The organism is Pseudomonas sp. SBT1-2 (genome assembly GCF_028640875.1).
Classification (GTDB): Bacteria; Pseudomonadota; Gammaproteobacteria; order Pseudomonadales; family Pseudomonadaceae; genus Aquipseudomonas; species Aquipseudomonas chlororaphis_I.
Genome location: NZ_JAQZAA010000081.1, coordinates 54,799 through 111,102, shown reverse-complemented (window position 1 = coordinate 111,102; position 56,304 = coordinate 54,799). Strand labels below are relative to the sequence as shown.

54 protein-coding genes and 1 other RNA gene (1 of these 55 only partly in view) are annotated in these 56,304 nt (G+C 61.2%); 19 read left to right on the top strand and 36 right to left on the bottom strand.

What is annotated here, in order from left to right:
- Positions 1 to 50: 50 nt before the first annotated feature.
- The gene (glyA, locus tag PVZ78_RS14895) at positions 51 to 1,406 is read right to left on the bottom strand and encodes a serine hydroxymethyltransferase (RefSeq protein WP_124302127.1); all 1,356 of its coding nucleotides are present in this window, start codon (positions 1,404 to 1,406) and stop codon (positions 51 to 53) included.
- Positions 1,407 to 1,898: 492 nt separating this feature from the next.
- Between glyA and PVZ78_RS14890 the strand changes: the two genes are divergently transcribed.
- Both PVZ78_RS14890 and PVZ78_RS14885 read left to right on the top strand, forming a co-directional pair.
- Positions 1,899 to 2,501: a helix-turn-helix transcriptional regulator gene (locus PVZ78_RS14890; RefSeq protein ID WP_273828882.1), complete on the top strand. Its 603-nt coding sequence runs from the start codon at positions 1,899 to 1,901 to the stop codon at positions 2,499 to 2,501.
- Complete coding sequence (locus PVZ78_RS14885; RefSeq protein ID WP_009050696.1) at positions 2,488 to 3,369, top strand: queuosine precursor transporter; 882 nt, start codon at positions 2,488 to 2,490, stop codon at positions 3,367 to 3,369. Before PVZ78_RS14890 ends, PVZ78_RS14885 begins: the two co-directional genes overlap by 14 nt.
- Positions 3,370 to 3,463: 94 nt before the next feature.
- Here the strand turns inward: PVZ78_RS14885 and queC are convergent, their stop codons facing one another.
- The 9 genes from queC to hmpA form a co-directional block, all read right to left on the bottom strand.
- Positions 3,464 to 4,162, bottom strand: coding sequence for a 7-cyano-7-deazaguanine synthase QueC (gene queC, locus PVZ78_RS14880; RefSeq protein ID WP_110176236.1), 699 nt, complete (start codon positions 4,160 to 4,162; stop codon positions 3,464 to 3,466).
- A gap of 117 nt (positions 4,163 to 4,279) precedes the next feature.
- Positions 4,280 to 5,167 (bottom strand): heme o synthase, encoded by an 888-nt coding sequence (gene cyoE / locus PVZ78_RS14875; RefSeq protein ID WP_007929705.1) that lies wholly within the window; start codon positions 5,165 to 5,167, stop codon positions 4,280 to 4,282.
- An 11-nt stretch (positions 5,168 to 5,178) separates the two neighbouring features.
- Positions 5,179 to 5,514, bottom strand: a complete 336-nt coding sequence (gene cyoD, locus PVZ78_RS14870; protein WP_007929704.1) for a cytochrome o ubiquinol oxidase subunit IV — start codon at positions 5,512 to 5,514, stop codon at positions 5,179 to 5,181.
- Positions 5,514 to 6,140 carry a cytochrome o ubiquinol oxidase subunit III gene (locus PVZ78_RS14865; RefSeq protein WP_007929702.1) on the bottom strand — a complete coding sequence of 209 codons (627 nt, stop codon included), beginning with the start codon at positions 6,138 to 6,140 and terminating at the stop codon, positions 5,514 to 5,516. The genes cyoD and PVZ78_RS14865 overlap by 1 nt, the downstream gene beginning before the upstream one ends.
- A gap of 3 nt (positions 6,141 to 6,143) precedes the next feature.
- Positions 6,144 to 8,162 (bottom strand): cytochrome o ubiquinol oxidase subunit I, encoded by a 2,019-nt coding sequence (gene cyoB, locus PVZ78_RS14860; protein ID WP_009045490.1) that lies wholly within the window; start codon positions 8,160 to 8,162, stop codon positions 6,144 to 6,146.
- Positions 8,163 to 8,165: 3 nt separating this feature from the next.
- Positions 8,166 to 9,107: a ubiquinol oxidase subunit II gene (cyoA, locus tag PVZ78_RS14855; protein ID WP_009050698.1), complete on the bottom strand. Its 942-nt coding sequence runs from the start codon at positions 9,105 to 9,107 to the stop codon at positions 8,166 to 8,168.
- 793 nt (positions 9,108 to 9,900) lie between these two features.
- Positions 9,901 to 10,410, bottom strand: a complete 510-nt coding sequence (locus tag PVZ78_RS14850; protein ID WP_273828881.1) for a disulfide bond formation protein B — start codon at positions 10,408 to 10,410, stop codon at positions 9,901 to 9,903.
- Between the two features lie 24 nt (positions 10,411 to 10,434).
- Positions 10,435 to 10,974, bottom strand: coding sequence for an ester cyclase (locus PVZ78_RS14845; protein ID WP_016703523.1), 540 nt, complete (start codon positions 10,972 to 10,974; stop codon positions 10,435 to 10,437).
- Positions 10,975 to 11,257: 283 nt separating this feature from the next.
- Positions 11,258 to 12,439 carry an NO-inducible flavohemoprotein gene (hmpA, locus tag PVZ78_RS14840; RefSeq protein ID WP_273828880.1) on the bottom strand — a complete coding sequence of 394 codons (1,182 nt, stop codon included), beginning with the start codon at positions 12,437 to 12,439 and terminating at the stop codon, positions 11,258 to 11,260.
- Positions 12,440 to 12,595: 156 nt separating this feature from the next.
- Here hmpA and norR point away from each other — a divergent pair, with 156 nt between their 5' ends.
- The 5 genes from norR to PVZ78_RS14815 all read left to right on the top strand — a co-directional run bounded on the left by norR (position 12,596) and on the right by PVZ78_RS14815 (position 17,119).
- Entirely contained in the window at positions 12,596 to 14,146 is a 1,551-nt protein-coding gene (gene norR, locus PVZ78_RS14835) for a nitric oxide reductase transcriptional regulator NorR (protein WP_103331079.1), read from the top strand.
- A gap of 228 nt (positions 14,147 to 14,374) precedes the next feature.
- Entirely contained in the window at positions 14,375 to 15,277 is a 903-nt protein-coding gene (locus PVZ78_RS14830) for a chemotaxis protein CheV (protein ID WP_009050702.1), read from the top strand.
- 3 nt (positions 15,278 to 15,280) lie between these two features.
- Positions 15,281 to 15,772: a GNAT family N-acetyltransferase gene (locus tag PVZ78_RS14825; protein ID WP_016703526.1), complete on the top strand. Its 492-nt coding sequence runs from the start codon at positions 15,281 to 15,283 to the stop codon at positions 15,770 to 15,772.
- A gap of 169 nt (positions 15,773 to 15,941) precedes the next feature.
- Positions 15,942 to 16,277, top strand: coding sequence for a hypothetical protein (locus tag PVZ78_RS14820; RefSeq protein ID WP_009050704.1), 336 nt, complete (start codon positions 15,942 to 15,944; stop codon positions 16,275 to 16,277).
- A 92-nt stretch (positions 16,278 to 16,369) separates the two neighbouring features.
- The gene (locus PVZ78_RS14815; protein ID WP_038634983.1) at positions 16,370 to 17,119 is read left to right on the top strand and encodes a YkgJ family cysteine cluster protein; all 750 of its coding nucleotides are present in this window, start codon (positions 16,370 to 16,372) and stop codon (positions 17,117 to 17,119) included.
- 128 nt (positions 17,120 to 17,247) lie between these two features.
- Here PVZ78_RS14815 and PVZ78_RS14810 read toward each other — a convergent pair whose 3' ends face one another.
- Positions 17,248 to 17,490, bottom strand: a complete 243-nt coding sequence (locus PVZ78_RS14810; protein ID WP_009050706.1) for a hypothetical protein — start codon at positions 17,488 to 17,490, stop codon at positions 17,248 to 17,250.
- Positions 17,491 to 17,729: 239 nt separating this feature from the next.
- Between PVZ78_RS14810 and PVZ78_RS14805 the strand changes: the two genes are divergently transcribed.
- The 7 genes from PVZ78_RS14805 to PVZ78_RS14775 all read left to right on the top strand — a co-directional run bounded on the left by PVZ78_RS14805 (position 17,730) and on the right by PVZ78_RS14775 (position 27,747).
- A complete protein-coding gene (locus tag PVZ78_RS14805; RefSeq protein WP_273828879.1) occupies positions 17,730 to 18,899 on the top strand; it encodes an efflux RND transporter periplasmic adaptor subunit in 1,170 nt (389 codons plus the stop codon).
- Positions 18,896 to 21,991, top strand: coding sequence for a multidrug efflux RND transporter permease subunit (locus tag PVZ78_RS14800; protein ID WP_273828878.1), 3,096 nt, complete (start codon positions 18,896 to 18,898; stop codon positions 21,989 to 21,991). Before PVZ78_RS14805 ends, PVZ78_RS14800 begins: the two co-directional genes overlap by 4 nt.
- A 9-nt stretch (positions 21,992 to 22,000) precedes the next feature.
- On the top strand, positions 22,001 to 22,678 hold the full coding sequence (locus PVZ78_RS14795; protein ID WP_009050709.1) for a heavy metal response regulator transcription factor: 678 nt from the start codon (positions 22,001 to 22,003) through the stop codon (positions 22,676 to 22,678).
- Entirely contained in the window at positions 22,668 to 24,032 is a 1,365-nt protein-coding gene (locus PVZ78_RS14790; RefSeq protein ID WP_038634991.1) for a heavy metal sensor histidine kinase, read from the top strand. The genes PVZ78_RS14795 and PVZ78_RS14790 overlap by 11 nt, the downstream gene beginning before the upstream one ends.
- A 337-nt stretch (positions 24,033 to 24,369) precedes the next feature.
- Positions 24,370 to 24,594 (top strand): hypothetical protein, encoded by a 225-nt coding sequence (locus PVZ78_RS14785; protein WP_016703533.1) that lies wholly within the window; start codon positions 24,370 to 24,372, stop codon positions 24,592 to 24,594.
- Between the two features lie 231 nt (positions 24,595 to 24,825).
- A complete protein-coding gene (locus tag PVZ78_RS14780; RefSeq protein ID WP_273828898.1) occupies positions 24,826 to 26,106 on the top strand; it encodes an OprD family porin in 1,281 nt (426 codons plus the stop codon).
- 153 nt (positions 26,107 to 26,259) lie between these two features.
- A complete protein-coding gene (locus PVZ78_RS14775) occupies positions 26,260 to 27,747 on the top strand; it encodes a sensor domain-containing diguanylate cyclase (RefSeq protein WP_053269867.1) in 1,488 nt (495 codons plus the stop codon).
- A 136-nt stretch (positions 27,748 to 27,883) separates the two neighbouring features.
- Here PVZ78_RS14775 and lpxC read toward each other — a convergent pair whose 3' ends face one another.
- From lpxC to rsmI, 18 genes are all read right to left on the bottom strand, one after another.
- The gene (gene lpxC / locus PVZ78_RS14770) at positions 27,884 to 28,795 is read right to left on the bottom strand and encodes a UDP-3-O-acyl-N-acetylglucosamine deacetylase (RefSeq protein ID WP_009045509.1); all 912 of its coding nucleotides are present in this window, start codon (positions 28,793 to 28,795) and stop codon (positions 27,884 to 27,886) included.
- Positions 28,796 to 28,907: 112 nt separating this feature from the next.
- A complete protein-coding gene (gene ftsZ / locus PVZ78_RS14765; protein WP_007922129.1) occupies positions 28,908 to 30,098 on the bottom strand; it encodes a cell division protein FtsZ in 1,191 nt (396 codons plus the stop codon).
- A gap of 168 nt (positions 30,099 to 30,266) precedes the next feature.
- Positions 30,267 to 31,526 (bottom strand): cell division protein FtsA, encoded by a 1,260-nt coding sequence (ftsA, locus tag PVZ78_RS14760; RefSeq protein ID WP_007922131.1) that lies wholly within the window; start codon positions 31,524 to 31,526, stop codon positions 30,267 to 30,269.
- 14 nt (positions 31,527 to 31,540) lie between these two features.
- Positions 31,541 to 32,407 carry a cell division protein FtsQ/DivIB gene (locus PVZ78_RS14755; RefSeq protein ID WP_007922133.1) on the bottom strand — a complete coding sequence of 289 codons (867 nt, stop codon included), beginning with the start codon at positions 32,405 to 32,407 and terminating at the stop codon, positions 31,541 to 31,543.
- A gap of 4 nt (positions 32,408 to 32,411) precedes the next feature.
- On the bottom strand, positions 32,412 to 33,380 hold the full coding sequence (locus PVZ78_RS14750) for a D-alanine--D-alanine ligase (RefSeq protein WP_016703535.1): 969 nt from the start codon (positions 33,378 to 33,380) through the stop codon (positions 32,412 to 32,414).
- Positions 33,377 to 34,834, bottom strand: a complete 1,458-nt coding sequence (gene murC, locus PVZ78_RS14745; protein WP_198919341.1) for a UDP-N-acetylmuramate--L-alanine ligase — start codon at positions 34,832 to 34,834, stop codon at positions 33,377 to 33,379. Before murC ends, PVZ78_RS14750 begins: the two co-directional genes overlap by 4 nt.
- A complete protein-coding gene (gene murG, locus PVZ78_RS14740) occupies positions 34,827 to 35,897 on the bottom strand; it encodes an undecaprenyldiphospho-muramoylpentapeptide beta-N-acetylglucosaminyltransferase (protein ID WP_009050717.1) in 1,071 nt (356 codons plus the stop codon). Before murG ends, murC begins: the two co-directional genes overlap by 8 nt.
- Positions 35,887 to 37,104, bottom strand: a complete 1,218-nt coding sequence (ftsW, locus tag PVZ78_RS14735) for a putative lipid II flippase FtsW (protein ID WP_135006900.1) — start codon at positions 37,102 to 37,104, stop codon at positions 35,887 to 35,889. Before ftsW ends, murG begins: the two co-directional genes overlap by 11 nt.
- Positions 37,101 to 38,447 carry a UDP-N-acetylmuramoyl-L-alanine--D-glutamate ligase gene (gene murD, locus PVZ78_RS14730; protein ID WP_009050718.1) on the bottom strand — a complete coding sequence of 449 codons (1,347 nt, stop codon included), beginning with the start codon at positions 38,445 to 38,447 and terminating at the stop codon, positions 37,101 to 37,103. The genes ftsW and murD overlap by 4 nt, the downstream gene beginning before the upstream one ends.
- A gap of 5 nt (positions 38,448 to 38,452) precedes the next feature.
- A complete protein-coding gene (gene mraY, locus PVZ78_RS14725; protein WP_007928475.1) occupies positions 38,453 to 39,535 on the bottom strand; it encodes a phospho-N-acetylmuramoyl-pentapeptide-transferase in 1,083 nt (360 codons plus the stop codon).
- Complete coding sequence (locus PVZ78_RS14720; RefSeq protein WP_273828877.1) at positions 39,535 to 40,902, bottom strand: UDP-N-acetylmuramoyl-tripeptide--D-alanyl-D-alanine ligase; 1,368 nt, start codon at positions 40,900 to 40,902, stop codon at positions 39,535 to 39,537. Before PVZ78_RS14720 ends, mraY begins: the two co-directional genes overlap by 1 nt.
- Positions 40,895 to 42,358 carry a UDP-N-acetylmuramoyl-L-alanyl-D-glutamate--2,6-diaminopimelate ligase gene (locus PVZ78_RS14715; protein ID WP_101283463.1) on the bottom strand — a complete coding sequence of 488 codons (1,464 nt, stop codon included), beginning with the start codon at positions 42,356 to 42,358 and terminating at the stop codon, positions 40,895 to 40,897. The genes PVZ78_RS14720 and PVZ78_RS14715 overlap by 8 nt, the downstream gene beginning before the upstream one ends.
- Entirely contained in the window at positions 42,358 to 44,082 is a 1,725-nt protein-coding gene (locus PVZ78_RS14710; RefSeq protein WP_016703540.1) for a peptidoglycan D,D-transpeptidase FtsI family protein, read from the bottom strand. Before PVZ78_RS14710 ends, PVZ78_RS14715 begins: the two co-directional genes overlap by 1 nt.
- Positions 44,082 to 44,375, bottom strand: coding sequence for a cell division protein FtsL (ftsL, locus tag PVZ78_RS14705; RefSeq protein WP_009050721.1), 294 nt, complete (start codon positions 44,373 to 44,375; stop codon positions 44,082 to 44,084). The genes PVZ78_RS14710 and ftsL overlap by 1 nt, the downstream gene beginning before the upstream one ends.
- Positions 44,372 to 45,319: a 16S rRNA (cytosine(1402)-N(4))-methyltransferase RsmH gene (rsmH, locus tag PVZ78_RS14700; RefSeq protein WP_443218357.1), complete on the bottom strand. Its 948-nt coding sequence runs from the start codon at positions 45,317 to 45,319 to the stop codon at positions 44,372 to 44,374. Before rsmH ends, ftsL begins: the two co-directional genes overlap by 4 nt.
- Positions 45,316 to 45,771, bottom strand: coding sequence for a division/cell wall cluster transcriptional repressor MraZ (gene mraZ / locus PVZ78_RS14695; RefSeq protein WP_273828876.1), 456 nt, complete (start codon positions 45,769 to 45,771; stop codon positions 45,316 to 45,318). Before mraZ ends, rsmH begins: the two co-directional genes overlap by 4 nt.
- Before the next feature lie 308 nt (positions 45,772 to 46,079).
- Positions 46,080 to 46,433, bottom strand: an RNA gene (gene rnpB / locus PVZ78_RS14690) — RNase P RNA component class A.
- A 73-nt stretch (positions 46,434 to 46,506) separates the two neighbouring features.
- A complete protein-coding gene (gene rsmI / locus PVZ78_RS14685; protein ID WP_174248226.1) occupies positions 46,507 to 47,361 on the bottom strand; it encodes a 16S rRNA (cytidine(1402)-2'-O)-methyltransferase in 855 nt (284 codons plus the stop codon).
- 237 nt (positions 47,362 to 47,598) lie between these two features.
- Here rsmI and PVZ78_RS14680 point away from each other — a divergent pair, with 237 nt between their 5' ends.
- The 4 genes from PVZ78_RS14680 to PVZ78_RS14665 all read left to right on the top strand — a co-directional run bounded on the left by PVZ78_RS14680 (position 47,599) and on the right by PVZ78_RS14665 (position 51,057).
- Complete coding sequence (locus tag PVZ78_RS14680; protein WP_053269870.1) at positions 47,599 to 49,410, top strand: penicillin-binding protein activator; 1,812 nt, start codon at positions 47,599 to 47,601, stop codon at positions 49,408 to 49,410.
- Complete coding sequence (locus PVZ78_RS14675) at positions 49,410 to 49,781, top strand: YraN family protein (RefSeq protein ID WP_273828875.1); 372 nt, start codon at positions 49,410 to 49,412, stop codon at positions 49,779 to 49,781. Before PVZ78_RS14680 ends, PVZ78_RS14675 begins: the two co-directional genes overlap by 1 nt.
- A 107-nt stretch (positions 49,782 to 49,888) precedes the next feature.
- Positions 49,889 to 50,482: a phosphoheptose isomerase gene (locus tag PVZ78_RS14670; RefSeq protein ID WP_007928463.1), complete on the top strand. Its 594-nt coding sequence runs from the start codon at positions 49,889 to 49,891 to the stop codon at positions 50,480 to 50,482.
- Positions 50,479 to 51,057 (top strand): BON domain-containing protein, encoded by a 579-nt coding sequence (locus PVZ78_RS14665; RefSeq protein ID WP_009050725.1) that lies wholly within the window; start codon positions 50,479 to 50,481, stop codon positions 51,055 to 51,057. The genes PVZ78_RS14670 and PVZ78_RS14665 overlap by 4 nt, the downstream gene beginning before the upstream one ends.
- A 55-nt stretch (positions 51,058 to 51,112) precedes the next feature.
- Here PVZ78_RS14665 and PVZ78_RS14660 read toward each other — a convergent pair whose 3' ends face one another.
- The 7 genes from PVZ78_RS14660 to rplM form a co-directional block, all read right to left on the bottom strand.
- Entirely contained in the window at positions 51,113 to 51,529 is a 417-nt protein-coding gene (locus tag PVZ78_RS14660) for a ClpXP protease specificity-enhancing factor (RefSeq protein ID WP_007928461.1), read from the bottom strand.
- A gap of 16 nt (positions 51,530 to 51,545) precedes the next feature.
- On the bottom strand, positions 51,546 to 52,163 hold the full coding sequence (locus tag PVZ78_RS14655) for a glutathione S-transferase N-terminal domain-containing protein (RefSeq protein ID WP_007928460.1): 618 nt from the start codon (positions 52,161 to 52,163) through the stop codon (positions 51,546 to 51,548).
- Positions 52,164 to 52,314: 151 nt separating this feature from the next.
- A complete protein-coding gene (locus PVZ78_RS14650) occupies positions 52,315 to 53,097 on the bottom strand; it encodes a cytochrome c1 (RefSeq protein WP_009050727.1) in 783 nt (260 codons plus the stop codon).
- Positions 53,097 to 54,308 (bottom strand): cytochrome b, encoded by a 1,212-nt coding sequence (locus PVZ78_RS14645; RefSeq protein WP_007928456.1) that lies wholly within the window; start codon positions 54,306 to 54,308, stop codon positions 53,097 to 53,099. The genes PVZ78_RS14650 and PVZ78_RS14645 overlap by 1 nt, the downstream gene beginning before the upstream one ends.
- On the bottom strand, positions 54,308 to 54,901 hold the full coding sequence (gene petA, locus PVZ78_RS14640; RefSeq protein ID WP_007928454.1) for a ubiquinol-cytochrome c reductase iron-sulfur subunit: 594 nt from the start codon (positions 54,899 to 54,901) through the stop codon (positions 54,308 to 54,310). Before petA ends, PVZ78_RS14645 begins: the two co-directional genes overlap by 1 nt.
- Before the next feature lie 257 nt (positions 54,902 to 55,158).
- Positions 55,159 to 55,551, bottom strand: a complete 393-nt coding sequence (gene rpsI / locus PVZ78_RS14635; protein WP_003228056.1) for a 30S ribosomal protein S9 — start codon at positions 55,549 to 55,551, stop codon at positions 55,159 to 55,161.
- Positions 55,552 to 55,565: 14 nt separating this feature from the next.
- Complete coding sequence (rplM, locus tag PVZ78_RS14630) at positions 55,566 to 55,994, bottom strand: 50S ribosomal protein L13 (RefSeq protein ID WP_007928449.1); 429 nt, start codon at positions 55,992 to 55,994, stop codon at positions 55,566 to 55,568.
- A 246-nt stretch (positions 55,995 to 56,240) separates the two neighbouring features.
- On the opposite strand from rplM, the gene PVZ78_RS14625 reads away from it, so the two are divergent.
- A protein-coding gene (locus PVZ78_RS14625; protein ID WP_009050728.1) for an NADP(H)-dependent aldo-keto reductase crosses the window boundary here: on the top strand, positions 56,241 to 56,304 show its 5' end (the start). It continues 974 nt past the right edge of the window; the window shows 64 of its 1,038 coding nt (coding positions 1-64); it begins with the start codon at positions 56,241 to 56,243; its stop codon lies beyond the right edge, outside the window.

Below are 56,304 nucleotides of genomic sequence, written 5' to 3'. Positions count from 1 at the left end.
CGCAGCGCCCCTCAGCGGCTGGCTCCTGCGAATGAAAGACCGGCCCCCCCTCAGTTGCCCCGGTAATCTGCGATGGGATACATCGCGCACAACGCCTCGGTCTGGAGTCGGAACTGCTCTTGCAACTCAGGCTCCAGGCTGTACTTCTGCTCGCTGAGTGGCGTGACCTTGTCCAGTATCCGGCACACCAGATCGACCACTTCACGACACCCTTGGGAATCGATGTAGCGTTGGGCGATGGAACCGGTGCCGAGACACAAGCCATTGGCGACGAATGAGGACCGGGTTTCCCCCAGTGCGCGGTTTTTACCCACGATAATGCCGCATCGCTCCAGTGCCGAGGCGGCAATCGAACCGCTGATGCCCCCACGCAACCTGAGCAGAACCGTGTGGTTCTCCGTCCCCCCGCCCACGACCTCGTAGCCCTGCGCCATGAATGCGCTGGCCATTGCATCGGCTGTGCTGCGAATCCGCCCCATGTAGGCATCGAACTCGGGGGACATCGCGTAGCCCAGCGCAGCGGCCTTGGCCGCGATCATGTTGACCGCCGGCGCGCCCTGCATCCTGGGGAATACCGCTTGCTCAAGGACCCGACTGAAGCTCGCCCTCAGGCCGGGAACCTTGGTGTCGGCGTCCCGGCCGGAAAGGATGAGGCCGCCACGAGGCCCCGCGAGTTGCTTGTGGGTACACGCGGTGGTGACATGCGCCACGTCGATCGGGCTCGGATGCCGCCCCGTGGCGACCAGCCCGGCGATATAGGAGATGTCCGCCAGCAGGATGGCCCCGGCCTCGTCGGCAATAGCGCGAAAGCGTTGGAAGTCCACGACCCGGGAATAGGCGGTCGCACCGCAGATGATGATGCGCGGACGATGGGCGAGCGCCAGGTGGCGAACCTCTGCGTAATCGATCACGCCCTGCGAGGTGGTGCCGTAGCGGATCGCCTTGTAGTGGGCGCCGGTGAATGCGACAGGGCTGCCGTGGGTCAGGTGCCCGCCATGATCGAGGGCCATTCCGAGAATGGTGTCCCCCGGCTCGAGCAGGGCAGCCAGCACTTGGTAGTTGGCGTTCGAGGCGGAGTGTGACTGGACGCTGGCATATTGCGCCCCGAACAACTCCCGCGCCCGGCGAATCGCCAGCGACTCGACCAGGTCGACGTTCTCGCAGCCAACCTGATGACGCTTGCCTGGCATGCCCTCGGCGGTGACGTTGACCAGTGCCGAGGCAGACGCCGCCAGGATGCGAGGGTTGGCCGCGCAGGAGGATGAAACCAGGGACAGTGTGCGGTGTTGACGCGTGACTTCAGCGTCCAGGATCCCGGCCAGTTCGGCGTCTTCAGCGCGCAAATCCGCCAAACCACGTCGCAACAGGTCGGCCTGGTCCCTCAGTGGTTCTGTATAAGCTGCCATCGTTCGGTGTTCCTTCCTTGTCATTTGCGTGCTACGAACGACAGCACGCTTCCTGGTTTAACGTTCGTGGGCAGCTAATTAATCAAAAAATTAAACACTTTCCAAATTAAATGCTTCTTTTCCGAGGAGCGGGAAGGGACAGCAGGTTTGCGTCGCTGCTGGATGTTCGCCTATCAAGGCGATGGCACCGCGCATTTCGGGGCTTTATTGTCATGACAGGGACATGCAACACTTGCCCCCCGCGGCGCCCCCGGTCCGAACCCTCCCAAGGATTCCGGGCGCGCCCGATACCGACAGCGAAATATTCCAGGATGGATGCAGGCTGGCTAAAGGAGCACTAGCGAGTTGGTACAGACCACAAAGCCGACAAGCTCTTGCCGCATCAATCCGACTGTTCTCACCCCCTGGCGTCGAGCAGTTGAATGTCATGCACGCCACGCACGCTATGAAAGCCCCTAAGCGTGGCGACTATAAGGAAATGGTGAGCATTTGATGCACAGAAGAGAAAGAACAGAGTATTTGAAGAGCAATATCAAATACCTGATAAAAAGCCGCGGCGAGACGCAACTGTCTTTATGCAATGCCAGCGGCCTGACCAGGACGACCATCTACAACATTCTGGAAGGCAAGGTCAGCAACGTACAGCAATCCACCATTCGCAAAATCTCTGATTTCTTCGGTGTCTCCTACGAAGAAATAGAAACCGTCGATTTTGAAGAGAAGGAAATCATCGACAGCAGTATTTCCCCACAAGGAAACATGAACCCGGCGGCGGTTCCGATCCTCAAGGAAAGCCTGTTGATGATCAACATGGACAAGCGGATTGGCGAACTGGCCATCCTTCACCCACTGACCTATTACTTCGGCGCCTCCTACAACTTGATAGCGGTGCTGCTGGAGAATGAGATCAAGGGAACGTACGAGGCCGGCGACCTCTTGATCATTCAAAAGGGAGTGTCGAGCGACGACAAGGAAAAACTGGTCTACGACAGACAGGCAAGAAAGCTGTTCATCATCAATGAGCCATGCTCCGACTCAGACCGAGTACTTGTGGTGGGTGACATCATCGAGGAGCGATTCAATGGCAGCTTATGAAGGCGAACTTGAGAACAGCAAATATAAACTTCTGGGCTTTGAAAACAACAAAAGCCTGGCGGTGATCATGATCATCGCTACGGGCAAAGTCATAAAGATCAAACTGAGCGAAGTGCTTAACAGCGAAATAATGGAAAACCTGAACAAAATGGAAGTTAAAAACATCTACAAGAAGTTCTACTCCCAAGGAGGAGCGCTGACCGCATACGACCTGAATGACCGCCACGAAAGCTCATGGATGATTTATATCATCCTTAATCTGCTGCTCTTTACCTTCTATATCTTCACCAGCATTGCCGCCACCAAGCCCATTTATCTTGAATCACTTGGCATCATTATCACTCCGGGCACCTTCCTTTATCCCCTGACATTCTTGATCGTTGACCTGTTGAACGAAAACTTCGGACTGCGGCTGGCAAGAAAAGCGATCTTCTTTGCCTTCGCCAGCAACGCCATGATTATCATCCTGCTCTATGGCTCGACCTTTCTCCCCGGCCTGCCAGGCTGGAAGCTCGACACCCCGTACAACGACGTGATCATTCATGTGTCATCTGTCCTGGTGGCGTCCTCTGTCTCTTTCCTGGTTTCCGAGAACATCAACTCGTACTTGCTGTGCAAGATAAAAGAGCTGACGAACTCCAGGTTCCTGTTCCTGCGGATATTCTTGAGTACGCTGTTCGCGGTCATTATCGACAGCTTCGTGTTTTGCTACATCGCCTTTTATGGCTCGATGCAAAACAACGACATCCTGAACATGATTTATGTGCAGATCGCGATCAAGGTGTGCTTTGCCTTCTTCAACATCTTGCCTGCCTATGGAGCCAGGTCACTGTTCAAGAGATACATGACGGACAGCCAGACAAAGTAGTGCAACCACTCTTTATCTCAAGCTGATGGATTCAACACTCATCCGGCAGGTGGATGCAGTGTTGAAATCCATTGACGTGCTGTCGGTCAAGCCGTCATTGCAGATTCATCTTGCTTCTCAAGCTATTCATGACTTCTGTCTTGTTCCCCAGATAGTCATTCAGCCCTCTTGCACGAAGATTGCAAGCATCGCAATTGGCGCAACCGCTGCCAATCACGCCGTTGTAGCAAGTCAGGGTCTGCTCGCGGATCAGGCTCAACTGATTGTGATGATCCGCCAGCGCCCACGTCTCCGACTTGTTCAGCCACATCAGTGGCGTATCAAGACGCAGGCGGTATTCCATGCCCAACTCGACGGCCTTGTTCAAGGCCTTTACAAACTCGTCACGGCAATCGGGATAACCCGAGAAGTCCGTTTCACACACCCCGGTAATGACCGTTTCAGCCTGTACCTGGTAGGCATAGATAGAGGCCAGGGTCAGAAACAGAATGTTTCTTCCCGGCACGAAAGTGCTAGGCAGGCTTTCACCTGAACTGTTCACCGTCGGCACCGGAATATTGTCTCGAGTGAGACTGCTGATCGCCAACTCATTGAGCAACGAAGCATCCAGCACTTTGTGGACTGTCGCCCCCAGCTGCTTCGCGAGCTGCTGCGCCACGTCTATTTCTGCGCGGTGGCGCTGGCCGTAATCAAAGGTAATACAGTGCACTTCATCATAGAGCGGCAATGCGTGGATCAGACAGGTCGTCGAGTCCTGCCCGCCACTGAATACGACAACAGCTTTTTTCTTCATCATTCTGCTTCCTGCATGAATAGAGTCATTTGAATATTTAAACAGCCCACTGACTGACACTCAATAAAAAGCCCCGCGCTTCTCTCGAAGGCGGGGCTTTTTCATAGCCTTTGCAGCTTATGGCGCGTAGGTCAGCAGCAGTTCGCTCGGTACCTTGAAATCCAGGGACATCATCACGCTCAGCGCGGTGATGGTGAAGATCGAGAACACGAACAGCTTGCGGGCCCAGACGGTGTCGTCCACCGCCTTGTAGCCGGTCCAGGCCATGTACAGCCAGTACATGCCCATCGCGGCCGCGACGGCCAGGTAGCTCATGCCGGCATACCCGCTGAAGGTCAGCATCAGGGTCGCCACCAGGAACGCCAGGATGTAGAGCAGGATGTGCTTCTTGGCCACCAGGATGCCGCGCTTCACTGGCAGCACCGGAATCGATGCGGCCAGGTAATCGTTGAAGCGGAAGATCGCGATGGCGTAGGAATGCGGCATCTGCCACAGGCTGAACATCACCAGCAGGGTCAGCGCGGCCATGTCGAAGCTGTTGCTCACGGCCACGTAACCGATCACCGGCGGCATCGCCCCGGACAGGCTGCCCACCAGCGTGCCGTGCACCGACTTGCGCTTGAGGTACAGGCTGTAGAAGCCGACGTAGATGACAAAGCCGATCACGGCAAACAGCGCCGCCAGCGGATTGGCCACCTTGTACAACAACGCAACGCCGGCGACACCCAGGAGGGTCGCGTAGACCAGTGCCACTTTCAGGGAGATCAGGCCCTGAACCAGCACGCGGTTCTTGGTGCGCTCCATCTTCAGGTCGATGTCGCGGTCGATGCAGTTGTTGAACACGCAACCGGAAGCTACCACCAGGGACGTGCCGATCATCGCGGCCAGGAAGATGGCCAGATCGACATGTCCCTTGGAGGCCAGGAAAAAACCGCCCGCCACAGAAAGCACGTTACCGAAAATGATCCCCGGTTTGGTGATTTGGATAAAGTGCTTGAGCGACATCGGGTCTTACCTCACTTCGCCATCATGTAGGTGTGGATGCTGAACATGATCCACAACGACAGACCAACCAGCAGGACGATCACCAGCGCAGCGAAGACGAACGCGATCACGTTGTTACGCTGGGCCTCGGAGCGGTCCAGGTGCAGGAAGTACACCAGGTGAACCAGGACCTGGATCACCGCGAAGGCGAGCACGATCATCAGGGTGATGGATTTCGGCAGGGTCGGGTACATCACCAGGCCGAACGGGATGATCGTCAGGATCACCGACAGGATGAAGCCGATGGCGTACGACTTTACGCTGCCGTGGCCAGCATCATGGCTGTCATGGGAGTGTGCATTAGCCATTACATAGTCCCCATCAGGTAAACAACGGTGAAGACGCAGATCCAGACCACGTCCAGGAAGTGCCAGAACAGGCTCAGGCAGCTCAGGCGGGTCTTGTTGGTTGCGGTCAGGCCGTGCTTGTTGACCTGATACATCATGATCGCCATCCAGATCAGGCCAGCGGTCACGTGCAGACCGTGGGTACCGACCAGGGTGAAGAACCCGGACAGGAAGCCGCTGCGGCTAGGGCCGTAGCCTTCGGAGATCAGCAGGTGGAACTCGTTGATCTCCATGCCGATGAAGCCCAGGCCGAACAGGAAGGTCAGGGCCAGCCAGCCCAGGACCTGCTTCTTGTTACCCCGGAAGAACGCCAGCATGGCGAAGCCGTAGGTGATCGAACTGAACAGCAGCAAGGCGGTTTCGCCGAGCACGTAAGGCAGTTCGAAGATGTCGTGGCCCGACGGGCCACCCGCTACGTTGTTTACCAGTACCGCGTACACCGCGAAGATCGACGCAAACAGAATGCAGTCGGTCATCAGGTAGAGCCAGAAACCGTATACGGTCATCTCGCCCGAGTCGTGGTGATGGTCATCGTGCCCATGGTCATCGACATGGGTGTGTCCAGCATTGGTCACTAAGTTCGACATGGTTTAAGCCTGTTCCAACGAGGTTTCTACACGGTTGGCCGGAATCTTCTTCTCGGCTACCAGGCGAGCGTGCTGCTCGGCTTCGATGCGTTCGATCACGTCGACCGGCACCATGTAGCCTTGATCATCGCGAGCCGCGTGGATCACGAAATAGATCACGGTACCGGCCAGGCTAGCGATCGCCAGCCACCAGATGTGCCAGATCATCGCGAAACCGAAGACGGTCAGCAGAGCACCCATCACCAGGCCGGTGGCGGTGTTGTTCGGCATGTGGATCGGTTCGTAGCGAGCAGGCTTCTGGTACGCGGTACCGTTTTCCTTGGCTTCGGTGAACGGGTCGATGCCATTGGCCTTCGGCAGTACGGCGAAGTTGTAGAACGGCGGTGGCGACGAAGTCGACCATTCCAGGGTGTGGGCATTCCATGGGTCGCCGGACACGCACTGGTTCTGCTTGCGATCACGCACGCTGACGTACAGCTGGATCAGCTGGCAGGCGATACCGATGGCGATCATCACCGCACCGAACATGGCGACGTACAGGTACGGCACCCACTCAGGGTTGGTCGTGGCGTTCAGGCGACGGGTCATGCCCATGAAGCCCAGTGCATAGAGCGGCATGAAGGCGACGAAGAAGCCCGAGATCCAGAACCAGAATGCAGCCTTGCCCCAGCCTTCGTGCAGCTTGAAGCCGAACGCTTTCGGGAAGTAGAAGCTGAAGCCAGCGATGTAGCCGAATACAGCACCACCGATGATCACGTTGTGGAAGTGCGCGATCACGAACAGGCTGTTGTGCAGGACGAAGTCAGCACCCGGGATGGCCAGCAGTACGCCGGTCATGCCGCCGATGGCGAAGGTCACCATGAAGCCCAGGGTCCACAGGACCTGGCTGGTGATACGCAGACGGCCGTGGTAGATGGTGAACAGCCAGTTAAATAGTTTCACACCCGTCGGGATGGAAATCAGCATGGTCGCCAGGCCGAAGAAGGCGTTGACGCTGGCCCCCGAACCCATGGTGAAGAAGTGGTGCAGCCAGACCATGAAGCCCAGTACCGAGATCGCGCCGGAAGCGTAGATCATCGAGTGGTGGCCGAACAGGCGCTTGCCCGAGAAGGTCGAGATGACTTCGGAGAAGATACCGAACGCCGGCAGGATCAGGATGTACACCTCAGGGTGACCCCAAGCCCAGAACAGGTTCACGTACATCATTGGATTGCCACCAAGTTCATTAGTGAAAATGTGGAAATCCATGTAACGGTCGAGGGTCAGCAGTGCCAGGGTAGCGGTCAGGATCGGGAACGAAGCGACGATCAGCACGTTGGCCCAGGTGCAGGTCCAGGTGAAGATCGGCATGTCCATCATCTTCATGCCCGGGGTACGCATTTTCAGCACGGTGGCCAGGAAGTTGACCCCCGTCAGCGTCGTCCCTAGCCCGGATAGCTGTAGCGCCCAGATGTAGTAGTCGACACCCACGCCCGGACTGTATTGCAGGCCCGACAGCGGCGGATACGCAACCCAGCCGGTCTTGGCGAATTCGCCGACGCCCAGGGACAGGTTGATCAGCACGACGCCGGAAACCAGCAGCCAGAAGCTCAGGGAGTTGAGGAACGGATAGGCAACGTCACGCGCGCCGATCTGCAGCGGCACTGCGAGGTTCATCAGGCCGGTGAAGAATGGCATCGCCATGAAGATGATCATGATCACACCGTGGGCGGTGAAGATCTGGTCATAGTGTTCAGGAGGCAGGTAGCCCGGCGAACCCTCGGTGGCCATGGCCAGCTGGGTACGCATCATGATCGCGTCGGCGAAGCCGCGCAGGAGCATGACCATGGCGACGATGATGTACATCACGCCGATTTTCTTGTGGTCGACCGAAGTCAGCCATTCGGTCCACAGGTAGGACCACTTCTTGAAGTACGTGATACCCGCGACAAGCGCCAGACCACCGAGGATGATCATGGCAACGGTCACCATGACAATCGGCTCGTGGAACGGTATCGCGTCCAGACTTAATTTACCAAACATCGTTTACTCCTCTGCCCCAGCAGCTGAATGCGAGCTCATGTCAGTCCCTTCCACAGCGGCCACTTCTTTCTTCTCGTGCTTGACCGGCTTGCCTGGTTTCATGCCTTCATACTTGTCGACGATTTTCTGAAACAGGTCCGGCGTGTACGAGGAGTACAGCGCGACAGGGTTGTTCTGGCTTGGCTTGGCAAGGGCTTCGTATTCAGCTTGATCAAGCTGTTTAGGTGCGGCCTTGACTTCGGCTACCCAGGCGTCGAAATCTTCCTGGCTCGTCGAGATCGCTTTGAATTTCATGCCGGTGAAGCCAGCGCCGCTGTAGTTAGCGGAGATGCCTTCCATTTCAGCTTTCTGGTTGGCGATCAGGTGCAGCTTGGTCTGCATGCCTGCCATCGCGTAGATCTGGCCGCCCAGGGCAGGGATGAAGAACGAGTTCATCACGGCGTCGGAGGTGATCTTGAAGTTCAGCGGAGTGTGCTCCGGGAAGCGGATTTGGTTAACCGTGGCGATACCCTGGTCCGGGTAGATGAACAGCCACTTCCAGTCCAGCGCGACCACTTCGATGTTGATCGGCTTGGCGTCGGATTCCAGCGGACGATACGGGTCCAGCGCGTGGGTGGACTTGTAGGTCACATAACCCAGGGCAATGATGATGAGGATCGGGACCAGCCACACCGCGATTTCGATCTTGGTGGAGTGCGACCACTTGGGCGCGTAGGTCGCGTTGGTGTTGGACGCGCGGTATTTCCAGGCGAACGCGAAGGTCATCACGATCACCGGGATCACGACCAGCAGCATCAGCAAGGTAGCGGTGATGATCAGGTTTCGCTCATCCAGACCGACCTGTCCTTTCGGGTCGAGCAAGGTCCACTTGCAGCCTCCCAGCATTAACATCATGCCAAGCAGCGGCAAAAAGCCTAGTAATCGGGGGTACCTGTTTTTACTCATCTCACGACCTCTAAAGCAGCTTGCGCAATGCAGTTGGGTTTTGATGGCCAACACTTCACCGTGCCAAGGGTTGGCATTTTTTCTTCGATTGAATAAGGGCCTGCCCGGCGCGTTACGCGCTGTTTGACAAATCCTGGGCTAGCAGTGAGTTCTTATTCGAATTCGTGGTCAAAGGCCTTGTTACAGACCAATTCCATTTGGTGCGGATATTTGGAAGGTGCCGACACCTGGGGTCGCATGGAGCGTCCAACGCCCCTCGACCGCCGCCGTAAGCTCAGGGTGAGCAGCGCCGGAAATTCAGTGCGGGCGATTGTAGATATGTAGCGTTTTATAAACCATGTCTTATCCCGAAATAATTTTTATCGGTTCGCGCAACAATGCGTGGCGATTATTGCAACGGGTCGCGATCATATCGAGATTCATTCGCAATAAAAAGCCCCAAAAACGCCTTCCAGCCAGCTCGAAAAAGGGGCCTTTCACTCGTGCAAAATCCACCGATGGCATCGCGCTATCCCTTGTAAAACGAGGGCTGAAACGATTTATTTAGATAGCCGGCTATGTTTGTTTTGCCGCTCACTGCGCCAACACGAACTGACAGACTTTTTCCGTTTCTGACACAAAAAAAACGGCGTACTGTCATCTGCGCAAACACAGGTGCGACACCCTCCATGTGACAACATGTCGCACGTTTATCGCACGTCCGATTGCCCCATATCACGCCCCTTTCGCACATTGTCCTACACGCAAAAAAGCCCCGGCCCCGAACATCGGGAGCGGGGCTTTTTACGCCGGGTCAGGCGCTTTGACGACGGTTACGAATGATGCCCAGCGGCACCAGCACCAGGGTCAGCACAAAGGCCACCAGCGCCCATTGCGCCAGGGACAGGCCCAGCACCGGCGGGTACGGCGTGGAGCAGAAGCCATCGACCTGGAACCCCAGCGGGAAGACGGTCGCCAACGGCAGGCTGTCGACGATCGGCTGCAGCACATCGATGCCGCAACTGACCGCAGGATGGGCCTGGGTGTAGGCGTGATGCCCCGCCACCGCCGCGCCGAACAGCGCGCTGAGCATGACCAACGCTTCCAGCACCGTGAGACTGCGACGGCTGCGCATGGCCGCGCCGATGAAGGCGAAAATCGCGATCAGCAGAAACGCGTAGCGCTGCAGGATGCACAGCGGGCAAGGCGCCTCGCCCAGCACCACCTGCATGTACAGCGCGCCGCCGATCAGCGCCAGGCAGATCACCCCCAGCAACACCAGAAAACGTCGCTCGCGCCCCAAGCGCAGTGTGTCGTCAGTCATCCTCAATTCCTTTCTGTCTGTGGCTCAACCCGATGGCAGCGCTTGCAACTGCTGCATCAGGCTGAGGTTGTCTTCGATATGCCAATTGGCGGTGATCCGGCCGTTGGCGATCTGATAAATGTCGGTTGCCCGGAAGTCTACACGCTGACCATGACCTTTGAGTGCATTGAAGGTCCCGCTGAAGTGCCCGCGAAAATGCAGGTGCAGCACCACCCGGTCCCCGGCCACGATCATCTGCTCGATTTGTGCGCTCAAGTCCGGCACCGCCGTGCGAAAGAAGCGCGACGCCAGCAGCGGCCCGGTCGGGCCCTGGACCCGCCCTGCAGGCGGCGTCATATCGACGAAGTTCTCCGCCAGCGCAGCCTTGGCCAGGCTTTCATCGCCGCTGTTCCAGAAACTGCCGTAGCGCCGCGCGGCCAGCTCCATGGCCTCGCGCTGGGCCTTGGGCAGGCTCTGGTCGACGACCAGGGTCTGCGCCTGGAGCAAGGCCGGCTCGGCGAAAACCAGGGGACTGGCGAGCAAGGTTGCGGCCAGGGTGATGCGGGGAATGGCTGAGAGTTGCATGGGATGATCCTGATCAGTGCGAACGAGCGCCTATCATCAGCATCGGGGAATTAACGATAAACAGGTTAAGAACGGATTAACCTTTAAAGGATTTTTACGAGTGCGGCCTGCGCCCCTGTAGCCGCTGGCGCAGCCTGCGATCGGTTGCGCAGCGACCGCCAACCGGAGCTCTCGGTTTGCCTGAGGCACTCGGGGGATAGTGTTGCGAACGCTGCGCGCTCGATCGCAGGCTGCGCCAGCGGCTACAGAAGCCAGCCTCCGGGCGGAGGCTGGCCGATGGGGGTTACTCCAGGGCCGCGGCCGGGCCGAAGAACTCGTAGCGGCTTTGCTTTTCCGGTACGCCCAGGGCCTTGAGGTGGCGCTTGATCACCGCCATGAAGGCTTTCGGGCCAAGGAAGTAGGCGTCCAGGTCACGCTCCTGCGGCAACCATGCGGCCAGTTGTTCCTGGCTCAGCAGGCCGACCTTGTCCGCCGCCGGGCTGACGCCGTCGTCTTCGGCATAGCAGTAGAAGCGCTTGAGTTGCGGATGCCGCGCGGCCAGGCCGTCGACCCAGTCGCGGAACGCATGCACCCCGCCGTTGCGCGCGCAGTGGATAAAGTGCACCGGACGCTGGCTGGCCAGGGCGGCCTCGAGCATCGGCAGGGTCGGAGTGATGCCGACGCCACCGCTGATCAGCACCAATGGCTTGTCGCTGTCCGCCAGGGTGAATTCGCCCGCTGGCGGGAACAGCTGGATGCTGGCGCCAACCTGCATCTGGTCATGCAAATAGTTGGAAGCACGGCCACCGGCCTCGCGCTTGACGCTGATGCGGTACTGGCCGGCGTCGGACAGGGCCGACAGCGAGTAGTTGCGGCGGATTTCCTCGCCATCGAGGAACAGTTGCATGCCAATGTACTGACCCGGCTCGGCAGCGAGAATCGGGCCGTTATCCACAGGCTCGAAATAGAACGAGGTGATTTCCGCGCTCTCCTGCTCCCGGCGGACCAGCTTGAATTCCCGCGCGCCGCGCCAGCCGCCCGGGGCCTGGGCCTTCTGGTCGTAGATCGCGCCTTCGGCACCGATCAGGATATCCGCCAACTGGTTATAGGCCGCGCCCCAGGCGCTCATCACCGCCGGCGTGGCGATCTCCTCGCCCAGCACTTCGGAAATGGCGCGCAGCAGGCAGCTGCCGACGATCGGGTAATGCTCCGGCAGGATCTGCAGGGCCACGTGCTTGTTGATGATCTTCGCCACCAGGTCGCCCAACTGGTCGAGCTGGTCGATGTGCCGGGCGTACATCAATACGCCGTTGGCCAGGGCCCGTGGCTGGTCGCCGCTGGCCTGGTGCGCCTGGTTGAACAGCGGACGCACTTGCGGATACTCGGAGAGCATCATCCGGTAGAAGTGGGTGATCAGGGCTTCGCCACCGCTTTCCAGCAGCGGAACGGTGGATTTGATGATGGCACGATCTTCGACGCTAAGCATAAGTACAACTCCTGAGCTTTCTGACTACTTGCAGGTTGTCCTTTACCAATCAGTTTTCGTGCCAACAATAAAAACCATATAAATCAATATCTTAAAATAATTGTAGTCATATCGACACACCGGCATTTATAGTCATTAAGACCATACGGAGTCATTATGACCGCAAAGTCCCTGCTCACCGCCTTGTTGCCCCTGGTCTCCGACCTGTCCCGCGAACTGCCTGAAGGCGAGCGCTACCGCCGCCTGCTGGAAGCCATGCGCGCCCTGCTGCCCTGCGACGCCGCCGCGCTGCTGCGCCTGGATGGCGAATGGCTGGTGCCGCTGGCAGTGGACGGCCTGAGCACCGACACCCTGGGCCGGCGTTTCAAGGTCAGCGAACACCCGCGTTTCGCCGCCCTGCTCAGCCATCCCGGCCCTACCCGCTTCGCCAGCGACAGCGACTTGCCGGACCCTTACGACGGCCTGGTGGATGGCCTGCATGAACACCTGGAAGTCCACGACTGCATGGGCTGCCCGCTGTTTATCGACGAACGCCCCTGGGGCCTGCTGACCCTGGATGCCCTCGACCCGCAGCGCTTCGAGCCGATCGAACTGGATGCCCTGCAGGCCTTCGCCAGCCTGGCGGCGGCCACCGTCAACGCCGCCGAGCGCATTGAGCGCCTGGCCCTGCGCGCCGAAGACGAACACCAGCGCGCCGAGGTCTATCGCCAGGCCAGCGGCCAGAACCGCGAGATGATCGGCCAGAGCAAGGCGCACAAACGCCTGCTGGAGGAAATCGGCCTGGTCGGCGGCAGCGACCTGACGGTGCTGATCACCGGCGAAACCGGGGTTGGCAAGGAACTGGTGGCCCAGGCCATCCATGCCGCCTCGCCCCGGGCCGACAAGCCGCTGATCAGCCTCAACTGCGCCGCCCTGCCCGACACCCTGGTGGAAAGCGAACTGTTCGGCCATGTACGCGGCGCCTTCACCGGCGCCACCAACGACCGCCGCGGCAAATTCGAGCTGGCCAATGGCGGCACGCTGTTTCTCGACGAAGTGGGCGAGTTGTCGCTGACCGTCCAGGCCAAGCTGCTGCGCGTGCTGCAAAGCGGCCAGCTGCAACGCCTGGGGTCGGACCAGGAGCATCAGGTCGACGTGCGGCTGATCGCCGCCACCAACCGCGACCTGGCCGAAGAAGTGCGCAGCGGCCGCTATCGCGCGGACTTCTATCACCGCCTCAGCGTCTACCCGCTGCTGGTGCCGGCCCTGCGCGACCGCGGCCGCGATGTGTTGCTGCTCAGCGGCTACTTCCTCGAACAGAATCGCTCGCGCATGGGCCTGGGCAGCCTGCGCCTGACCAGCGATGCCCAGGCGGCGCTGCTGGCCTACGCCTGGCCGGGCAACGTGCGCGAGCTGGAACACCTGATCGGCCGCAGCGCCCTCAAGGCCCTGGGTAGCTGCCGCGAACGGCCGAAGATCCTCAGCCTGAGCGCCGCCGACCTGGACCTGCCGGACGCCTCGGCACCGATCGCGCCCCAGCCCGCCCCGGCAGCCATGGCCGAGATTCCCGGCAGTGGCGATCTGCGCCAGGCCACCGAAAACTACCAGCGCCAGCTGATCAGCGCCTGCCTTGAGCGTCACCAGCACAACTGGGCCAGCGCCGCCCGCGAGCTGGGCCTGGACCGCGCCAACCTGGGGCGCATGGCCAAGCGCCTGGGACTGAAATAAAGAGTGCGAACCTTGTAGGAGCGAGCTTGCTCGCGATGCGATAGCGAACTCACAAGCGACCTTCGGCCTATCGCGAGCAAGCTCGCTCCTACAATTGTCGTAATACCGCGTGCGTTGATCCGCAAACCGACAAAGCCGCTAAAGCCAGCCCTCCACGCGTCGATAACCCGTTATCGCTAGCTGTTCGCGACCTATTGCGCGAACTACCTTTTTCCACAGAAGGTTTTTATGTCTTCCAACAAAGCCCGCGCAGATTCCCTTTCGCTTCTGCTGTTCACCTTGCGCAGCGGCAAGCTGATGGCAATCAACCTGCTCAAAGTCAGTGAAATCATTCCCTGCCCGCCGCTGACCAAACTGCCGGAATCGCACCCGCACGTGAAAGGCATCGCCACCCTGCGCGGTAATTCGCTGTCGGTCATCGACTTGAGCCGGGCCATCGGCGAACGGCCGCTGGAAGACCCGGAGGGCGGCTGCCTGATCGTCACCGACGTCAGCCGCTCCAAGCAGGGCCTGCATGTGCAGGCGGTGAGCAAGATCGTGCATTGCCTGACCACCGATATCCGTCCGCCGCCCTATGGCTCCGGCGGGGTCAAGTCCTATATCACCGGGGTCACCCAGGTCGACGGCACCCTGGTGCAGGTGCTGGACATCGAGAAAGTCATCCACGGCATCGCCCCGGCGCAGATCGAAACCGCGCCGACCGAGCTGAGCATGGAAGACGCCGAACTGCTGGGTAACGCGCGGATCCTGGTGGTCGACGACAGCCAGGTGGCCCTGCAGCAGTCGGTGCATACCCTGCGCAACCTCGGCCTGCAATGCCACACCGCGCGCAGCGCCAAGGAGGCCATCGACTGCCTGCTGGACCTGCAAGGCACCGCCCAGGAAATCAACCTGATCGTCTCGGACATCGAGATGTCGGAGATGGACGGCTATGCCCTGACCCGCACCCTGCGCGAGACCCCGGACTTCGCCCACCTCTACGTCTTGCTGCATACCTCGCTGGACAGCGCCATGAACGCAGAAAAGGCCCGCCTGGCCGGCGCCAACGCGGTGTTGACCAAGTTTTCCTCGCCGGACCTGACCCGCTGCCTGATCGAAGCGGCCCGTCACGTCGCCGCCCAGAGCGCCTGAGCCATGGCCGACGACTACTGCCTGCTGATGCGCCGCGACCTGACCGGGCAACCGGCTCCCGCCAGCTGGCCGGCCGCCTTCAGCCTCGACAGCTATCGGCCGGAACTGGCCGAAGCGGTGCATGGCCTGATGCACCTTGGCTACCAGGACGGCGGCGGGCGCGTGCCGGAGCTGGACAGCTGGCGCCAACGTTTCGAAAGCGACGCCGAATACGACCCGCAACTGTGCCTGGTGGCCCAGGATGCCGAGGGCGTCGTCGGGGTGATCCAGTGCTGGACCAGCGCCTATATCAAGGATCTGGTGGTACATCCGCGGGCCCGCCGCCAGGGCCTGGGGCGGGCCTTGCTGCTGCAGGCCTTCGAGGTCTTCCGCCAGCGCCGCGAGGCCTTTGTCGACCTGCGGGTGCTGGAAGACAACCAGCGAGCCCGCGGGCTGTATGACAGCGTCGGCATGGTCACGATCCGCCGCGAGCAGGTTCCCCACACGCCGCTGTAACCTGTAGCCGCTGCCGCAGGCTGCGATAAGGCCGAAGGCCTTCGGCGATCTTGAAACCTTGCGCCCCCTTCGGGCGCGATCGCAGCCTGCGGCAGCGGCTACAGATCTTTCATCGCCCGCGCCTCAGGCATACTCCTGCGCATACCCGCGAACGAAGGAACGCCCCGCCATGAAAGCCCTGTCTCTGAGCCTCGCCTGCCTGACCACCCTCCTCGCCAGCCAGGCCCAGGCCTCCAGCCCCGACGCCTGGGCGACATTCGACAAGCAGGTGCGGGCCAGCTGCACCAAGGCCAGCCAGCTGAAGAATGTCAAAGTGCTGGGCAATGCCGCGCAGTTCGACGACCGGGTTGGCTACAGTGCCTTGCTGCTTCAGGGCCAGTACCCGCAAAAACACATGAAGGGCCAGACCGGCATGGAACTGTGCCTGTACGACAAGCAGCGCAAGAGCGCCCATGTCACCGAATGGGATTCGATCCGCCCCGCCCTCGAGGCCAAGGGCCGGTGACTGGCGCATAACTTGCTTCGAGAGCGCTATTTAGAGGGCGATGTGAGTCATTCCGTCGCCGCTTCCACCTTTCGACTATGGCTGTCGGCTCAATGAATACTCGTTTTTCCTGCGTAGGCTGCGGCAAGTGCTGCAACGATCACCACGTCCCCCTGACCCTCGGCGAAGCCCGCCAGTGGGCGCTGGATGGCGGCCAGGTGATCGTGCTGGTGGAGGGGTTCCTGAGCAATGGCCTGGGGCTGCCGGCCCAGCAGCGCGAACACGCCGAACGGCGTTCCTGCGTGGTGCCCAGCGGCACAGCCCAGGCCCACGTGGCAATCACTTTCGCCGCCTACAACGTCGGCCCCTGCCGGAATCTTGACGAAGACCAGCTGTGCCGGATCTATGAGCGCCGGCCGCTGGTGTGCCGCATCTACCCGATGGAAATCAATCCGCACATCCCGCTCAACCCGGCGATCAAGGATTGCCCGCCCGAGTCCTGGGAAAAAGGCCCGCAGCTGATTGTCGGCGGTGAGCTGGTGGACCGGGAACTGGCCGAACTGATCCAGCGTTCACGCCAGGCCGACCGCGACGATATCCACAGCAAACAAGCCATCTGCCAACTGCTGGGGATTCACACCACCGCCCTCAAGGGCGATGGCTTTACCGCCTACCTGCCGGACATGGCTGCCCTGGCCGAAGCCATCGAGCGGGTCCAGGCGCAACCGCTGGCCGCGCCGGCCAGCGAGTGGCTGTTCCATGTATCTGGTGAAGACATTGCCGGGCAGGTGCAGGAGGCCGGCGCCCAGGTGGTGACCGAGGCGCCACTCACCTACGCCTTCATTTCCCTGCGAGCGGCCTGATCCGTAGCCGCTGCCGCAGGCTGCGATAAGGCCGAAGGCCTTCGGCGATCTTAAGGTCGTGCGCCCGCTTCGCGGTCGATTGTCCGAACGCGGCCCGAGCCTGCGGCAGCGGCTACAAAAGCTCAGGTTCAGCGCTTGCCCATCGAGCGACGGGTGCCGGGTGGCGCCGCGCCCGGGGTCTTGGTGTGGCCGTTGGTGGCGCCGTTCTTGTACCAGGGTTGCTGGGCATTCTTGGCCTGGGCGAACTCGGACGGCTTGAACGGAAACTTGAACGGCGCGATCGCCGGCTTGCCTTCGCCAGGCGCGTTGGCGTCATCGACCTGGTCGGCGCTGGGAGCGTCGGACACAGGCGGTTGTGCTGGGGTAGTCATGGAAGCTCCGGGGTGAAAAGCAAAGGCCGGGCCCGGGCAAGCGGGCCGCGAGGGCCGGCAGTATACCCAGGTTGCGGGTCTTTGACCTGCCGCGACCGGCATGGGCCAGGGTCATCGGTCGGCCTTTGCTGACAGCGCTGTCAGGCAGGCGTCACGTTGCTGACCGGGTCGGGCGGCTATAAAGGGGCCATCGATACTGGCCATCCTCCCGTCCCACCTGCCCCCCGGCGCTGGCGTCCATGCGTAATCGAAAAACAACCCTTGTGCTCGCAGGCGTGTTCGCCGTTCTCGCCACCGCTGGCCTGTGGCACCTGCTCAAGCCGCCCAGCACCAAACTGGCAGCGCCGACTGCCGTGCCGGTGCGGGTGATCAGCGTCGCCCGGCAGGATGTGCCGCGGTATGTCAGCGGCATCGGTTCGGTGCTGTCGCTGCACAGCGTGGTGATCCGGCCCCAGGTGGACGGCATCCTCACCAGGCTGCTGGTCAAGGAAGGCCAACTGGTCAAGGCCGGCGACCTGTTGGCGACCATCGACGACCGCTCGATCCGCGCCAGTCTCGACCAGGCCCGGGCGCAACTGGCGGAAAACCAGGCGCAACTGCAGGTGGCCCAGGTCAACCTCAAGCGCTACAAGCTGCTGTCGGTGGATGACGGCGTGTCCCAGCAGACCTACGACCAGCAGCAAGCGCTGGTCAACCAGCTCAGGGCCAGCGCCCAGGGCAACCAGGCCGCCATCGATGCGGCGCAAGTGCAGCTGTCCTATACCCAGATCCGCTCGCCGGTGTCCGGCCGCGTCGGCATCCGCACCGTGGACGAAGGCAATTTCCTGCGCACCAGCGATACCCAGGGCCTGTTCTCGGTGACCCAGATCGACCCGATCGCGGTCGAGTTTTCCTTGCCGCAACAGATGCTGCCGACCTTGCAGGGGCTGCTGGTCGCCGAACACCCGGCCACGGTGGACGCCTACCTGGGCGCCGATACCGACTCCGCCACCGGCGAGCGCCTGGGTGAAGGTCACCTGAGCCTGATCGACAACCAGATCGACACCAATACCGGGACCATCCGCGCCAAGGCCGAATTCAACAATCCCGGGCAAAAGCTCTGGCCCGGCCAGTTGGTGACCATCAAGATCCGCACCACCGTGGAAAAAGCCGCCCTGGTGGTGCCGCCCAGCGTGGTGCAGCGCGGCCTGGACAAGCACTTCGTGTATCGGGTCAAGGATGACAAGGTGGAAATCGTCCCGGTGCAGATGGTCTATCAGGACAGCGGCCAGAACATCATCAAGGGTGTGCAGGCCGGCGACCTGCTGGTGAGTGACGGCCAGTCGCGGCTCAAGGCCGGCTCGCACATCGAGGTGCTCAGCGAACCGCCGCAACAGATCCAGGCCGCGAACACGGAGCCGCAGCCATGAAGGGCCACGGCTCGATCTCCGCCTGGTGCGTCGATCATCCGGTCGCCACCCTGCTGCTGACTTTCGCCCTGGTGCTGCTGGGCGCCATCGCCTTTCCCCGGCTGCCCATCGCCCCCCTGCCGGAAGCCGAATTCCCGACCATCCAGGTCTCCGCGCAATTGCCCGGCGCCAGCCCGGAAACCATGGCCTCTTCGGTGGCCACGCCGCTGGAGGTACAGTTCAGCGCCATCCCCGGCATGACCCAGATGACCTCCAGCAGCGCCCTGGGCTCGACCATCCTGACCCTGCAGTTCACCCTCGACAAGAGCATCGACACCGCCGCCCAGGAAGTGCAGGCGGCGATCAACACCGCCTCGGGCAAGCTGCCCAACGACATGCCGAGCCTGCCCACCTGGCGCAAGGTCAACCCGGCGGACAGCCCGGTGCTGATCCTCAGCATCAGCTCCACGCAGATGCCCGGCACCGAGCTCAGCGACTACGTGGAAACCCTCCTGGCCCGACAGATCAGCCAGATCGACGGCGTTGGCCAGACCAACATCACCGGCCAGCAACGCCCGGCGATCCGCGTCCAGGCCTCGCCCGACCGGCTGGCGGCGATCGGCCTGACCCTGGCCGATATCCGCGTCGCCCTGCAGCAGGCCAGCCTCAACCTGGCCAAGGGCGCGCTGTATGGCGAGTCGAGCATCTCGACCCTGTCGACCAACGACCAACTGTTCCATCCCGAGGACTACGGCCAGTTGATCGTCTCCTACAAGAACGGCGCACCGGTGCAGCTCAAGGATGTCGCCCGGGTCATCAGCGGGCCGGAAAACGCCTACGTGCAGGCCTGGTCCAACGACCAGCCGGGGCTCAACCTGGTGATCTTCCGCCAGCCGGGGGCCAACATCGTCGACACCGTGGACCGCATCCAAAGCGAGTTGCCGCGCCTGGAAGCCATGCTGCCGGCCTCGGTGGACGTGACCGTGCTCTCGGACCGCACCAAGACCATCCGCGCGTCCTTGCATGAAGTGGAAATCACCCTGCTGATCGCGGTGTTGCTGGTGGTGGCGGTGATGGCGCTGTTCCTGCGCCAGCTGTCAGCGACGCTGATCGTCTCCAGTGTGCTCGGGGTGTCGCTGGTGGCCAGCTTCGCGCTGATGTACGTAATGGGCTTCAGCCTGAACAACCTGACCCTGGTGGCGATCGTGATTTCGGTGGGCTTCGTGGTCGACGACGCGATTGTCGTGGTGGAGAACATCCATCGCCATCTGGAGGCCGGCGACGGCATGCGCGAAGCGGCGATCAAGGGCGCCGGGGAAATCGGCTTCACCGTGGTGTCCATCAGTTTCTCGCTGATTGCCGCGTTCATCCCTCTGCTGTTCATGGGTGGCGTGGTCGGGCGGCTGTTCAAGGAATTCGCCCTGACCGCCACCTCGACCATCCTGATTTCCGTGGTGGTGTCGCTGACCCTGGCGCCGACCCTGGCGGCGCTGTTCATGCGCGCCCCGACTCATCATCCCCACGATCGCCCGGGCTTCGGCGAACGCCTGCTGGCGCTCTACGAACGTGGGCTGCGCCGGGCGCTGGACCATCAGCGGCTGATGCTCGGCCTGTTCGGCCTGACCCTGGGCCTGGCCATCGCCGGTTATGTATTTATTCCCAAGGGTTTCTTCCCGGTGCAGGACACCGGTTTCGTGCTGGGCACCAGCGAAGCGGCGGCCGACATCTCCTACCCGGACATGGTGGCAAAACACCTGGCCCTGGCGAAGATCCTCGGCGCCGACCCGGCGGTGGAAACCTTCTCCCACTCGGTCGGCGTCACCGGCAACAACCAGACCATCGCCAACGGCCGCTTCTGGATCGCCCTCAAGGACCGCGGCCAGCGGGACGTTTCCGCCAGCCAGTTCATCGACCGCATTCGCCCGCAGCTGGCCAAGGTCCCGGGCATCGTCCTGTACCTGCGGGCCGGCCAGGACATCAATCTCAGCTCCGGGCCGAGCCGCAGCCAGTACCAGTACGTGCTCAAGAGCAACGACGGGCCGACACTCAATACCTGGACCCAGCGCCTGACGGAAAAACTGCGGGCCAACCCGGCCTTTCGCGACCTGTCCAACGACCTGCAACTGGGCGGCAGCATCACCCATATCAGCATCGACCGCAGCGCCGCGGCGCGTTTCGGCCTGACCGCCACCGATGTCGACGAAGCGCTCTACGACGCCTTCGGCCAGCGCCAGGTCAACGAGTTCCAGACCGAGACCAACCAGTACAACGTGATCCTCGAACTGGACGCCAGGCAGCGCGGCAAGGCCGAAAGCCTGAATTACTTCTACCTGCGCTCGCCCCTGAGTGGCGAGATGGTGCCGCTGTCGGCGCTGGCCAAGGTCGATCCGCCCACCGTCGGCCCGCTGTCCATCGCCCACGACGGCATGTTCCCGGCCGCCAACCTGTCGTTCAACCTGGCGCCCGGCGTGGCCCTGGGCGATGCGGTGATCATGCTCGAGCAGGCGAAAAACCAGATCGGCATGCCCGCCTCCATCGCCGGCAACTTCCAGGGCGCGGCCCAGGCCTTCCAGAGTTCCCTGGCCAGCCAGCCGTGGCTGATCCTCGCGGCGCTGGTGGCGGTGTACATCATCCTCGGCGTGCTCTACGAGAGCTTCGTCCACCCGCTGACCATCATTTCCACCCTGCCCTCGGCCGGCCTCGGTGCGCTGATCATGCTCTGGCTGCTGGGCCAGGACTTCTCGATCATGGCCCTGATCGGCCTGGTGCTGCTGATCGGCATCGTCAAGAAAAACGGCATCCTGATGATCGATTTCGCCCTCGAGGCCCAGCGCCAGGGCGGGCTGTCGCCGCAGGAAGCGATCTACCAGGCCTGTATCACGCGTTTCCGGCCGATCATCATGACCACCCTCGCCGCTTTGCTCGGCGCCCTGCCGCTGATGCTCGGTTATGGCGCCGGCGCGGAGCTACGCCAGCCACTGGGGATCGCCGTGGTCGGTGGCCTGCTGGTGAGCCAGGCGCTGACGCTGTTCACCACTCCGGTCATATACTTGTGGCTCGAGCGGCTATTCCATCGGCCCACACCAGCGCCAGCGCTGGCAAGCACATCCTGAGGCGGGGTCATGCGCGTTCTGATTATCGAAGACGAAGAGAAAACCGCGGACTATCTGCACCGCGGCCTGACTGAACAAGGCTACACCGTGGACCTCGCGCGCGACGGCGTCGAGGGCCTGCACCTGGCGCTGGAAAGCGACTACGCGGTGATCGTGCTCGACGTGATGCTGCCCGGCATCGACGGCTTCGGCGTGCTGCGGGCCCTGCGCGCGCGCAAGCAGACGCCGGTGATCATGCTCACCGCCCGCGAGCGCGTCGAAGATCGGATCAAGGGCCTGCGCGACGGCGCCGACGACTACCTGGGCAAGCCCTTTTCCTTCCTCGAACTGGTGGCGCGCCTGCAGGCCTTGACCCGCCGCAGCGGCGGCCACGAACCGGTGCAGATCAGCATCGCCGACCTGTGGATCGACCTGATCAGCCGCAAGGCCAGCCGCGCCGGCACCCGCCTGGACCTGACCGCCAAGGAGTTCTCGCTGCTCAGCGTGCTCGCCCGGCGCCAGGGCGAGATCCTGTCGAAAACCGCGATCGCCGAGATGGTCTGGGACATCAATTTCGACAGCGACGCCAACGTCGTCGAAGTGGCGATCAAGCGCTTGCGGGCCAAGCTCGACGGGCCGTTCGAACAGAAACTGCTGCACACCATCCGCGGCATGGGTTACGTGCTGGAGAACCGCGGTGCCTCGTAATTCGATTGCCCTGCGCCTGAGCGGGCTGTTCACCCTGGTGGCCCTGCTGGTGTTCCTGCTGATCGGCGGCGCGCTCTATCAACAGGTGGACAAAGGCCTGGGCCTGCTGCCCGAGGCCGAACTGGACGCGCGCTACAGCGTGCTGGAGTCGGCCCTGACGCGCTTCGGCAACCCGGAGCACTGGGCCAAGATCAACAACAAGCTCAAGCTGCTCAGCGAAGAAGACAAGCGCATCAATTTCTGGGTGGTCAGCGGCGACCCCGCCTACGAATACGGCAACCCCGACCCGCAGATCCGCCGCTTCGCCCAGGGTCCGCTGGGCATGCGCAACCTGACCCTGCCCGGGCATCCCTATCCGCTGAAAGTGCTGGTCAGCCAGCTGCCAGCCAAGGAGCTGCGCCCGCCGCTGCGCTTTCTGATCGCCATCGACACCGAGACCGTCTACGAAACCCAGCACCAGCTGTTGATTGCCCTGATCAGCCTGGCCATCGTCGGCGTGCTGCTGGCCTCGGCGCTGGGTTACTGGGTGGCGCGCATCGGCCTCAAGCCCTTGATCGGGCTGTCCGAAGAAGCCCAGCGCCTGGCCCCGCCGAGGCTTTCCGGGCGTTTGCAGTTGTCGTCGCTGCCGCCGGAGCTGACGCAGTTCGCCAACTCGTTCAACTCGACCCTGGAACGGGTGGAACAGGCCTATTCGCGCCTGGAATCCTTCAATGCCGACGTCGCCCACGAACTGCGCTCGCCGCTGACCAACCTGATCGGCCAGACCCAGGTGGCGCTGACCCGCGGGCGTTCCGCCGAGCATTATTTCGAGGTACTGCAATCCAATCTCGAAGAGCTGGAACGGCTGCGCTCGATCATCAACGACATGCTGTTCCTGGCCAGCGCCGACCAGGGCAGCAAGGCCACCAAGCTCACCAGCACCTCCCTGGCCAGTGAAGTGGCGACCACCCTGGACTACCTGGACTTCATCCTCGAAGACGCCCAGGTCAAGGTCGAGGTCCGTGGCGATGCCCAGGTGCAGATCGAGATCGCCCACCTGCGCCGGGCGCTGATCAACCTGCTGAGCAATGCCGTGCAACACACCGAGCCTGGGCAGGTGATCCGGGTGCAGATCGATGTACAGGAACACCAGGTGGCCATCGCCGTGAGCAACCCCGGCCAGGCCATCGCCCGCGAGCATCTGCCACGGCTGTTCGAACGCTTCTACCGGGTCGATGCCTCCCGCAGCAACAGTGGCGCCAACCACGGCCTGGGGCTGGCGATCGTCAAGGCCATCGCCCTGATGCACGGCGGCGACGTGTTCGTGCGCAGCGATGACGGCATGAACACCTTCGGCATCTACCTGCCGGTCTGAACTCTCCCTCTGCTCTGTAGGAGCAGCCGGTCGACGCTCGATTGCTCGCGATAGCGGTGCGTCAGGCACAGCGCATTGCCTCTATCGCCGGCAAGCCTGGCTCCTACAGAAGCCAAGGCCACCACGGACCTGTAGGAGCGAGGCTTGCCCGCGATAGCAGTACGTCAGACACAACGCATTGCCTGCATCGCCAGCAAGCCTGGTTCCTGCAGAAGCAGTGTCAACTATTGCTTTTGGCGTAACAGTGCTTATCCTGTTCGGCGCTTTTTCCAGCTGCCTTGAAGTTATATTTTTGTCGCACCTAATTTGAACTTGCTCTGCAAGAAGGTCTTCAGAAATGTCCAACAGTATGGGTATTGCCAGCGCCTTTGTTTTGTCCTCCCTGTTCTTGGCCCCTATGGCCATGGCCGAAGAATCGCAGACTTTCGCCGCGCATAACGCTGCACGCGCCGCTGCATTCCAGGAAGCCCAGGAAGTGCTGGCTGCCAAGCAACAGAACAGCGAGCAGCCGCAGAACATCACGGCGGAACAGCGCCAGCCGGAAGTTCAGAAAGACAGCTGATACCCGCTACCGACTCGTTTCCCTCGACAACTTCTCTGCTCTACCTCCCGGAGTAAGTTGTCTTAAAGCCGCTGATAACAGCGGCTTTTTTTTGCCATGTAGAACCGACTGTTTCATTCGTTTCACCCAGAACAAGAAACACCCGAATCGACAATAACAACTGTCATCATTCATCCAAGGAGCTTTATACCGGTGAAGGTCACTTCAACTCTCAGCCCGTTGTTCATTGCAATGGCTGCAACTATCGCCCCCTGTGCCCAGGCGGCCGATCAGGCCAGCCCCGAAGGCTTCGTCGAAGGCGCAAGCCTCAAGCTCAACGCCCGCAACTACTACATGAATCGCAACCGCCACCAGCAGAACGATGACAACATCGAATGGGGCCAGGGTTTCCTGGGGATCTTCGAGTCGGGTTATACCCCGGGCACGGTCGGTTTCGGCCTCGATGCCAACGCCATGCTCGGCCTGAAACTCGATGGCGGTGGCGGTACCGACAGCTCGAGCATCCTGCCGATCAGCGACGGCAACGGCAAAGCCCCGACGTCGTTCTCCACCGCTGGCGCCACCCTGAAAATCCGCGCCTTCGACACCGAGCTCAAGGCCGGCGACCTGTTCCTCAACAATCCGGTGATCGCCGGCGGCCAGAGCCGCATGCTGCCGCAGACCTTCCGCGGGGTCAGCCTGAGCAACCACAGCTTCGACGGCTGGCTGCTCGAAGGCGGCCAGGCCAGCTTCACCAAGCTCTACAACCAGAGCGGCCGCCAGCGTATCGACACGGCCTACGGCAAACTGCTGGACGGCGATGAAAGCCGCCACCTGAACTGGGCCGGCGTGGCCTGGAGCGGCGTGAGCGGGCTGACCAGCAGCCTGTACGCCGCCGAACTCAAGGACATCTGGAACCAGTACTACTACGACCTCGACTACAGCTATGCGCTGAACGAGCTGGTGACCCTGAACCCGGGCCTGCACTTCTATCACACCCAGGACACCGGCGACGCGCTGCTGGGCGACATCGACAACAACACCTACAGCCTGCATTTCACCCTGGGCGTGGGCCATCACAGCCTCACCGCCGCCTACCAGCGGGTGAACGGCAACACACCGTTCGACTACATCAACCAGGGTGACAGCATCTACCTGGACAATTCCCAGCAGTATTCGGATTTCAACGGCCCCAACGAACGCTCGTGGAAACTCAAGTACACCTACGACTTCGCCGGTCTCGGCCTGCCGGGCCTGACGTCGGCGCTTTCCTACTCGCGCGGCGAGCTGGACCTGACCAAGGTCGATCCGCACAGCCGTGGCTACGCCCACTGGTACAGCGCCGGCGGCGAGCACGCCAAGCACTGGGAACGCGACCTCGACCTCAAGTACGTGGTGCAGGGTGGCCAGGCCAAGGACCTGGCGGTCCGCCTGCAGTGGGCCACCAACCGTGGCGGCAACGGTTATGGCGCGCTGGACAACGACACCGACGAATACCGGGTGATCGTCGATTACCCGATCAATGTGTTCTAAGCGCGAATACGCAAAAGGCCAGCATCATTTTGCTGGCCTTTTTTTTGTCTGCGATTTATACATGCGCCCGCAGGCGCGATCGGTCTCTGCAACTCTGCTCGCTTCACCCGAAACACCCTTATAGAAAACGTACACAACGCAGAAGCCAGAACCATGAGTGTGAGTAGTGCGACACCCCGCAACACGACCACTTCGAGCCGGTCGGAAAGGATGCTGATTCTTGGAAGCTCATTGATGGTCATCTCCATCCTGAGCATCGTGACCTTCTTGCTGATTCGCGAACGCGGCAGCGCCGAAATAGCCGCCACCCGCGCGGCTTCCAACATCGTGCAATTGATCGACGCCGACGTGCTGCGCAACGTCGAGCTGTACGACGTCTCCCTGCGAGGCCTGATCAGCGCCTCGCAACACGAGGACCTGAAACAGGTCTCGCCGACCATTCGCCATATGGCGCTGTTCGACCGGGCCACGGCTGCACCCTACAAGGGCAACATCCTGCTGCTCGACGCGCACGGCGATGTGCTCGCCGACTCCGCTTCGGTCGAACCGCGCAAGGGCAACTTTGCCGATCGGGAGTATTTCCAGTCTCATGTGAATAACCCCGATCCGGGCATGCTGATCAGCCGACCGTTCCGCGCCCTCCCGCCCGAGCTGGATTGGCGCATCAGTTTCAGCCGGCGGGTTTCCAACGAACGTGGAGAATTCCTCGGCGTGGCCGAAGCGGCCATGCGCCTGGACTACTTCAGCCAGTTGTTCAAAAGCCTGAATGTCGGCCGCGACAGCTCGGTCAACCTGATCAGTCGCGACGGTATCCTGTTGGCCCAGGAGCCGCCGCGAGCGGACAACCTGATCGGCCAGGACTTCAGCCAACGGCCCAATTTCATCCGCATCCTGCGCGAGGGGAACGGCAGCTTCAAAGGCATGTCCAGCACCCAGCAGCCGCGCCTGTACACCTTCTCCCAGGTCGGGGACCTGCCGCTGATCGTGATCGTGGCGCTCTCCAGCAATGAAGTATTCGCCTCCTGGCAGCGCACCGCGCTGGTGGTCGGCGGCGCCACCGGTGCGCTGTGCCTGGGCCTGCTGTGGCTGACCTGGCTGCTGTGCCGGGAATTGCGCCGGCGCCAGAGCGCCGAGCAGGAACTCGCGCAACTGGCGGCCACCGATGCCCTCACCGGCCTCGACAACCGTCGCAGCCTGGATCAGACCCTGGCTCGCGAATGGGGTCGCGCGCAGCGCTCCCATAGCGCGCTGTCGCTGCTGATGCTCGACGTGGATCACTTCAAGGCCTTCAATGATCGCTATGGCCACCCGCTCGGCGATGAAGCCTTGCGCATCGTCGCCCGGGTGATCAGTGACAATATCCGTCGCCCCGGCGACCTGGCCGCACGCTACGGCGGCGAAGAGTTCGCCGTGGTCCTGCCGGAGACTGACAACGCCGGCGCCCGGCGTATCGCCGAGCATATTCGCCTGGCGATCGAGCGCCTGCCGCCGATCCAGGACGGTGCCTCGCCGATCACCATCAGCATTGGCCTCGGCACCTGGGCAGGCACGCCGAAGTCCAGCCTGAAAGCGCTGTGCGCGATGGCCGACAAGGCGCTATACCAGGCCAAGGCCGAGGGGCGAAACCGAGTGGTGGGTTGACCTCATCGCGGGCAAGCCTCGCTTCTACGGGGCCCGTGCTGCCCGCGATAACCTCATCAGCCGCGCAACAATCTGCGGGCATAAAAAAAGGCCACCCGAAGGCAGCCTTTAAAAACTAAAGGAAAGAGAGTGTTACTTACACGGCCGCAACCGGACGCATGTAAGAGATCGGTGCAGTGCTGGCATCTTCGAAGGTCACGACTTCCCAAGCGTCTTTCTGCTCAATGAGCTTGCGCAGAAGCTGGTTGTTCAGTGCATGGCCCGACTTGAAGCCTTTGAACTCACCTATCAGGCTGTTGCCCAGCAGGTAGAGGTCACCAATTGCGTCGAGGATCTTGTGCTTCACGAACTCGTCTTCGTAGCGAAGGCCGTCCTCGTTCAGTACACCATCCGCGTCGACCACGATGGCGTTTTCCACGCTGCCGCCGAGTGCGAGGTTGTGCTTGCGCAGGTACTCGATATCACTCATGAAACCAAAGGTACGGGCGCGGCTGACTTCCTTCACGAACGACGTGCTGGAAAAGTCCACGCTTGCACTCTGGGTGCGGTCACGGAAAACCGGGTGATCGAAATCGATCTCAAAGCTCACTTTAAAACCGTCGAAAGGCACGAAAGTGGCGCGCTTGTCGCCGTCTTCCACCGTCACCTCACGAAGGATGCGGATGAACTTCTTGGCTGCGTCCTGTTCTTCCAGGCCGGCAGATTGAATCAGGAATACGAAGGGTCCAGCGCTGCCATCCATGATCGGGACTTCGGACGCGGAGAGCTCGACGTAGGCGTTATCGATGCCCAGGCCAGCCATGGCCGAGAGCAAGTGCTCCACCGTGTCCACCTTGGTGTCACCGTTGACCAGGGTGGTCGACATAGTGGTTTCACCAACGTTTTCCGCGCGAGCAGGAATCTGCACCACAGGGTCCAGGTCGGCACGACAAAACACAATGCCGGTGTCGACAGGCGCAGGCTTGAGGGTCAGGTAAACCTTCTCCCCAGAGTGCAGGCCTACACCTGTGGCACGGATAATATTCTTCAGGGTGCGTTGTTTAATCATGGCTTGGGCCGCTTCAGCGCAAATTGCGAACTGGTATCAACAAAGGCTGGCGATAATAGCAGACCAGGCCTTTGCTGAACACCAATCACCCTAATACCCCTGATACATTCCATCAATCGGCCTGGCGACGCAGGAAAGCCGGGATGTCCAGATAGTCCAGATCATCTTGCGGATTCAGCTTCGCCGCAGTCGCAGCACTGGCCTGGGCCTGGTTGCGCATGACGGTCGGACGGTCCAGATCACGGTAGTTGACCGACGGCAGTTCCTGACGGGCAGGGGCTGGCGCCTGTGCAGCGGCCATGGAGGTTTGCACGGTATTGTCGATGACCTTCACAGGCTTCTCGATTTTCGCGCCCAGACCCGTGGCAACCACGGTCACGTGCAGCTCGTCGCGCATGTCCGGATCGATAACGGTACCGACCTTGACCATCGCGTGCTCGGAAGCGAAGGCTTCGATGATGCTACCCACGTCGGAGTACTCGCCCAGGGACAGGTCGGGACCGGCGGTGATGTTCACCAGGATGCCGCGCGCGCCTTGCAGGTTCACGTCTTCCAGCAGCGGGTTGCGGATTGCCGCTTCGGTCGCTTCACGTGCACGGTTAGGACCGCTGGCGCAGCCAGTGCCCATCATTGCCATGCCCATTTCGCTCATCACGGTACGTACGTCGGCGAAGTCGACGTTGATCATGCCCGGACGCTTGATGATGTCGGAGATACCGCGAACGGCACCGGCCAGAACGTCGTCGGCCTTGGCGAAAGCCGACAGCAGGCTGGCGTCCTTGCCGAGGATGGTCAGCAGCTTTTCGTTGGGAATGGTGATCAACGAATCGACGCTTTCGCTCAGCGCGCGGATGCCTTCATCAGCGATCTGCATACGCTTGCGGCCTTCGAACGGGAACGGACGAGTCACCACCGCAACGGTGAGGATGCCCATTTCCTTGGCCACTTCGGCGATGATCGGCGCGGCACCGGTACCGGTACCACCGCCCATGCCGGTCGTGATGAACACCATGTTGGTGCCCGCCAGCACTTCAGCGATACGCTCGCGGTCTTCCAGGGCGGCTTGACGGCCGACCTCAGGATTGGCGCCAGCACCCAGGCCCTTGGTCACGCCGGTACCCAGTTGCAGGATGGTCCGCGCGCCGATGTTTTTCAGCGCTTGAGCATCAGTGTTGGCGCAGATGAATTCGACGCCTTCGATGTTGCTCTTGACCATGTGATTGACGGCGTTGCCGCCGCCACCGCCAACACCGATAACCTTGATTACCGGACTTGCGGGGACGTTGTCTACGAGTTCGAACATTTTCCCTCTCCTTTCATTTCTCTAGTTTTTTCGCCTACTGCGCCTACTGCTTACAACGTATTTCATGCTGCTTTTACTGCGGTAGAAGCTCCAAGCTGCAAGCTATAAGCCGCAAGCATGGAACCCTGTACTTCTTGAAGCTTGAAACTTGCCGCTTGAAGCTGTTTCTTAAAAATTGCCCTGCACCCAGCTCTTGATGCGATCGAGCAAGGCGGCCTTGGGTTCGTCGCTGCTGTAGCTGTCCCGGCTGCCGATGCCGGAGAACGAGATACCGTCGGACTGCTTCTGCAGCCCGTACAACAGCAAGCCCACGCCGGTGGAATAGATCGGGTTGCGCACCACGTCGGACAGGCCCTTGACGGTGTGCGGCACGCCCAGGCGGACCGGCATGTGGAAAATCTCTTCGGCCAGTTCGACCGCGCCTTCCATTTTCGAAGTACCGCCGGTCAGCACGATGCCGGCCGGGATCAGGTCTTCGTAGCCGCTGCGACGCAGTTCGGCCTGGATCAGGGTGAACAGCTCGTCGTAGCGCGGCTCGACCACTTCGGCCAGGGCCTGGCGGGACAGCTCGCGCGGTGGACGGTCGCCGACACTTGGCACCTTGATGGTTTCACCGGCACCGGCCAGCTTGGCCAGGGCGCAGGCGTAACGGATCTTGATTTCTTCGGCGTACTGGGTCGGCGTACGCAGCGCCATGGCGATGTCGTTGGTCACCTGGTCGCCGGCAATCGGGATCACCGCGGTATGGCGGATCGCGCCTTCGGTGAAGATCGCGATGTCGGTGGTACCGCCGCCGATATCCACCAGGCACACGCCCAGCTCTTTCTCGTCGTCGGTCAGCACCGAATACGCCGAGGCCAGCTGTTCGAGAATGATGTCGTCGATTTCCAGGCCACAGCGACGCACGCACTTTTCGATGTTCTGGGCGGCATTCACCGCGCAGGTCACCACGTGCACCTTGGCTTCCAGACGTACACCGGACATGCCCAGGGGCTCGCGCACGCCTTCCTGGTTATCGATCACGTAATCCTGCGGCAGGGTGTGCAGCACCCGCTGGTCGGCCGGAATCGCCACGGCCTGTGCCGCGTCGAGTACCCGCTCCAGGTCCGCCGAACTCACTTCGCGATCACGAATCGCCACGATGCCGTGGGAGTTCAGGCTGCGAATGTGATTGCCCGCCACGCCGACGAACGCCGAGTGGATACGGCAACCGGCCATCAGTTGCGCTTCTTCTACCGCGCGCTGGATCGATTGAACGGTGGACTCGATATTCACCACCACGCCCTTCTTCAGGCCGCGCGATGGATGGGTGCCGATACCGACGATTTCCAGCGTGCCATCGGCCGCGACCTCGCCTACCAGCGCCACCACCTTGGAGGTGCCGATATCCAGACCGACGATCATTTTGCCGCTTTGCACGTTTGCCATGGTCCTGCCTCTTCTTAATTCTTCGCGACGGCGGGTTGGGCCGTCGTGGGCGCTACAGGTTCCCGCCAGCCGACGGCCAGGCCGTTGGCATAACGCAGATCGATGCGCGCGATGTTCGTAATCTGTTCTTTCAGCGTTTTTTCATAAATGGCAATGAAGCGGCGCATCTTCTCCACCAGGTGATCGCGTCCGAGCAACAGCTCGATACCAGGGCCAGCGCTACCGGCCCCCGTGGTCAGGAACCAGCTGCCGCGCTCGCGCAACTCCAGACGGGCAATGGAGAAACCCATCGGGCGCAGCATCTGGCTCAGCACCTGGTACTGCTGCATCACCTGCTGCTGGGCCCGCTGCGGGCCGAACAACTGTGGCAAGTGCTCGTAGTTCGCCAGTTCACGCGGGGTGAAGGCCTGGCCCTGGTTGTTCAACAGCGCCTCGTCGCCCCAACGGGCCACCGGCAGTTGTTCTTCCAGGCGAATCACCACCTGGTCCGGCCACACACGCCGTACCTCGGCATGAGCGATCCATGGCATCTGTTCCAGCTCGGTACGCATGCTCGCCAGGTCGATGGTGAAGAAGCTCGCCGCGACGTAGGGCGCGATCCGCTGCTGCACCGCCTGCTGGCTGATGTAACTCAGGTCGCCCTGCACCGCGACCTTGGTGATCGGCCGGTCGGCATAGGGCAGCAGGCGTTGCGCGCCTTCGTAAGTGCCGAAGCCCAGCGCGACCAGCAGCACCGGCCACATCAGGCTTTTCAGCACGCCAAAGTTGGCTTTCGGCAGGCGCGCCGACATCGGCTCCTTGGCCACCATCCGGCTGGCACCACGCGGCACCGGCTTGCGGCCGGGAGCGGGTTGCTGATGACGTAGCTGGGCGCCTTGCATGGCCTTAACCTCGCGGCTCTGCGTTACTGACGACACTTTCCGCCAGGATGGCCAGAACCAGCTGCTGGAAATCCAGACCGGCGGCACGCGCCGCCATCGGAACCAGGCTGTGATCGGTCATGCCGGGGGCGGTATTCACTTCCAGGAACCAGAACTGGCCGTCGGCGTCCTGCATCACGTCGGCACGCGCCCAACCGGCGATACCGAGCGCCCCGCAGGCCTTCGCCGTCAGGTCCATGAGCTCCTGCTCTTTGTCGCTGTCGAGGCCGCACGGGATCCGGTACTGGGTATCGGAAGCCAGGTACTTGGCGTCGTAGTCGTAAAACGTGTGGGGCGTGCCCAGGGCGATCGGTGGCAATACCTGGCCGCGCAGCGTGGCGATGGTGAACTCCGGACCTTGAATCCATTGTTCAACCAAGACTTGCGAGTCGTAGGTGCTGGCCGCTTTCCATGCGTCGATCAGTTCGGACGCGGATGTCACTTTGGCCATACCAATACTGGAACCTTCATGCGCCGGTTTGACGATCAAAGGCATGCCCAGTTCCGTAGCCGCGCAAATACAATCGGCCTCGGAGCCAAGTACGGCGTGGCGTGGCGTCGGAATACCGAGGCTGTGCCAGACCTGCTTGGTACGCAGTTTGTCCATCGCCAGCGCCGAAGCCAGGATGCCGCTGCCGGTGTAGGGAATCCCCAGGCACTCCAGCAGGCCCTGCATGCTGCCGTCTTCGCCGCCACGGCCGTGGAGGATGATGAAGGCGCGGTCGATCTTCTCGTTCAGCAGGCGCTGCAGGAAGTCGTCACCAACGTCGATGCCGAACGCGTCCACACCGGCGCTCAGCAAGGCTTCGAGCACGGCATTGCCGGACTTCAGCGAGACTTCGCGCTCGGCGCTCTTGCCGCCGAACAGCACGGCGACACGGCCGAAATCCTTCGGCGCGATGGTCGAAAACAGAGAGGCGTAGGCGGCGGTCATTTCGACTTCCCCTGACCGGCAGGCGCGGCGCCCGCGAACAACGGACTGTTCAACAGCTTCGGCGCAAGGCCGCCGATATCTCCGGCGCCCTGGCACAGCAGGATGTCGCCGGCACGCAGCAGCGGCTTGACCAGCGGCGCGAGGTCGACCCCACGCTCGATGTAGATCGGGTCCAGCTGACCGCGCTGACGGATGCTGTGGCACAGCTGACGGCTGTCCGCCCCCGGGATCGGCTCTTCGCCCGCCGGGTAGACTTCCATCAACAGCAGGACGTTGGCGTCCGCCAGCACCTGGACGAAATCGTCGTACAGGTCGCGGGTGCGGCTGAAACGGTGCGGCTGGTAGACCATCACCAGGCGGCGCTCAGGCCAGCCACCGCGCACGGCCTTGATCACCGCTGCGACTTCGGTCGGGTGGTGGCCATAGTCGTCCACCAGCATCACGTTGCCGCCTTCCACCGGCAGCTCGCCGTAGACCTGAAAGCGCCGACCCACGCCCTGGAAGCCCGACAGGCCCTGGACGATGGCTTCATCGCTGATGCCTTCGTCGGTGGCGATGCAGATGGTCGCCAGCGCGTTCAGCACGTTGTGGTTACCCGGCATGTTCACCGAGACATCCAGCGGCTCGCGATCGGGACGCAGCACGGTGAAGAAGGTCTGCATGCCCTGCTGGCGTACATTGATCGCCCGCACATCGGCGTCTTCGTTGAAACCGTAGGTGACGGTCGGACGCTTGACCTGCGGCAGGATCTCGCGCACCACCGGGTCGTCCAGGCACAGTACAGCCAAGCCATAGAACGGCAGGTTGTGCAGGAATTCGACGAAGGTTTTCTTCAGTTTGTTGAAGTCACCGTCGTAGGTCGCCATGTGGTCGGCGTCGATGTTGGTCACCACGGCTACCAGCGGTTGCAAGTGCAGGAAACTGGCGTCGCTTTCATCGGCTTCGGCGATCAGGTAACGGCTGGTACCCAACTGTGCATTGGTACCCGCTGCATTCAGCCGGCCACCGATGACAAAGGTCGGGTCCAGGCCACCGGCGGCGAACACCGAGGCCAGCAGGCTGGTGGTGGTGGTCTTGCCGTGGGTACCGGCAACGGCGACGCCGTGGCGGTAGCGCATCAGCTCGGCCAGCATTTCCGCGCGCGGCACCACCGGGATGCGGCGTTCCAGAGCGGTGGCCACTTCCGGGTTGGAGGTGTTCACGGCGCTGGACACTACCAGTACATCGGCGTTGGCGGCGTTCTCGGCACGGTGGCCGATAAAGATCTGCGCACCGAAGGACTCGAGGCGCTCGGTAACCGGCGACGCCTTGAGGTCGGAACCGGAGACCTGGTAGCCCAGGTTCAGCAGCACTTCGGCGATCCCGCACATGCCCACGCCGCCGATACCGACGAAGTGGATGCGACGGATGCGGCGCATTTCCGGTTGTGGCATGGCTTTCTGATTCTCAACCATGGGCCACCTCCAGGCAGATATCGACCACGCTACGGGTGGCATCGGGTTTGGCCAGGCGACGTGCGGCGTCGGCCATGCTGTTGAGTCGTTCCGGTTGCATCAAAACCTCTGTCAGGCGAGCGGCAAGGTCCGCTGCGCCAGTCGTTCTTTGCGGCATCAGGAAGGCAGCGCCTTCACGAGCCAAATAATCGGCATTGCGGGTCTGGTGATCGTCGATGGCGTGAGGCAAAGGCACGAGCATCGAAGGCAGACCGGCGGCAGCCAGTTCACTGACGGTCAACGCGCCTGCGCGACAAACCACCAGGTCAGCCCAGCCATAGGCTTGGGCCATGTCTTTGATGAACGGCTGCACCTGCGCCTCGACGCCGGCGGCGCGATAGCGCTCTGCAGTCACTTCATCGTGGTTTTTGCCGGCCTGATGAAACACTTCCGGACGCAGCTCGGGGGAGACCAGCGCCAGGGCTTCAGGCAGCAACTTGTTCAACGGCTCTGCTCCCAGGCTTCCGCCCAGGATCAGCAAACGCGCCTTGCGTCCGGCCAAAGCCTCGCGCGGTGTATCGAGGAACAGCTCGGTGCGCACCGGGTTGCCGGTGGTACGCCGGCTGCTGGAGGCACCAAAGGTGTCCGGGAAAGCTTCGCAGACTCGGGCCGACAACGGCACCAGCAGCCGATTGGCGGTACCGGCGACCGCGTTCTGTTCATGAACGATCACCGGCACGCCGGACAGTTTTGCCGCGACGCCGCCAGGGCCGGTCACATAACCGCCAAAGCCCAGCACACAAACCGGCTTGAGCTGACGAATGATCCGGCGCGCCTGCAGCACTGCCTTGAGCAACACGAATGGCGCCTTGAGCAGCGACAGCTTGCTCTTGCCCCGCAGGCCGCTGACGTTGATCAGATGCAGTTGCAGGCCGGCGTTCGGCACCAGCTCGTTTTCGATACCGCGCGGGGTGCCGAGCCAGTGCACGGTATAACCGCGCGCCTGGAACTCACGGGCACAGGCCAGCGCCGGGAACACGTGACCGCCGGTGCCACCGGCCATGATCAGCACATTAGCGCCCATGGCTTGGCTCCTCGGCGAAGTCGCTCTCGCTGAACTCCATCTCTTCGCTGCCCAGGTGGGTCCGACTCTCCCACTCGATGCGCAGCAACAGGCCAAGACAGGCGCAGCAGATCACCAACGAACTGCCGCCATAACTGAGGAACGGCAAGGTCAGGCCTTTGGTCGGCAACAGGCCGACGTTCACCCCAATATTGATCAGGAACTGGCCGATCCACAGGAACGACAGGCCATAAGCGACATAGGCGGCAAAGAACTGCTTGGCTTTCTCGGCCCACAGGCCGATGTACATGCCACGGATACAGACGAAGACGAACAGCGCCACTGTGCACAGGGAACCGACGGCGCCCAGTTCTTCGGCCAGGACCGAGAACACGAAGTCGGTGTGGGCTTCCGGCAGGTAGAACTGTTTCTGCACGCTGTTACCCAGGCCAACGCCCAGCCATTCGCCACGGCCAAAAGCAATCAGGGCCTGGGACAGCTGGTAGCCCGCGCCGAACTGGTCGGCCCAAGGGTCGGCAAAGTTGGTCAGGCGCGCCATTCGATAGGGCTGCATCTGAATCAGCAGGACCACCGCCGCGACCGCCAGGACCACCATCAAGGAAAAGCGGAACAACCCAACCCCACCGAGGAACAGCATCGCCGCCGCGGCCCCCATCATCACCACGGTGGCGCCGAAGTCCGGCTCCATCAGCAGCAGGCCGGCCATCGGCAGCAGCACGATGAACGGTTTGAAGAAGCCCATCCAGCTTTCGCGCACTTCTTTCTGGCGACGCACCAGGTAACCGGCGAGGTAGATCACCACGAACACCTTGGCGATCTCGGAAGGCTGGACGTTGAAGAAACTGAAACCGATCCAGCGCATCGAACCGTTCACTTCACGGCCGATCCCCGGAATGATCACCATCACCAGCAAACCGAAGGCACCGAGCAGCATCATCCAGCCCAGGCGTTGCCAGGTGGCGATCGGAATCATCATGGTGACAATGCACGCACCCAGGCCCAGCACCACATAGATAAGGTGGCGAATCATGTAGTACAGGGCACTACCCGACTGCGCCGCCGCCACTTCGGTGGAGGCCGAGGCGATCATGATCAACCCGAGGCCGAGCAGCGTCAGGCAGCCGGCGAGCATCGGGAAATCGAGGTCGACGCCACGCCCGGTAATGATCGGCGATGGATAAGGCTTGATGATATCTCTCAGGTTCATGCCAGATCCTCCACGGCGCGGACGAACTGGTGACCACGGTCTTCATAATTTTTGAACATGTCGAAACTGGCGCAGGCCGGCGACAGCAGCACCACGTCACCGGCCTGGGCGGTGGCACGGCATTGCGCCACGGCTTCGACCAGGGAGCCGACACGAATCAGCGGCACAGCATCGCCGATGGCCTCGCCGATCTTGTCGGAATCGCGGCCCATCAGGATCACGGCGCGGCAGTTGGCCGCCACCGGGTCGCGCAGGTCCTTGAACTCGGCACCTTTGCCGTCGCCACCGGCGATCAGCACGATCTTGCCTTCGATGTCCGCGCCCAGGCCTTCGATGGCCGCCAGGGCAGCGCCAACGTTGGTGGCCTTGGAGTCGTTGTAATAACCCACGCCATCCAGGTCGCGAACCCACTGGCAGCGGTGCTCGAGGCCGGCGAAGGTGCGCAGGGCCGAGAGCATGGCGTCGAATGGCAGGCCGACCGCATGCCCCAGGGCCAGCGCCGCCAGGGCGTTGGACTGGTTATGGGCGCCGCGGATCTTCAGCTCGCGCACCGGCATCAGGTTCTGGAATTCGAAGGCCAGGTATTTCTCGCCGTTCTCTTCACGCAGGCCGAACGCCTTGAAGTCGGGTTTGCTCAGGCCGAAGGTCCAGCACGGCAGGCCTTCGCCGATCAATGGCCGGGTCAAGGCATCCTGGCGGTTGAACACCACCTGCCGGGCGCCCCGGAAGATCCGGTGCTTGGCCAGGTGATACGCCGGCAGGCCGCTGTAGCGGTCCATGTGGTCTTCGCTGATGTTCAGCACGGTGGCCACTTCGGCGCCCAGCTGATCGGTGGTCTCCAGCTGGAAGCTGGACAGTTCCATGACGTACAGCTCGACGTCGTCGCTGAGCAGGTCCAGGGCCGGGGTACCCAGGTTTCCACCCACGGCGACCCGCTTGCCCGCCGCCGCCGCCATTTCCCCCACCAGGGTGGTCACGGTGCTTTTCGCGTTGGAACCGCTGATGGCGACAATCGGCGCCTTCGCGTTACGCGCAAACAGCTCGATATCGCCGGAAAGTTTCACCCCACGGGCGGCGGCGGCTTGCAGGGCCGGGGTCGCCAGGGCCAGGCCGGGGCTCACGTAGAGCTCGTCGGCACGGCACAGGAAGTCGACGTCCAGCTCGCCACAACGCACTTCCACATGCGGATAGTCACGGCGCAGCGTGGCCAGTTCCGGTGGATTTTCCCGCGTATCGGCGACGGCAAACGACACGCCCCGGTTCGCCAGGAAGCGAACCAGGGACATGCCGCTCTTGCCGAGGCCGACAACGATGCGGAAGTGGTCAGAAGCGATCAGAGACACTCGTTCTACCTCAGCTTCAGGGTGGCAAGGCCGATCAACACGAGAATCACGGTGATGATCCAGAAACGGACGATCACGCGCGGCTCGGGCCAGCCCTTGAGTTCAAAGTGGTGGTGAATTGGCGCCATGCGGAATACACGACGACCGGTCAACTTGAAGGAGGCCACCTGAATGACCACCGACAGGGTTTCCATCACGAACACACCGCCCATGATGAACAGGACGATTTCCTGACGAACGATCACCGCGATGGTGCCCAGGGCCGCACCCAGCGCCAGCGCGCCGACGTCGCCCATAAAGACTTGTGCCGGGTAGGTGTTGAACCACAGGAAGCCCAGTCCGGCGCCGATCAGCGCGCCGCAGAACACGATCAGCTCACCCGCGCCTGGAACGTAAGGAATCAGCAGGTACTCAGCGAATTTCACGTTACCCGACAGGTAGCAGAAGATGCCCAGGGCACCGCCCACCATCACGGTCGGCATGATCGCCAGGCCGTCGAGGCCGTCGGTCAGGTTGACCGCGTTGCTGGAGCCAACGATCACGAAATAGGTCAGGACCACGAAGCCGATACCCAGCGGAATGCTGACGTCCTTGAGCATGGGGATCAGCAAGGTGGTTTCGACCGGGGTTTGCGCGGTGACATACAGGAAGATCGCCGCGCCCAGGCCAAATACCGACTGCCAGAAGTACTTCCAGCGGCTAGGCAAACCACGGGAATTCTTCTCGATCACCTTGCGATAGTCATCGACCCAGCCGATGGCGCCGAACAACAGGGTGACCAGCAACACCACCCACACATAACGGTTGCTCAGGTCGGCCCACAGCAGGGTGCTGATACCGATTGCCGAGAGGATCAGCGCGCCGCCCATGGTCGGGGTGCCCGACTTGGAGAGGTGCGATTGCGGACCGTCGTTACGCACGGCCTGGCCGATCTGACGGGTCTGCAAAGTGCGGATCATCCACGGCCCCAGCCACAAGGACAGCACCAGCGCAGTCAGTACCCCGAGAATCCCGCGCAGGGTCAGGTACTGAAAGACCGCGAAGCCTTTGTAGAACTGTTGCAGGTACTCCGCTAGCAGCAGCAGCATCAATGTTTCTCCGTGCTGGAACCACACAAAGCCGCGACGATGTTTTCCATCACCGCGCTGCGCGATCCCTTGATCAAAATAGTGGTGTTTGTATCTTGCTCGGCGCCCAGGGCTGCGATCAGCTCGGCCTGGCTGGCGAAGTGTTGGGCGTGCTCACCGAAGGCAGCGACCGCGTGGGCCATCATCGGGCCCACGGCGTAGAGCGCCGACACCTTGCCGGCGGCATAAGCACCCACTTCGCGATGCCCCTGCTCCGCCCAATCGCCCAACTCGCCGATATCTCCGAGCACCAGGACGGTGCGGCCGGAAAAGCCGGCGAGTATATCAACGGCCGCGCACATTGACGTGGGGTTCGCGTTGTAGGTGTCGTCGATGACCCGCATGCCGTTTTTCGCCAGCTGGGCGACGGTGCGGCCCTTGACCGGCTGCACCGCGTTGAGCCCGGTGGCGATGCCGAACAGCGACACGCCCAGGGCATGAGCGGCAGCCGCAGCGGCCAGGGCATTGGCCACGTTATGGGTACCCAGCAGGTTCAACTGGATCCGCTCGGAGCCGTTGCCAGCATGCAGGGTGAAGTTCGGGCAGCCACGGGCATCACGCTGGATATCCGAGGCGTAAAAGTCGGCGGCATTGTTGGTCAGGGCAAAACTCAGCACCTGACGGCCGGCGGCACGGGTTTTCCAGATCGGGAAGGCCTTGTCATCGAGGTTGAGCACGGCGATACCGGAAGCATCCAGCCCTTCGAGGATCTCGCCTTTGGCCTCGACGATTTTTTCCGGCCCGCCAAACTCGCCAACATGAGCGGTACCGGCATTATTGATGATGGCGACATGCGGCTTGGTCATCGCCACGGTGTAGGCAATTTCGCCGATGCGCGAAGCCCCGAGCTCGATCACCGCCGCAGTGTGCTCCAGGGCCAGCTCCAGCAGGGTCAAGGGTGCGCCCAGGTCGTTGTTCAGATTGCCGCGTGTGGCAAGCACCGGCCCGCGCGTACGCAGGATGCTGGCCAGCATTTCCTTGACCGTGGTCTTGCCGCTGGAGCCGGTAATTGCCGCGACAGGCTTGGTGAAAGCCGCGCGATTCAAGGCTCCCAGCTGTCCAAGCGCCTGCCGGGTATCGCTGACCAGCAACTGCGGCAGCGTGCTGTCTGGCACTTCGCGTTCGACCAGGGCACCGACGGCGCCTTTAGAAGCGACCTCATTCAGGTAGTCATGACCGTCGAAACGCGGGCCGGCCAGGGCAATAAAGAGTTGGCCCGGCTTGATCGCCCGGCTGTCGATGCTCACGCCATCGAAGCTGCAATCGCCAGCCAGCAGGCGACCCGCCAACGGTCCGCTCAGTTCACTGAGTTTCAGGGCCTTAAGCATGGGCCACCTCCCACGCAGTCAGCGCCCGGTCGGCTTCCACCAGGTCGGAGAAGTCGAGACGCACGCCGTTGATTTCCTGATAGTCCTCATGACCTTTACCGGCCAGGACAATGACGTCATCCGCCGAAGCGCCGGCGATCAGCTGGGCGATGGCCAGGCCGCGACCGGAGACGAACTCGACCTTGTCCACCGCACTGAAGCCGGTACGAATGTCGTCGAAAATCTGCGCTGGATCTTCCGTACGCGGGTTGTCGTCGGTAACCAGCACGCCGTCGGCCAGGCGCTCGACCACTTCCGCCATCAGCGGACGCTTGCCGCGATCGCGATCGCCGCCGCAGCCGAACAGGCACAGCAAACGGCCCTTGGCGTGGGGACGCAGGGCCAGCAATACTTTTTCCAGGGCATCCGGGGTGTGAGCGTAATCGACCACCACCAGCGGTTGCGAACCGCCGCCCAGGCGCTGCATGCGACCGGCCGGACCTTCCAGTTTCGGCAGCACGTGGAGGATTTCGTCGAGGGCGTAATCCAGGCCGAGCAAGGCACCGACAGCGGCCAGCACGTTGCTCAGGTTGAAACGGCCGAGCAAGGTGCTGCGCAGATGATGTTCGCCCTGCGGAGTCACCAGGGTCGCACGCACGCCTTCGTCGTCGAATTGCGCTTCGCGGCAGTACAGATAGGCCCGCGGATCCTCGAGGCTGTAGGTGATCAGCCGCGAATCCTGCTCGTCACTGGCCAACAGCCGACCGAACTCATCGTCGAGGTTGATGACCCGGCAACCCAGGTCGCTCCAGCCGAACAGCTTGGCCTTGGTGGAGCCGTAGGCTTCCATGGTGCCGTGATAATCCAGGTGGTCGCGAGACAGGTTGGTCAGCACCGCCACATCGAAGGCCAGCGCACTGACCCGCCCCTGGTCGAGACCATGGGACGACACTTCCATCGCCACGGCCTTGGCACCGGCCTTTTTCAGGTCGGCCAGGGTGGCCTGTACGGCAATCGGGTTCGGCGTGGTGTGCATCCCGCTTTGCAGCGCGCCATAAAAACCGCTGCCCAGGGTGCCGACGATGCCACAGTGCTGGCCCAGCAGGTCGAGCGCTTGCGCGACCAACTGGGTCACGCTGGTCTTGCCGTTGGTACCGGTCACGCCAATCAGGTTGAGATGACGACTCGGATCGCCATAAAAACGTCCGGCGATATCCGACAGCTGCGCCGCCAGGCCTTTGACCGGAATCAGCGGCACGTCGGTAATCGGCAGGACGGTCGCGCCTTCGACTTCATAAGCCACTGCAGCCGCACCGCGCTGCAAGGCATCGGCGATGTGCGCACGGCCATCGAACTTGCCGCCAGGAACCGCAAGGAACAGATCGCCGGCGCGCACATTGCGGCTGTCCAGGGTCAGTTCGCGAATCAGCAGATCGCGACCAGCGTGGGCGAAAATCTTGTTCAGGCTAAGAGACATCAGCCGCGCCCTCCTTTAGCTGGTGCCGCATTGGCTTGTTGGGTAGGTGGCAGGTTGTCCGGCGAGATATTCATCAGACGCAGGGTGCCGGACATCACTTTGCTGAACACCGGTGCCGATACCAAGCCACCGAAGTAGCCGGCCTTGCTCGGCTCGTCGATCACCACGACTATGGCGTAACGCGGATCGCTCATCGGGCCGAAACCAGCGAACAGCGAACGGTAGGAGTTCTCGGCATAACCCTTGGTGCCGACCGAAGTCTTGCGCGCGGTACCACTCTTGCCGGCCACGTGATACGCCGGCACCTGGGCACGGAACACGCCGCGCGGAGCCTCGATCACCTGTTGCAACATGCCTTGCATGGTCTTGGCGACCTTTTCCGGAATCACCTGGGTGGTTTCCGGGGTCTTGTCGGTTTTGATCAGAGTCAGTGGAGCGATACGACCGTTATTGGCCAGTGCCGAGAAGGCGTGAACCAACTGGATCGCGGTCACCGAGATACCGTAGCCGTACGACAGCGTGGCCGTCTCGGCCTTGCGCCATTCACGGTAATTCGGCAGGTTGCCGACACGCTCGCCCGGGAAACCGAGGCCGGTATCCTGGCCGAGGCCGATTTTCTGGGCCAGACGGAAGATGGCTTCGCCGCCGATATCGAAGGCGATCTTGCTCATGCCGACGTTACTGGAATTGATCAGAATTCCGGTCAGGTCAAGCACCGCGCCTTCGCTCTTGGATACGTCGCGAATGGTGTATTTGCCGATCTGCAGCGTGCCCGGATAAACCTCGACGGTGTCGCTCGGTTTCCAGCGGCCGGTTTCCAGCGCCGCGCTCATGGAGATGGCTTTCATGGTCGAACCCGGTTCGAACACGTCGATCATGGCGCGGTTGCGCATCATCGCCGGTTGCAGGTTGCGACGGTTGTTCGGGTTGTAGGTCGGCTGGTTGACCATGGCCAGGATCTCGCCGGTCTTCACGTCCATGATGACCAGGCTGCCGGCCTTGGCGCCGTTCTCGACGATGGCATTGCGCAGTTCGCGGTTGGCCAGGTATTGCAGGCGCAGGTCAATCGACAACGCCAAGGGCTTGCCGGCCTTGGCGTTTTTGGTGACCTGGACATCTTTGATCAGTCTGCCGCGCCGATCCTTGATGACCTGGCGCTTGCCCGGTACCCCGGCCAGCCACTCGTCATAGGCCAGTTCGACCCCCTCGCGACCGCGGTCGTCGATGTCGGTAAAGCCGACCATGTGCGCGGTCACTTCGCCGGCCGGGTAGAAACGCCGGAACTCTTCGATGCCATAGACCCCCGGCACCTTGAGATCGAGAACCTGCTGGCCCTGCTCGGGCGTCAGGCCACGCACCAGGTAGATGAACTCTTTATTGGCCTGGGCTTCAAGACGCTCGGCCAGTGCTTTGGGGTCTTGCCCCAAGGCAGCGGCCAATGCCGGCCACTTGTCCTTGGCCAGTTGCATTTCCTTGGCGTTCGCCCACAGGGTGGTCACCGGCGTACTGACGGCCAGCGGCTCGCCGTTACGGTCAGTGATCAGGCCACGGTGAGCCGGGATCGGAATATGTCGAACACTGCGCGCATCGCCCTGCCCCTTGAGGAAGTCGCGATCGACGACCTGCAGATCGATGATGCGCCAGGCGATCGCCGCCACCATGATGCCGAGCAAACCCAGCACCAGGCGGAACCGCCAGGGAAAGAGTGCGCCTTCAAGCTTCATCATGGCGCCACCATCTGGACTTCTGCCGCGCCGGGAATACGCATTTTCAGTTGTTCGGTGGCCAGCACTTCGATCCGGCTATGGGCGGTCCAGGTGCTTTGTTCAAGAATCAGCCGGCCCCACTCCGCTTGCGCCTTGTCGCGCACACTCAACTCGCCATACAGCGTGTTGAGCAGCTGACGATTCCAATGCGCGCTATAGGACACCGCAATCGCGGACACCAGAACGCCGATGAACAGCAGAAGCATGAAAAAGCTTCCGCCTGGAAGTGGCTTGGCGAAAAGCTTGCTCACCGCAGCTTCTCCGCAACGCGCATGACAGCACTACGAGCACGCGGGTTGGCTTTGAGCTCGGCATCGGAGGCCGTCTGCGCTTTGCCATGGATTTTGATTTTCGGCTCGAAAGCCACGTGGCGTACCGGCAGATTGCGAGGCAAGTTGTCCGCCTCGCCCTTCACCAGCTTGCGCATGAACAATTTGACGATGCGATCTTCCAGGGAATGGAAGCTGATCACCACCAGGCGACCGCCCACTTCGAGAGATTCCAGCGCTGCTTCGAGGCCGGTCTCGAGATCGCCCAGCTCGTTGTTGACGTGAATGCGCAACCCCTGGAATGCACGGGTAGCCGGGTTCTTGCCCTTTTCCCACGCCGGGTTGGCGACTTTCAAGACCTCCGCCAGGTCGGCGGTGCGCTCGAACGGCTTGATGTCGCGGCGCTCAGCCACGGCGCGAGCCATGCGACCGGAGAAACGCTCTTCGCCGTATTCCTTGAACACACGGGCGATTTCTTCCACCGGAGCGGTGTTGACGAACTCCGCCGCGCTGATGCCGCGGGACGGGTCCATGCGCATATCCAGGGGACCGTCATTGAGAAAACTGAAGCCGCGTTCAGGATCGTCGAGCTGCGGCGAAGATACGCCCAGGTCGAGCAACACGCCGCTGACCTTGCCATCCAGGCCACGCTCGGCCACTTCCGAACCCAGCTCGGCAAAGCTGCGCTGCACAACGACAAAGCGGCCGTCTTCGGCCGCTAGCGCTTGCCCGGTGGCAATCGCTTGAGGATCTTTGTCGAATCCGAGCAGCCGGCCATTCGGCCCGAGCTTGCTGAGGATCAGACGACTATGACCGCCGCGACCGAAGGTGCCATCCAGATAGCAGCCATCAGGACGTACGGCGAGAGCCTCGACGGCTTCGTCAAGCAGTACGGTGATGTGGTTAAAGCCGCTATCAATAGTCACAGGATCAAATCACGCAGTTCATCAGGCATGGCGCCCGGTTGTTGAATAGCTGCCAGGTCCGCTGCAGAAACAGCATTCCAGGCATCCTCGTCCCACAGTTGGAACTTGTTCAGTTGGCCTACCAACATTGCGCGCTTATCCAACTTGGCATATTCGCGCAGACGTGGCGGAACCAGAAAACGACCACTGCCATCGAGTTCGAGGTCGACGGCATTACCAATCAACAAACGCTGCAAGCGACGGTTTTCTTCACGTAGCGAAGGCAGCTCGCGCAGCTTGGTTTCAATAATTTCCCACTCATCGAGGGGGTAGACACACAAACACGGATCAACGGCATCAATAGTGACGATAAGTTGCCCGGAACTACGCGAAACGAGCTCGTCACGGTACCGGCTCGGCATGGCGAGACGGCCCTTTGCGTCGAGACTGATAGCGTTAGCTCCGCGAAACACGTCAGCGTTTCTCCAAATTTTAGCGTTTTACGTCCAAAAAACCCACTTCATGCCACTTTCCGCCACTTGCGCACACTATAGGAATGCGCCCACCACACCGTCAAGGCACGGAGCGACGGAAAAGCCTTATAGAACGGAGATTTAGGAGACTAAAAGGAGGGGTAACGGGAATTTGGCGAAGGATTTGGCGCAATAACTTCAATCAGCTCAAGGAGCTGTATCGCGAAGTTAAAGTAATTTGTTAAGAGTAAGATCTTTTCGGTATTACAAAAGCGCTTCTGCTATTGATTCAAGCAGGGAGGGAAAAGGTGGAGAGTCGATCTGTAAGCCGGGTTCTGTCGAGGACAGTCATTCCTCTACGATGGCCATCACTGGACATCTTTAGCAACCTACCCGGTTCCAGCGCGGGCCACGCCTTGGAACCCTATTTGGTCTTGCTCCGAGTGGGGTTTACCTAGCCACGAACTGTTGCCAGACGTGCGGTGCGCTCTTACCGCACCTTTTCACCCTTACCGGCACCGAAGTGCTTAGGCGGTTATTTTCTGTGGCACTTTCCGTAGGCTCGCGCCTCCCAGGCATTACCTGGCACTCCGCCCTATGGAGCCCGGACTTTCCTCCCCCCTCTAATTTTCATAGAGGGCAGCGACTGTCCAATCGACTCTCCGCCGCGCAGGTTAACGGCAGAGCGGCGGAAGAACAAGTGATAAAAGCCTTTTGCCATTCCGCCGATCGCGTTTACTCGCCTTTCTGTTTATCCAGCGCCGCCTGATAGAGAACATTCTTGCGCACGCCGGTAATTTCCGCCGCCAATGCCGCAGCCCGCTTGAGCGGCATCTCCTTGAGCAGCAGATCGAGAACTCGCATTACCTCACCGCTTACGGCCTCGTCGCTCTCCGGCGCCGACCACCCCGCCACCAGCACCACGCATTCGCCGCGCTGCTGATTGCTGTCCGCCTCGACGAAAGCGCGCAACTCCGAAAGCGGCAAGCCCTTGAGGGTTTCAAAGGTCTTGGTCAGTTCCCGCGCCAGCAATGCCGGACGCTCGCCACCAAACACCAGCTCCATATCCTGCAGGCACTCGAGAATGCGGTGTGGCGCCTCATAGAAAATCAGCGTGCGCGGCTCTTCCTTTAATAGCTCAAGACGCCCGCGCCGCCCTACCGCCTTGGCCGGCAGAAACCCTTCGAAGATAAAACGATCGGAAGGCAGCCCCGCCGCCGACAAGGCCGCAATCAGAGCGCAAGCCCCAGGAACAGGAACGACATTGATTCCCGCCGCCCGCGCCTGACGCACCAAGTGGTAACCCGGATCGGAGATCAACGGCGTGCCCGCGTCGGAAATCAGCGCAACGCTGTCTCCCGCCAACAGACGGGTCAGAAAGCGGCTGCCTTCATCCCGCTCGTTATGTTCATGGCAGGCGGCCAGCGGCGTGGAAATCCCGAAGTGCTGCATCAAGCGCTGCGAGTGACGCGTGTCCTCGGCGGCGATCAACGCCACCTCACGCAAGATCTTCAAGGCCCGGGCACTGATGTCGTCCAGGTTGCCGATGGGCGTCGCCACCACATAAAGCGAGCCAGCAGCGGAATTCAAAGGACCTGGAGCAGTCAAAGCGCACACCTCTTGATCGGTAAAACCGACATTGTAGCGCGTAGATGCCTTCGGAATGCGTGCCGCAGGCACCTCGCACCTGCGACAACACCGGCCATTCTAAAGCGCTGCAACATTTGCACGACCTAAAATAGACGGTTTATTGCCAGTAAGATCGCGCCCCGGCCAGTGCTTGGGTACAATTCCACGCTAATTTGATCGAGTATCAGGAACACTTACATGATCGCTTGCCTGCGGCTGTTCTCTGCCTTATGCCTTGCTGCCCTCCTGGCAGCTTGCGCCAGCTCGCCCTCCTCCAGCCTTGGCGAACTTCCACGGACCCCGGATGCCAGCATCGAGCAACTGCTCGAACAGGCCGCCAACAGCAAAACACCCGACAAGGCAGCCCTGCTGCGCTTGAGCGCTGCCGACCTGGCCTATCGCCAGGGCAACGCCGGCCAGGCCGCGCAAATCCTGCAACAAGTGCCAATGGAGCAACTCAAGCCCGGCCAGCAGGTTTTCGCCAGCACCCTGGCGGCCGAACTGGCCATGACTCGCAACCAGCCAAAGGCGGCCCTGACTGCCCTGAGCCACCCGAGCCTGCAACGCCTGAGCGAACTGCCGGAAGAGCAGCAGATCCGCACCGGCACCATCCATGCTCGCGCACTCGAGGCCGACGGCCAGGCTCTCGCCGCAGCACGGGAGCGCATCTTCATTGCACCATTGCTCAAGGACGACGCCGCGAGCAAGAACCATGAAGCCATCTGGGCATTGATTGCCAGCTTGCCGACCGATCAACTGCAAGCCGTCAGCAACGACGACCTCGGCGGCTGGATGAGCCTGGCATTGGCAGTGAAGACTGCCGGTACCCTGGAACAACAGCAGGCCGCCATCGACAACTGGCGCGCACAGAACCCCAAGCATCCGGCCGCCATTCAACTGCCGCTGCCACTGACCAAACTCAAGGAACTGGCCAGCCAGCCGCTGTCCAAGATCGCCCTGCTGTTGCCGCAGGACGGCCCGCTGGCTGCGGTCTCCAAGGCCCTGCGCGACGGTTTCATGGCCGCACACTATCAGGCCCAGCAAGCCGGACAGAAACCACCCAACATCGAGTTCTACGACAGCTCGCGCCTGACTTCGCTGGATGACTTCTACCGCAAGGCCCAGGCTGATGGCGTGCAACTGGTCGTCGGCCCGCTGGAAAAACCGCTGGTCAAACAGCTCGCCGCACGCCCGCAACTGCCTATCACCACCCTGGCGCTGAACTACAGCGAAGGCGAGCAAGGCCCGGCGCAACTGTTCCAGTTCGGCCTGGCTGCCGAAGACGAAGCTCGCGAAGTCTCCCGTCGCGCTCGCGCCGATGGCCTGCACCGCGCCGCTGTCCTGGTGCCACGCGGCGAATGGGGCGATCGTGTGCTCAAGGCTTTCCGTCAGGACTGGGAAAGCAACGGCGGTAGCGTGGTCGGTATCGAACGCGTCGATCAGCCGGTGGCCCTGGCCCAGCAGATTGCCGACCTGTTCCAACTGCGCCAGAGCGAAGCTCGCGCCAAGAGCCTGCAGAACGCCGCCGGCACCCAGGTGGCCGCACAACCTTCGCGCCGCCAGGACATCGAGTTCATTTTCCTGGCGTCCACACCGCAACAGGCACAACAGATCAAGCCGACCCTGAACTTTCAGTACGCTGGCGATGTACCTGTCTATGCCACCTCCCACGTTTTCAGCGCCAACGGCGACCAGAACCAGTACAACGACATGAATGGCGTACGCTTCTGCGAAACGCCTTGGCTGCTGGACGCCAATGACCCGCTGCGCCGGCAGGTCGCCGCGCAGTGGCCACAAGCCGGTGGCAGCCTGGGCCGACTGTATGCGATGGGTGCCGACGCCTACCGACTGGCGCCACGCCTGGGGCAACTCAAGGCGCTGCCGGACAGCCGCATCGAAGGCCTGTCGGGCAGCCTGACCATGAGCCCGAGCCAGCGCGTTCAACGCCAGTTGCCATGGGCCGAGTTCGTCAGCGGCCAGATCACTCGCCTGCCCGACACCCAGCGTTAATGCCACAACGATCACGCCAGCAAAGCGGTCAGGATGCCGAAGCCCAAGCGCTCCGGCATCTTGAACAACAGGGGCTGCGCCTGCTGACGCAGAACTGGTTGTGCAAACGCGGCGAGCTTGATCTGGTCATGCTTGACGGCGATACAGTAGTATTCGTCGAAGTCCGCTACAGACAACACACGCAATGGGGTGGCGCACTGGGCAGTATCGACGCACGCAAGCGTCAGAAACTGATACTCGCCGCACAGTTTTTCCTGCAGCGCGAGTCGCGCTGGTCCAACCACCCTTGCCGTTTCGATGTGGTCGCCATAGACAGCGCCCCAGGCACGACAACTCATTTGAACTGGCTACGGAATGCCTTTGAAAGCTGATCGACGCTCTCGGGCCGAGCCGGACATTTTCACTCAACATTTTTGCTCTTTGCTTTGCGGGCAGCACATTCATGTGCCAGAAAGCCGCGCTACTTAAGGTCACACAGATGGACATGCAATCCCGAATTCGCCAGCTTTTTCAGGCCAGTATCGACACCAAGCAACAGGCGATGGACGTACTTGCACCGCACATCGAGCAAGCCAGCCAGGTCATGGTCAACGCCCTGCTCAACGAAGGGAAAATGCTTTCCTGCGGCAACGGCGGCTCGGCCGGCGATGCCCAGCACTTTTCTTCCGAGCTGCTCAACCGTTTCGAGCGCGAGCGCCCGAGCCTGCCAGCCATTGCGCTGACCACCGATAGCTCGACGATCACCTCGATCGCCAACGACTACAGCTACAACGAAGTCTTTTCCAAGCAGATTCGCGCTCTGGGCCAGCCCGGCGACGTCCTGCTGGCGATTTCCACCAGCGGCAACTCGGCGAACATCATTCAAGCGATCCAGGCCGCACATGATCGCGAAATGATTGTCGTAGCATTGACCGGTCGCGATGGCGGCGGCATGGCATCCCTGCTATTGCCGGAAGATGTCGAGATTCGCGTACCGGCCAACGTCACTGCACGTATCCAGGAAGTCCACCTGCTGGCGATCCACTGCCTCTGCGACTTGATCGACAGCCAACTGTTCGGGAGTGAAGAATGACCCCTAATCGCCTTGGCCTACTGGCCCTGACCCTAGCCTTGAGCATCAGCGGTTGCAGCTCGGTGATTACCGCCACCCGCGAAAGCCCGATCGAAGATGACCGCGGCACCCGCACCTTCGGCAGCAAGATCGATGACTCATTGATCCAGACCAAAGTCGAAGTGAACGTCGCCAAAGCCAGCCCGGACCTGGACCACAATTCACACATCGTGGTGACCAGCTTCAATGGCATCGTCCTGCTGGCTGGCCAGACCCCGCGGGCCGACCTCAAGACACTCGCCGAGCAGGCCGCCAGCGCCGTGCAACGAGTGAAGAAGGTCCACAACGAACTGCAGGTTCTGCCGCCTTCCTCCCTGCTGGCCCGGCAGAACGATGCCTGGCTGACCACCAAGATCAAGACCCAGATGCTGACCGACGCCAGCATTCCAGGCTCGCGCATCAAGGTCGTGACGGAGAACGGCATCGTCTACCTGATGGGCCTGCTGACCCAACAGGAAGCCACCCAGGCGACCAACCTGGTACAGGGCGTTTCCGGCGTGCAGAAAATCGTCAAACTGTTCGAGTACATCGACTGATGCAGGTGAAAGGTACAGGCACAAAAAAGGCGATCCGGATGGATCGCCTTTTTTATTACTTCACGACCTTCAGACTGGGTCGGCCGCTTGGACGCGGCGGCTCGTTATCCGGTGGCGGGATATCATCATCCGGCTCGATTTCATCGTCCTCGTCATCCACGGGCGACTCCAGATCGAACACCATACCCTGACCATTCTCCCGGGCGTAAATGCCCAGGATCGCCGGCACAGGGACGTACAAGCTATGCGGGACACCACCGAAGCGCCCCTCGAAAGTCACCACCTCGTTATCCATGTGCAGATGGCGCACGGCACTCGGCGAAATATTCAGGACGATCTGTCCGTCACTGGCGAAACCCTGAGGCACCTGCACCGCCGGGTATTCGGAATTGACCAGCATATGCGGGGTGCAATCGTTGTCCACAATCCACTCGTAGAGCGCGCGGACCAGATAAGGTCGACTGGAGTTCATAGCGGCTCCTTAAGCCTTAGCGCATGTCGCGTTCGACGCCAGACAGACTTGCCTGGAACGTCTCACGGGCGAACTGGCGCTCCATATAATCAAGCAACGGCTTGGCTTGCCGTGGCAATTCAATACCCAGAATCGGTAATCTCCAGAGTATTGGTAATAGGCAGCAATCCACCAGACTTTGTTCCTCACTGAGGAAAAACGGCTTCTCCGCGAACAGCGGCGAAACCCCGGTCAGGCTCTCACGCAGCTCTTTACGCGCCTGAGCCCGAGCCGCTTCCTTGGTCCGGGAATCCAGGATCAGGTCCACCAGCCCACACCAGTCACGCTGGATCCGATGGATCAGCAGACGGCTGTTGGCACGCGCCACAGGGTAAACCGGCAGTAGTGGCGGGTGCGGGTAACGCTCATCCAGATATTCCATCACCACGGTCGACTCCCACAACGCCAGGTCACGATCGACCAGGGTGGGCAGACTGCCGTAAGGGTTCACTTCGATCAGCTTCGGCGGCTGACGCCCCGCCTCCACACTGATGATCTCGGCGCTGACACCCTTCTCTGCGAGCACGATACGTACCCGGTGGGAATAGTGGTCGGCGGGGTCGGAGTAACAGGCCAACCGATTGGTCACGCCCATGGCGGTCCTCCTCGCTTGTTGAAATTATCGGAAGCAGAAAAACGAGCGCGCCCAGAGGGCGCCTCCCGTAACGCCTGGATGATCCAGACTCGTTACACCTTCAGAGACGCCCTTGGGCGCGCACGATTAACAGCAATGAATTACAGCTTTATCAATGAACGTCTTTCCAGTATTCGCGCTTGAGCAGATAGGCGAACACGAAGAAGAAGGCCAGATACAGTAACACATAGGTGCCGATACGTTGATGCTCCAGCTTGACCGGGTTGGCCGAGTAGGCCAGGAAGGTCACCAGGTTCTTGACCTTCTCGTTGAACTGTTCTTCGTTGAGCGCGCCGGTTTTTGGCAGCACGGTCAGCTGGTCGCAGGCTTCATGGGTCAAAGCGGTGCCGGTCAGCGGATCGTATTGCTTCTTGCCGTCTTCGACGATCTGAACCTGCTTGCAACCCACAACCTGGCGGCCTTGCAGGCCGACCAGAACGTTAGGCATGCCCACGTTCGGGAAGACCTTGTTGTTCACGCCCCATGGGCGCGCAGGGTCTTCGTAGAAGGAACGCAGGTAGCCATAGAGCCAGTCGGTACCACGCACACGAGCCACCAGGGTCAGGTCGGGCGGAGCCGCACCGAACCAGGTCTTGGCGTCAGCCGGCTGCATGCCGATGTTCATGTGATCGCCGATTTTTGCACCGGTGAACACCAGCTTGCTCATCATCAGATCGTGAGGAATCCCCAGATCGTCGGCAACGCGCTCATAGCGCTGGAACTTGGCGCTGTGGCAGCCCATGCAGTAGTTGGCGAATGTCCGCGCGCCATCCTGCATGGCGGCCTTGTCGGAGACGTCGATGTCGACTTTTTCCAGCTCGGGACCACCTTGTGCGGCCGCGAAGGACAGTACAGGCATAGCAGCAAGAATCAGTACAGCAAATAGCTTTTTCATCAGCCAGTCACCCTTTCCGGAACCGGTTTGGTCTTCTCGAGCCTGGTGTAGAACGGCATCAGAATGAAGTAGGCGAAGTACAGGAAGGTACATACCTGCGACAGCAGCGTACGACCCGGAGTCGGTGCCAGGACGCCCAGGATCCCCAGGATCACGAACGAGATGCAGAACACCACCAGCCAGATCTTGCTCAGCCAACCCTTGTAGCGCATGGATTTGACCGGGCTGCGGTCAAGCCATGGCAGCACGAACAGCACAGCGATCGCCGCACCCATCGCAATCACACCCAAGAGCTTGTCCGGAACCGCACGCAGAATCGCGTAGAACGGGGTGAAGTACCAAACCGGGGCGATATGCTCAGGCGTCTTGAACGGGTTGGCCTGTTCGAAGTTCGGCTTCTCGAGGAAATAACCACCCATTTCCGGGAAGAAGAACACGATCGAACAGAAGATGAACAGGAACACCACCACACCGACGATGTCTTTCACGGTGTAGTACGGATGGAACGCGATGCCATCCAGCGGTACGCCGTTTTCGTCTTTGTGCTTCTTGATGTCCACGCCATCCGGGTTGTTCGAACCCACTTCGTGCAGCGCCAGGATGTGCAGCACCACCAGACCAAGAATCACAATCGGCAGGGCCACAACGTGCAAGGCGAAGAAGCGGTTCAGGGTGATGCCGGAAATCAGGTAGTCACCACGAATCCACTGGGTCAGGTCGTTACCGATGACCGGGATCGCACCAAACAGCGAGATGATCACCTGGGCGCCCCAGTAGGACATTTGCCCCCAAGGCAGCAGGTAGCCCATGAAGGCCTCGGCCATCAGCGCCAGGTAGATCAGCATGCCGAACAGCCACACCAACTCACGCGGCTTCTGGTAGGAACCGTAGAGCAGGCCACGGAACATGTGCAGATAGACCACGATGAAGAACGCCGAAGCGCCGGTGGAGTGCAGCAGACGCAGGATCGAGCCGTACTCGACGTCGCGCATGATGTATTCGACGGAAGCGAAAGCTTCTTCTGCCGACGGGGTGTAGCTCATGGTCAGCCAGACACCGGTGACGATCTGGTTAACCAGAACCAGCAGAGCCAGGGAACCAAAGAAATAGAAGAAGTTGAAGTTCTTCGGGGCGTAATACTTGCTGAGATGGTCTTCCCACATTTTGGTCGCGGGGAAGCGCGCATCAACCCAATCCATGAACTTGCTCATCACGCTTTCTCCGTATCGACGCCGATGACAATAAGGTCGTCCGACTCATAGGAATGCGGGGGTACTGGCAGGTTCAAAGGCGCGGGTTGCGACTTGTAGACGCGGCCAGCCAGATCGTAGTGGGAACCGTGGCAAGGGCAGAAATAGCCGCCTACCCAATCCTTGCCCAGATCTGCAGGCGCCACTTCAGGGCGGAATGTCGGCGAGCAACCCAAGTGGGTGCAGATACCGATCAGCAGCAGAATCTCTGGCTTGATCGAACGCACTTCCGGGTCGACGTAGGTTGGTTGAACAGAGTTCTTGGAGTCGGGGTCGGAAAGTTGACCCTCGATCTTTTTGAGATTCCCCAGGATTTCCTGTGTACGGCGGACGATGAATACCGGCTGACCACGCCACTCAGCAATCATCTGCTGACCTGGGTCGATCTTGCTGATATTCACTTTCACCGGTGCCCCTGCGGCTTTCGCCTTGGCACTGGGAAACCATGACCCCACGAACGGGACCGCAGCCCCCACCGCTCCTGCAGCACCCACCACGGATGTGGCTGCTACAAGGAAGCGACGCCGGCCTGCATTCACGCCGTCATTGCTCATTCAGTCCTCTCCCATCAGCTTTGTGGCCTGTTAAATCAGGCATCTACTAAGTAAAAATCTGAACTTATAAAAATTTTGCCGAATGGTAATGAAAAGCCCCTACTCTGACAAGGTAATTACCAACTTGGCCCTGCCCCAAGCCCTGTAGTATAGGGGCTCTGCAGATGTGGCAAGTTGTCACACTGTAAAATAGTCACCCATAAAAAAACGCCCAGCTCCGCGAGGAGACTGGGCGTTCTTTTGAACGCGAAAGCGAATTAACGCTTCGAGTACTGCGGACGCTTACGCGCTTTACGCAGACCAACTTTCTTACGTTCAACTTCACGTGCGTCACGGGTTACGAAACCGGCCTTACGCAGAGCGCTGCGCAGAGTTTCGTCGTAATCCATCAGAGCGCGAGTGATGCCGTGGCGGATTGCGCCAGCTTGGCCACTCACACCACCGCCGATAACGGTGACGTAGATGTCGAACTTCTCGACAGTCTCGGTCAGTTCCAGCGGCTGACGAACTACCATGCGGGCAGTTTCGCGGCCGAAGAAGTTATCCAGGGAGCGGTTGTTGATGGAGATGTTACCAGTGCCCGGACGCAGGAAAACGCGTGCGGTTGCAGTCTTGCGACGGCCAGTGCCGTAATTTTGAGTCGCCGACATAATGAACTATTCCGTTAAATCTTCAGTTCTTGGGGCTGCTGAGCAGTATGAGGGTGTGCAGCGCCCGCATAGACTTTCAGCTTACGGTACATGTCGCGACCCAGCGGGTTCTTAGGCAGCATGCCTTTTACCGCGGTCTCGATCACGCGCTCAGGGGCCTTGGCGATCAGCTTTTCAAAGTTGATCGACTTGATGCCGCCCGGGAAACCGGAGTGGGAGTAGTACATTTTGTCAGTGGTTTTAGCGCCAGTAACACGTACTTGCTCAGCGTTGATCACGACGATGTAGTCACCGGTGTCGACGTGAGGGGTGTACTCAGGCTTGTGCTTGCCACGCAGACGGCTCGCGATTTCGGTGGCCAGACGACCCAGGGTCTGACCAGCAGCGTCGACGACAAACCAGTCGCGCTTAACTGTTTCCGGTTTAGCAGTAAAAGTTTTCATTCTTTATAGCCTCAGGGGCCGCCCTGTAAATTAGACGGCGGATCTTACTGAATAGTGCGTACTTTGACAAGTCAAAGGCAGCCGGATACAGACGCTATCGGGGGCTCGGGTCAGCGCGTCCGTTATACGGCAAGATTCTTCGGCAGGCGGCGCATCACTTCCACTGCAGAAAGAGCTGCGGAATTATGCAGATTGCGAAAAAAAATTCAACCTGCTTTTATGATTGTTTTGCCGAAGGAGCACCCGATGGACTATCGCCAGCTAGGCCGGACCGACCTGAACGTGAGCGCAATCTGCCTGGGAACCATGA

What these genes read in the sequence shown, in the direction of transcription:
- PVZ78_RS14675 (WP_273828875.1), top strand. Translation starts at nt 49,410, where the DNA reads ATGCCACAACGATCACGCCAGCAAAGCGGTCAGGATGCCGAAGCCCAA.
- PVZ78_RS14715 (WP_101283463.1), bottom strand. Translation starts at nt 42,358, where the DNA reads ATGTCTCTTAGCCTGAACAAGATTTTCGCCCACGCTGGTCGCGATCTG.
- PVZ78_RS14820 (WP_009050704.1), top strand. Translation starts at nt 15,942, where the DNA reads ATGAAAGCCCTGTCTCTGAGCCTCGCCTGCCTGACCACCCTCCTCGCC.
- cyoA (WP_009050698.1), bottom strand. Translation starts at nt 9,107, where the DNA reads ATGAGTAAAAACAGGTACCCCCGATTACTAGGCTTTTTGCCGCTGCTT.
- PVZ78_RS14755 (WP_007922133.1), bottom strand. Translation starts at nt 32,407, where the DNA reads ATGCAAGGCGCCCAGCTACGTCATCAGCAACCCGCTCCCGGCCGCAAG.
- murC (WP_198919341.1), bottom strand. Translation starts at nt 34,834, where the DNA reads ATGGTTGAGAATCAGAAAGCCATGCCACAACCGGAAATGCGCCGCATC.
- ftsZ (WP_007922129.1), bottom strand. Translation starts at nt 30,098, where the DNA reads ATGTTCGAACTCGTAGACAACGTCCCCGCAAGTCCGGTAATCAAGGTT.
- norR (WP_103331079.1), top strand. Translation starts at nt 12,596, where the DNA reads ATGACCGCAAAGTCCCTGCTCACCGCCTTGTTGCCCCTGGTCTCCGAC.
- PVZ78_RS14825 (WP_016703526.1), top strand. Translation starts at nt 15,281, where the DNA reads ATGGCCGACGACTACTGCCTGCTGATGCGCCGCGACCTGACCGGGCAA.
- PVZ78_RS14805 (WP_273828879.1), top strand. Translation starts at nt 17,730, where the DNA reads ATGCGTAATCGAAAAACAACCCTTGTGCTCGCAGGCGTGTTCGCCGTT.
- glyA (WP_124302127.1), bottom strand. Translation starts at nt 1,406, where the DNA reads ATGGCAGCTTATACAGAACCACTGAGGGACCAGGCCGACCTGTTGCGA.
- PVZ78_RS14720 (WP_273828877.1), bottom strand. Translation starts at nt 40,902, where the DNA reads ATGCTTAAGGCCCTGAAACTCAGTGAACTGAGCGGACCGTTGGCGGGT.
- PVZ78_RS14845 (WP_016703523.1), bottom strand. Translation starts at nt 10,974, where the DNA reads ATGCAACTCTCAGCCATTCCCCGCATCACCCTGGCCGCAACCTTGCTC.
- cyoE (WP_007929705.1), bottom strand. Translation starts at nt 5,167, where the DNA reads ATGTCGCTCAAGCACTTTATCCAAATCACCAAACCGGGGATCATTTTC.
- PVZ78_RS14780 (WP_273828898.1), top strand. Translation starts at nt 24,826, where the DNA reads ATGGCTGCAACTATCGCCCCCTGTGCCCAGGCGGCCGATCAGGCCAGC.
- PVZ78_RS14710 (WP_016703540.1), bottom strand. Translation starts at nt 44,082, where the DNA reads ATGAAGCTTGAAGGCGCACTCTTTCCCTGGCGGTTCCGCCTGGTGCTG.
- cyoD (WP_007929704.1), bottom strand. Translation starts at nt 5,514, where the DNA reads ATGGCTAATGCACACTCCCATGACAGCCATGATGCTGGCCACGGCAGC.
- PVZ78_RS14885 (WP_009050696.1), top strand. Translation starts at nt 2,488, where the DNA reads ATGGCAGCTTATGAAGGCGAACTTGAGAACAGCAAATATAAACTTCTG.
- PVZ78_RS14775 (WP_053269867.1), top strand. Translation starts at nt 26,260, where the DNA reads ATGAGTGTGAGTAGTGCGACACCCCGCAACACGACCACTTCGAGCCGG.
- PVZ78_RS14800 (WP_273828878.1), top strand. Translation starts at nt 18,896, where the DNA reads ATGAAGGGCCACGGCTCGATCTCCGCCTGGTGCGTCGATCATCCGGTC.
- rpsI (WP_003228056.1), bottom strand. Translation starts at nt 55,551, where the DNA reads ATGTCGGCGACTCAAAATTACGGCACTGGCCGTCGCAAGACTGCAACC.
- lpxC (WP_009045509.1), bottom strand. Translation starts at nt 28,795, where the DNA reads ATGATTAAACAACGCACCCTGAAGAATATTATCCGTGCCACAGGTGTA.
- PVZ78_RS14680 (WP_053269870.1), top strand. Translation starts at nt 47,599, where the DNA reads ATGATCGCTTGCCTGCGGCTGTTCTCTGCCTTATGCCTTGCTGCCCTC.
- ftsA (WP_007922131.1), bottom strand. Translation starts at nt 31,526, where the DNA reads ATGGCAAACGTGCAAAGCGGCAAAATGATCGTCGGTCTGGATATCGGC.
- PVZ78_RS14655 (WP_007928460.1), bottom strand. Translation starts at nt 52,163, where the DNA reads ATGGGCGTGACCAATCGGTTGGCCTGTTACTCCGACCCCGCCGACCAC.
- PVZ78_RS14645 (WP_007928456.1), bottom strand. Translation starts at nt 54,308, where the DNA reads ATGAGCAAGTTCATGGATTGGGTTGATGCGCGCTTCCCCGCGACCAAA.
- hmpA (WP_273828880.1), bottom strand. Translation starts at nt 12,439, where the DNA reads ATGCTTAGCGTCGAAGATCGTGCCATCATCAAATCCACCGTTCCGCTG.
- PVZ78_RS14785 (WP_016703533.1), top strand. Translation starts at nt 24,370, where the DNA reads ATGTCCAACAGTATGGGTATTGCCAGCGCCTTTGTTTTGTCCTCCCTG.
- PVZ78_RS14890 (WP_273828882.1), top strand. Translation starts at nt 1,899, where the DNA reads ATGCACAGAAGAGAAAGAACAGAGTATTTGAAGAGCAATATCAAATAC.
- PVZ78_RS14670 (WP_007928463.1), top strand. Translation starts at nt 49,889, where the DNA reads ATGGACATGCAATCCCGAATTCGCCAGCTTTTTCAGGCCAGTATCGAC.
- rplM (WP_007928449.1), bottom strand. Translation starts at nt 55,994, where the DNA reads ATGAAAACTTTTACTGCTAAACCGGAAACAGTTAAGCGCGACTGGTTT.
- PVZ78_RS14810 (WP_009050706.1), bottom strand. Translation starts at nt 17,490, where the DNA reads ATGACTACCCCAGCACAACCGCCTGTGTCCGACGCTCCCAGCGCCGAC.
- PVZ78_RS14830 (WP_009050702.1), top strand. Translation starts at nt 14,375, where the DNA reads ATGTCTTCCAACAAAGCCCGCGCAGATTCCCTTTCGCTTCTGCTGTTC.
- PVZ78_RS14660 (WP_007928461.1), bottom strand. Translation starts at nt 51,529, where the DNA reads ATGAACTCCAGTCGACCTTATCTGGTCCGCGCGCTCTACGAGTGGATT.
- cyoB (WP_009045490.1), bottom strand. Translation starts at nt 8,162, where the DNA reads ATGTTTGGTAAATTAAGTCTGGACGCGATACCGTTCCACGAGCCGATT.
- PVZ78_RS14795 (WP_009050709.1), top strand. Translation starts at nt 22,001, where the DNA reads ATGCGCGTTCTGATTATCGAAGACGAAGAGAAAACCGCGGACTATCTG.
- PVZ78_RS14650 (WP_009050727.1), bottom strand. Translation starts at nt 53,097, where the DNA reads ATGAAAAAGCTATTTGCTGTACTGATTCTTGCTGCTATGCCTGTACTG.
- PVZ78_RS14750 (WP_016703535.1), bottom strand. Translation starts at nt 33,380, where the DNA reads ATGACCGCCGCCTACGCCTCTCTGTTTTCGACCATCGCGCCGAAGGAT.
- ftsW (WP_135006900.1), bottom strand. Translation starts at nt 37,104, where the DNA reads ATGAACCTGAGAGATATCATCAAGCCTTATCCATCGCCGATCATTACC.
- PVZ78_RS14850 (WP_273828881.1), bottom strand. Translation starts at nt 10,410, where the DNA reads ATGACTGACGACACACTGCGCTTGGGGCGCGAGCGACGTTTTCTGGTG.
- PVZ78_RS14815 (WP_038634983.1), top strand. Translation starts at nt 16,370, where the DNA reads ATGAATACTCGTTTTTCCTGCGTAGGCTGCGGCAAGTGCTGCAACGAT.
- PVZ78_RS14865 (WP_007929702.1), bottom strand. Translation starts at nt 6,140, where the DNA reads ATGTCGAACTTAGTGACCAATGCTGGACACACCCATGTCGATGACCAT.
- murG (WP_009050717.1), bottom strand. Translation starts at nt 35,897, where the DNA reads ATGGGCGCTAATGTGCTGATCATGGCCGGTGGCACCGGCGGTCACGTG.
- queC (WP_110176236.1), bottom strand. Translation starts at nt 4,162, where the DNA reads ATGAAGAAAAAAGCTGTTGTCGTATTCAGTGGCGGGCAGGACTCGACG.
- mraY (WP_007928475.1), bottom strand. Translation starts at nt 39,535, where the DNA reads ATGCTGCTGCTGCTAGCGGAGTACCTGCAACAGTTCTACAAAGGCTTC.
- PVZ78_RS14665 (WP_009050725.1), top strand. Translation starts at nt 50,479, where the DNA reads ATGACCCCTAATCGCCTTGGCCTACTGGCCCTGACCCTAGCCTTGAGC.
- petA (WP_007928454.1), bottom strand. Translation starts at nt 54,901, where the DNA reads ATGAGCAATGACGGCGTGAATGCAGGCCGGCGTCGCTTCCTTGTAGCA.